This window comes from Mycobacteroides franklinii, from assembly GCF_001853795.1.
Classification (GTDB): domain Bacteria; phylum Actinomycetota; class Actinomycetes; order Mycobacteriales; family Mycobacteriaceae; genus Mycobacterium; species Mycobacterium franklinii.
Map to the genome: position 1 here is coordinate 1 of NZ_MLIK01000003.1, position 57,671 is coordinate 57,671.

Sequence of the window (57,671 nt, forward strand, 5' to 3'; positions counted from 1 at the left end):
TCTACTCGGCAATCGGCACCGCTATCGTTGCTCTCATCGTGAAGTACACCATTGGCCTACGCATCAGCGACGAGGGAGAAGCCGCAGGCGCCGACGAATCCCAACACGCAGAAGGCGCATACGACTTTGCCGCGTTGGGAAGTGGTTCGGTAATCGGCCGCCACGTCAGCTCTGGCAGCTTGGACTAAGGAGAAAGAGGAAGACATGAAGCTGGTCACCGCGATCGTCAAACCGTTCACGCTGGAAGATGTCAAGACTGGTCTGGAACAGGCCGGCATCCTCGGCATGACGGTCAGCGAGGTGCAGGGCTACGGCCGGCAGAAGGGCCACACCGAGGTATACCGCGGTGCCGAATACTCGGTGGACTTCGTGCCGAAGGTTCGCGTCGAGGTAGTGGTGGACGACAGTGCCGTCGACAAGGTGGTGGAGGTCATCGTGACCGCCGCACGCACCGGCAAAATCGGCGACGGCAAGGTATGGGTGAGCCCCGTTGACTCGGTGGTGCGGGTACGCACCGGCGAGCGGGGGGCCGACGCTCTGTAGGGCTTGGGCCCTCTGACCGCTTAGGACGGTAATCACATGGGCGCCGCAACGGACCTCGTGGCCGCTAGGGCGCAGCTGCTCGGTGATAGTGCTCGGCTGAACGCCGGCGCGATTCGGGAAGCGATGACCGACCTCAATGAGCTGTGGCTGACGACAAAGGCCGCCGAGGTCGGCATCACCGAATCCAGTGGATTCGCCATCGTGGCACTCGGCGGCCTCGGCCGACGGGAAATGCTGCCGCATTCGGATCTGGATCTGGTGCTGCTGCACGACGACAACATCGCACCGGAAACGCTCAGTGAGGTCGCGGACGGATTGTGGTACCCATTGTGGGACGCCAACATTCGGCTGGATCACAGTGTGCGTACGGTTGCCGACACCTTGCATGTTGCCGGACAGGAGATGTCGGCGGCGTTGGCACTGCTCGACGCCAGGCATATCGCGGGCGATGCGCAGTTATCCAGCTTGATGATCGGTGGGGTGCGTCAGCAATGGCGTTCACAGATCCGGACCCGGCTCGATGAACTGATCGAGTACACCAAAGCCCGGTGGCGGCGCAGCGGCGAGATCGCACACCGTGCCGAACCCGATCTGAAGTCCGGCCGCGGCGGCCTGCGCGATGTTCAGTTGTTGCGCGCGTTGGCCATTGCCCAGCTCACCGATAGCGGACTGGAGAAATCCTTCGACGGTGCGCATTCGGTGATCTTGGACGTCCGCACAGAATTGCATCGTGTCGCCGGGCGCGACCGCGACCAGCTGCTGGCCCAGTTCGCCGACGAAATTGGTGCGGCGTTGCGCATCGGTGACCGGTTCGACCTGGCCAGGCTGCTGTCGGACGCCGCTCGCACCATCAGCTACTCGGTGGACGTGGGGCTGCGTACTGCCGCCAATTCCATTCCTCGACGGGGTATTTCGGCGCTGCGGCGAACTGTCCGGCGTCCGCTCGACGAGGGGGTGGTGGAGCATGCCGGTGAAGTGGTGCTGGCTCGTGACGCTCGCCCGGAGCGTGACCCGTCGCTGATCCTGCGGGTGGCGGCGGCCTCGGCGACGACCGGACTGCCGATTTCCGCGTCCACATTGGGCCATCTGGCCGAATCGGCACCCGAGCTGCGCACCCCCTGGCCACGTGAGGCCCTCAAGGATCTGCTGGTGCTGCTGGAGGCCGGTCGTCCGGCGCTGGCCACCATCGAAGCGTTGGATCGAACTGGATTGTGGAGCAGGCTGTTTCCCGAATGGGGTGCGGTCCGGGACCTGCCGCCGCGCGATATCGTCCACATCTGGACCGTCGATCGGCATCTGGTCGAGGCAGTGGTCCAGGCGAGCGCCTTCACCACCCGAGTCTCCCGGCCGGATCTGTTGGTTCTCGGAGCGTTGGTTCACGACATCGGCAAGGGGCGCGGCGGTGACCACAGCGTCGTCGGAGCAGAGCTGGCCGTACAGATCGGCACTCGGTTGGGGCTATGGCCTTCCGATGTGGACCTGCTATCCAAGATCGTGCGGTACCACCTGCTGCTGCCCAACACCGCGACGCGGCGCGATCTTGCGGATCCGGAAACCATTGAGACCGTGGTCAATACGCTCGGCGGTGACCTACTGCTCCTGGAGCTGCTGCAACAGCTCGCCGAGGCCGATTCGCTGGCCACCGGTCCCGGCGTGTGGGGTGACTGGAAGGCATCGCTGATCGGGGAATTGGTGCGCAAATGCCGGATGGTGATGCGCGGTGAGCAGCTGCCCGAGCCCGATCCCATTGATCCGGAACTACTTTCGCTGGCTGCCGACGGGGGAGTCCAGGTGCGGTTGACGCCCGGGGGATCTCCCCATATGTACAGCGTGAGCATGATCGCGCCCGATCAGCGCGGTCTGCTCTTCAAAGCAGCGGGGGTGTTGTCGCTGAATTCGTTGCGGGTGTTCTCGGCCTCGGTGGCCAGTCATGCGGGGTCGGCCATCAACACCTTCGAGGTATCGCCGCGATTCGGCTCACCTCCGGCGGCCGGGTTGCTGCGTCAGCAGCTGATCTCCGCACTCGACGGGGACACCGACATCATCGCGACACTCGACGAGCGCGAACGTGAGTCCGCACAGTTCGCCACCGGTGCTGTCGGCGATCCGACACCCGCGGTTCCCACCAATTACGCGCCCGCGCCGCCCCGGATCCGATGGTTCGAGCCGGCGGGTAACCCCGATCAGCAGATCGTGGAAATCCGTACCTCGGACGCGCCGGGCCTGCTGGCCCGCATTGCCGCAACACTGGAGCGCCACGGCGTGGATATCGCGTGGGCCAGGGTCAACACCCTTGGTTCCTCGGTGGTGGACACGTTCTGTCTGAGCACCGGGCCCGAGCAGGCAGTGCTCGAGGCGGCGATTGCGTCAGTGCTGCCGGCGGTGGCACCGGAGCCGAAGAAGGCCGCTGCCTCGTAGCGCGTCGACACGCCGTCTCGTGGCGGACACGTGCGATACGAACCCGCCACCATGCGGCGTGTCGGTGGTTCGACAGAGTCGATATCCCAGCCAGCTAGGCTGGTCGACGTGTTTGAATCGCTGTCTGACCGGTTGACCGATGCCCTTGCCGGCCTACGGGGCAAGGGCCGTCTGTCCGACGCCGACATCGACGCGACCTGCCGGACCATTCGGCTCGCGTTGCTTGAGGCCGATGTGGCGCTGCCCGTTGTGCGCACCTTCATCGGGCGCATCAAGGAACGCGCCAAGGGCGCCGAGGTCTCCGGGGCGCTGAACCCCGCGCAACAGGTCGTCAAGATCGTCAACGAGGAACTGATCGCCATCCTCGGCGGGGAAACCCGCCAGTTGGCATTTGCCAAGACCCCGCCGACCGTGATCATGCTGGCCGGTCTGCAGGGTGCCGGTAAGACGACACTTGCCGGAAAGCTGGCCAAATGGCTTAAGGGACAAGGGCATACCCCGCTTCTGGTGGCCTGCGACCTGCAGCGTCCGGGCGCGGTGAATCAGCTACAGGTGGTCGGTGAGCGCGCTGGCGTATCCGTCTACGCCCCACACCCGGGCACCGCCGATGGTGGCCTGGAAGTCGGCTCGCTGGTCGGTGACCCGGTGGCGGTGGCTCGCGACGGCCTGGCCCATGCCAAGGCCCAGCACTTCGACGTGGTGCTCGTGGACACCGCCGGCCGCCTCGGTATCGATGCCGAGCTGATGGACCAGGCGGCGCGCATCCGCGACGCCGTCGACCCCGACGAGGTGCTGTTCGTCCTGGACGCCATGATCGGCCAGGACGCGGTGAGCACCGCGGAGGCCTTCCGCGCGGGGGTCGGGTTCACCGGCGTCGTCCTGACCAAGCTCGACGGCGACGCGCGCGGTGGTGCCGCGCTGTCGGTGCGTGAGATCACCGGCACCCCGATCCTGTTCGCGTCCACCGGCGAAAAGCTGGAGGACTTCGATGTCTTCCACCCCGACCGGATGGCCAGCCGAATCCTGGGCATGGGCGACCTGCTGTCCCTGATCGAACAGGCCGAACAACACTTCGATGCCGAACAGTCGCTTGCTGCCGCCGAGAAGATCACCTCGGGGGAGCTCACGCTCGAGGACTTCCTGGAGCAGATGCTCGCGATCCGCAAGATGGGGCCGATCGGCAACCTGCTGGGCATGTTGCCCGGGGCAGGCCAGATGAAGGACGCGCTGGCTGCCGTCGACGACAAGCAGCTCGACCGGGTGCAGGCCATCATCCGCGGTATGACGCCCACCGAGCGGGCCGATCCGAAGATCATCAACGCCTCCCGCAGGCTGCGCATCGCCAATGGCTCCGGGGTGGCGGTCTCCGAGGTGAATCAGCTTGTGGACCGCTTCTTCGAGGCGCGCAAGATGATGTCCTCGATGGCGGGCCGCATGGGTATGGGCGCCATCAACCGCAAGAGCAATCGCAAGGGCGGTAAGAACACCAAGAAGGGCAAGAAGGGCGCACGGGGCCCCACTCAGCCGAAGGTCCGGGGTGGATTCCCGGGCATGGCTGGGCTGCCCGGGGGAATGCCGGTCGGATTCCCTGACCTGTCCGGCATGCCCGAAGGACTGGGTGAACTGCCGCCCGGCCTGGCCGATATCGACATCTCGAAGCTGAAGTTCCCCAAGAACTGAGCCAGATGCCCGTGCATTTGCGTGGACGAACTCTTCCGTCCGAAGAGTCCATCGATCTGTGGGTGCATGACGGCGTCATCAGCCTTGAGTCGACAGCGGGCGCCGACACCGTCTTTGACGGCGGGTGGCTGCTGCCCGGACTTGTCGACGCGCACTGCCACGTCGGAGTCGGACCGCATGGCCCCACCTCGCTCGAGGAAGCGATTGCGCAGGCCGAGGCCGAGCGCGAGGTGGGTGCACTGCTCCTGCGTGACGCCGGATCCCCGGTGGATACCCGCGGCTTCGATGAGCGTGAGGACCTGCCACGGATCATCCGCGCGGGCAGGCACCTGGCCAAGCCCAAGCGTTACATCCCCGGGCTACCCATCGACATCGAGGATGATTCGCAACTTCCCGAAGCTGTTGCCCTCCAGGCGCGTTGGGGCGACGGCTGGGTGAAGTTGGTGGGGGACTGGATTGATCGCTCCATCGGTGACCTGGCTCCGCTGTGGTCAGACGAGATCCTCAAAGACGCCATCGAGGCCGCGCACGCCAACGGTGCGCGGGTCACCGCCCATGTCTTCGGCGAGGACGCGCTGCCGGGTCTGATTCGCGCCGGAATCGACTGCATCGAGCACGGCACCGGTCTCACCGATGACACCATCGCCCTGATGGTCGAGCATGGCACCGCGCTCGTCCCGACTGTCATCAACATCGAGAACTTTCCGGGAATCGCAGACTCCGCAGCGAAGTACCCGATCTATGCCCAGCACATGCGCGATCTGTATGCCGGCCTGCACACGACCTTCGGGAACGCGTATGACGCCGGAATCCCGATCTACGCCGGTACCGATGCCGGTGGGGGGATCGCGCACGGTCGCATCGCCGACGAGGTCGCCGCGCTCACCCGGATCGGCATGAGTGCCACCGATGCGTTGGGCGCTGCGTCATGGCGGGCCCGGGACTGGCTCGGCCGGCCGGGCCTTGAGCACGGCGCACCGGCCGATCTCGTCGCATACCGTGAGGATCCACGCACCGGACCCGGTGTGCTGTCGCGTCCAGACCTCGTGATGCTGCGCGGCCAGATTCGATAGAGTGCCCGTCATGCGTTTGGCGATGGCGGTGGTGGTGAGCTGGGGCCTGGCGGTCGCGATGCCGGCGTCGGCGCATGCCGAGACGCTCTGCCGAGACTTCAATACGATGGATGACGCAGGAAAGCTGGCCGCTGTTCAGGAGGCGGCCGCGGGCGGCAACGCGGTGGCACAGATCTCGCCAGGGGACGCTGTGGCACTGGCCATTGCGATGTGCCGGGTCCGCACCGGTGAAACCGTGCTCCAGGTACTTAATACAAAGGTCTAGAGCGAACCGACGCTGGTCGAACCGTCATTGAGAAAGCCCCAGTCGAACAAGCTGGCGGCCTGATCCCAATAGGTGGGGCCACCCTCGTGGATGAGGCCGTACATCATCACCACGACCAGCCGTTTGCCGTCACGCTCGGCGGCCGCGACGTAGGTCTTGCGGGCCAAGTCGGTGAACCCGGTCTTGCCTCCGATGACTCCCGGATAGCGGTACATCAGCTCGTTCTGGTTGTGCAGTACGCGGCCCGGGAACTCGGCGGCAGGCTGTCGGGTGATATCCGCGAACACCGGATTGGCCAGCGCCGCCCGGAAGATCACGGCCAGATCGTGTGGGCTGGTGCGCATATCCATGCCCGGCGCGTCCAGTCCGGACGGGGAGGCGGTGTGCGTGGCGGTGGCACCGAGCGCCGCTGCCTTCGCGTTCATCTTGTCCACGGCTGCCTCACGGCCGCCCAGCATGTGGGCCAACGTGTTCGCGGCGTCGTTGCCGGATTCCAGCAGCGCGCCCTCGAGCAGGTCGTGGGTGGTGTAGGTCTGTCCGGCCTTGATGCCCACACAGTTGCACTCGGCATGGGAGTCGGCGGCATCGGCAACCACGGTGGCATCCAGCGGCAGCTCGTCGAGCGCCACCAGGGCCAGCAGCACCTTGATGGTGCTGGCAGGGGGGTGCACGGCATAGGGATCGCGCGCGGCCAGGATCTGACCGGAGTCCAGATCCGCGACCAACCATGCCTGCGCGGGCCCCTCGGGCGGCGGGGGCGCCATGTCAGCGTGCGCGACGCCGACAGACATCACCGACAGGAACAGGGCGCTGAGCACCGCCAAGGAACGGTTTCGCAGAGTGGACATCGGGTCCGACACTAGCGCAGGGCCGATTCCGCGTGATCCAGGTCCAGCGATTCCACGAACTGCGGCTGTTGATACAACTCGCGTAGCTGATCTTGCGGAATGGCTTGCAGCGCAGACTTTTTGATCTTGTCTCCACCGCCGGCCGCCCATGCGCTGTCCCAGATCATGGCGAGCGTGCGGGCGCTGTCGGCCATCAGGATCCCGGTTTGCTCGCCGAATTGTGCCCACAGTCCGTCCTGGGTTGCCACCACGGGTTTGCCGCCCAGCGCGACGAATGCGTCGATCAGCTGGGTCGGCGCCAGCCGCTTCGCCGATCTGTCCATCAATTCGACGGTCGCCAGCGCCGCGTGCTGTCCGTCGTCGACCAGATCCACGTCGCCGAGCGAGGTCAGGGCGGTGGGTATCGCGGCCACCAACTCTGCGGCATGCCGGTCGATCATCTTCGACTCATAGCATGCGTGCACCCCGGCACCCGTACCGTCCGGGTATCCGTCCGCCAAGTAGCTTCCGTGCAGCGGCTGCGAAGCGTCGCCCACGTAGTGCGCCAATAGGCCTGCCGCGCATACAAACTGGTCGATCTGCTTGTTCTTGACAAAGCCAACCATCGCGTCGTAGAACTGCCAGACCCGAAAGGGCAGCAAGCCACGCTTGTCCTGCGTGGTGTGACCGCGTTCGTCATAGAACTGCTGCCACTTGGCCACCGTGAGGTTGGTGATGTCCTGGAGGCACAAGTCGCGCACGATGGAACCGTCCGGGCCGGGTTCATCGATATCGGCGTAGTGGCATGGATGCTCGGGGCCCTGCGACCGATATCCGACCATGTGGTCGTCGCGGCCACCCACCACCTTGCTCGGCAGGTTCTTCCAGACCAGATCCGGCACGTCGGCAAGGGGGATGATGCTGTCCGGATTGCTACGGGCCTCCTTGAGCCGCTGGGCAATGGTCTTGGGGTCCAGCTCTGACAGCGCGAAGCTGATCGCGTCCAGGTTGGCCTGCATCAGCGTCTTGAGGTTCGGCGACCGGATCGCGTCGGGGGTGAAGGTCGCGATGCGGTAGTGGCCGGTCTGGCCCCAAAACGGTTGCGCGCCCTCTTGCTGTCCGACGACCGGTTCCACGTCAAGGAGATTGCACACCGTGCTCAAGCTCGTGGCGAGCGCGAAGTTCATCGTGCACCGGGTAGTGCCATCCAGAAATGCCTGCCCGCCCCACTCCACGGCCAACGGTGCGGGCCGCGCCCGGTCCGCGGTGAGGTGCCAGACCATTCCCGAATCGCCGGGAACCGTTTGCGGGCCTTGCGGATCCGGTGCGATGAGAAAGTCCGATACGTACTCTGAGCCACCCACCGACTTGTATCGGTAGAACAGCGCCATGACCTTGCCGGCCACCAAGCCCGAGCCCGCGCCGTGTGCCACCACGGGCTGGTCGATCAGATCGAGACCATTGGTCATGTCACCGGTGTCGATCATCGGACCGATATCGCCAATCCCGTAGGCGGTTGACGTCCATTCTCCGGCGTCATCGACGTCGACGAGTCCGATGTCCAGCGTGAGGTAGGTGTTCGTCATCGAGAAGGGGTACACCTCGTCGAACGGCAGCCGGGTGAGCTGCTGCCCGCTGGATACCCCGATCCGGGAGCGGGCCAGGCCGCGCACCATATCGATCTGTTGTCCGGCCGGTCCGCACACGTGCCGGTTGGTCAGTGCGTACAGCGTGTGCCCGTCGGAGACAAGACAACCTGCGGTCGCGGTGTGTGACTGATTCTGGACATCGACCACGATCGGGAGTCCGCCGCCGAGAAGTGTGGTGGGCCAGCGTGTCTGCGTCGGGCGTTGCGGGGTGGTGGACACGGGAGCCGGGTCCACCTGCACCTTGCAGACCGGGACAACGCGGCCGTCGGGCATGAACAGTTGCTTGGGCACGTAGTCGTACGGGGTGAGGGACTTGGGTGCGGCCCAGTCACTGATGAAGACCATCACGCACGGCCAGGAAAATCCCTGTTCCACCCGGGAATTGACCAGCGTGCGAGCGCCGCCCGGCTGCTCGCGAATCAGATATCGGCCGATCGCGGTGCCCACCACATTGGGTTTGTTGGTCAGGTGGTGGTGGTAGAGGTCACGGGCTGCCAGCAGGTCGGTGACCGAGAGTGCCTGCAGGTTGTCCACCGTTGTTTGGTTGTTCTCGCGCGCGCGGCTCATCCTTGATTCGTAGCGCCCGCGAACCAGATGCCGGTGCGCATCGGATGAACACCGGATGAACCGCGGCTGGGAATACCCCGGGAACATAAACGGACTGCGCGGTACCTGAACCCTGATCTCTTCGCCGACTCGCAACCAGTCACCGTCGAGGAAATCAGCCGTGCAATTTACCGTGAACGAGCCAGGAAACACGTGAAATTGTCTTGTCGAGCGTCCATCCGAGCGGGCAATCGGGCAATCATCCTTGCCGTGAGAGCAGAACTCGCCATCGTTGAGATTCCGGACGTATGCACCAAGGCCGCTGAATCGAGGCCCCCACCCGTAGGAAACCCCCAGGGTAGGTTTACGTCCAACGAGACCCTGGTCATCCACCAGATATCGCAGCTAAGACCATACAGCGGCTGGGCCGGCTGCATCGCCAGCAGATTCGCGAGGAGGATTACATGCGCCGCTGGTCGAGCCTTGTTGTCGTACTTCTACTGACGGGCTGCAGCCAAGTTAGTCAAGTCCGGCAGACCGAGACGGACCTGGGCTCACGATCCGACGCCGAACTCGCCAAGTTTCTGCCCGTGCTGGCCGACTATCCGGGCTTGTCCTGGAACGTGACCACGACCGTCGGCGCCTCAAAGCGCCCTGTCGGCCCGTACATCGACCCTACGCGCAGCGTGACGCCCGCTGGTTGCGCCGACATTCCGTTTCAGCGTCCAGCTCAGATCGCCGCCAGTACCGACGGATTCGTACCCAATGGCGTCGCGGGCAACAGCGGCATGGCCACCGTGCGCATCATGCGCCAATCCCCGGGTGCTGACCTGGTCGACGAATCTGTGCAGTGGGCAAAACGCTGCCACGAATACCAGATCAACTATCCCAGCACTGGCCCAGGAGATCAGGCTAGCGCCGACCCAACTGCTGTGAGCATCTTGCCGGCCACCACCATCGACGGCACCCAGATCACCCGCATCCACCTCACCGACAACCGTGAGCACAGATTCCAGCCCGAAGGCACCAGGGAAAGCATGGTGTCATTGGCGCAAGTCGGCGACATAGCCGTGGTCGGCTACCGCCACGACGACGACACCGATGCCGACACCATCCTGGCGCTCACCATCGGCCGCCTCAAGACGGGGCAACCCGAGAGTAAACCGTTGTCCGACAAAATAGATGACAGCTTACTGGGAGGCAGGCCCGACAAAGAGATTCAACGGTTACTTCCCTCAGCTCTTGATCTGCCGCCGGAATGGACAGTGTCCCAAAGCACCCCGATCCTGGGCGAACGCGAGGGAGAAGAAGGGCCGTCCACGACCGTCCCACCCTCCTGCCAAAGAACGCCCTACGAGCACGACGGATGGAGCACCGATACAGACCGCGACTTCCGGGAAATCGGCGCCGTCACAACAGATCAGAACAAAAATCAACGTATCGTCAGCGAAACGGCCCGTCTCGGAATCGAGAAACCCGGCACCTCGGTCATCGTGGAGACAACGAACTGGGCGCGGGACTGCCGCACCTACACCACCGGAAACGGCTCAAGTCATCCGTCCGACGTAACCATCGACCTGCTGCCCACCACCGAGCTCGACGGCATCGAAATCACCAGCGTCCACGTTAAAGGCGACACCTCGAACCTGATTGACTACACCGCATCCCTTTTCAGAGTCCGCGGCATCCTCGTCATCACCAAACCCGCGGTGACACTGCAAAACACCACTCTTTCGAAACAGATCATCAACAACCTGCAACACGCCAAATACGACACCCCCTCGGCGGTCGCATACCGCGGCCCCTACGACCGCTGGCCCGGCGAACTCAAGCAGCCCGCCCCTACATTCCAAACGACCGAAAAACTAGCCCGGGTCGCGCGCGGTGTCTTGGTAGATCCTGAACAGTATCGCCCTGGTGGCTATATGCCCGGTGACGCCAAAACCACCAACCCGGACTACCTGCATTTCCGGTCGCCCACCGGCTCGATCGCCTGCACCTTCCGTAAGTACGTCCTATTCTGCGACGTCCCCCGCGGAACCTACCCACGAACACCGAAACCTACAGATCTACAAGGGAACTGGTCCGACACCACAGTGTCCTTCGGCTACGACGGCGGCATCGACAACGGGGTAGCGACCAACGACCCCATCGTCTATGCCGAGTCCAACACTCTTGAATACGGCCGCACCATCCGCCTGCAAGATGGCATCGAATGCCTCATGGAACGCGACGGACTGACCTGCGTCGACTATTCGACCCGTACCGGTATGCACCTGAGCCGAGACGACTTAACCCCACTGGCCGCCGACGAGACACTAATTACGGATAAGCGTTTCGTGTCGGGCCGGTAGAGTCCCCAGCGGCCCGAGGGCGCCCCGGGAACAGGGCTCTAATCCTGCGGATTGGTCTGCCGAGGCTTGTATGTCAGAAGGTCCAGACACAGGTGTGCACGTCCGTGCCGATTTAGCCTGAACCGGACCGCAGGTAGCTAGGCTCGGTGGGTGAGCGATGACATTGCCGAGCCGCAGACACCAGCTGAGGACCTGAGCGCGCCTCAGCCAGTCATGTTGCTCGGGGTGATGATCGGGCTGGTGCTGGCCGCAGTGGCGTGTGTGGCGATCGCCTGGATTCGGCTAAGCAACAGCCCGATTCCTGGGGATGACCCCAGCGCTCTATTGCGACGAGTCAGCACGGTGGTCGTCGCCATCGCGGCCGTCATCGTTATCGCCTATCTCTGGCCGGGGAGACGCTACCGGCGCTCCTCGGACCGATTGAGCCGCTTCCTTGCCGCGACGTCGGCGGTGCCCGCCGCCGCGGCGCTGGCTGCCTTGATCAGCCTGTATCGGGGCACTCCAGCGCGCTTGTTCAGCGATGTCGTGATCGCCGAGAAGCGCTTCGGCGGGCCTGTTGTGACTTCTGCGGCCCGCGAAGCGTGGTGGCTCGCCGCGCTGGCGGTGGCCGCGGCCGCGCTTGCGGCGGCTATCGGATATCTGGGGTCGACGAGCCTGGTCGAGGATAAGGGCGATTGGACAACCAGACGCGCCGCATGGACAGGGTTCACCGCGGCCGTAACAGTGGCGTTCCTGGTGGTGCCGCTTCTCAACGCGCAATCGCCGCCATCCAAACCCTCAGCAGCGCAGCCTGTTCCGCAACAGATCGGCACCGCCGCACCTAGTGCGCCCCCACCGATTCCCTCAACGATCACCGGCCAGGTCATCTACCGGGTCGATGACATTCCCGCCGACGCCTTCGTAACCGGCGCTGGCGCAGGCTTTGTGGCCGTGATCGACGACGAAAACTCCGGCTTAACTCATATCAACGGCTATGACGGAGCCACCGGACAACAGCGCTGGTCCTACCAGCTGGCTCAGCCGAAGATCGCTTCATCGATGGTCTCAGGCACCGGCCCAAACAGCGTTGTCGTTGTGGTCGCCCCCGCCGCGATCAGCGGCATCGACGCCACCACCGGTAAGCAACTGTGGAGCCGCGACATCAGCGCCGGCCAGAACCCGTACGTGCATGTCTCCGCCGACGTGGCGATGATCGAGCAGAAGGACACACGGAGCCCTGTGCGATCGACGTCCTGGACCGCGTTGGCGATCAGGACCGGAGAACAGCTGTGGACCCAAACTGCACCGGACATCTGCGGAGCCAGTTGGCTACTGACCAATACGGCGGTTGTGGCCCCAGCCTGCGACCCGCGGCAGCCAGATATCGCCGCACAGCTGCTCGAACCGATGACGGGACAAGTCCGCGCACAGATCAGGCTATCGGCGCTAGGGATCGACGCAGCTGACCTGCACCGCGATGCCGGGGACGCCAGGCTCTACGCTGCGTCGGGCTCCTCAGCGATCCTGGAGATCGATCGAATACGCCCCGCGCGAACGCAAACCCTGGTGGCGGTGGACCTGCCGACCGGTCGACTGCTCGCGACTCTGCCGCCAGAAGCGACCGGCTACTTCCTGAACCCAACCGCACTGGCAGTGTTCGTCCGTACCGACGCGCAGATTCTGGACCTGCAATCGCAGACCACTGTGTCAACAGGCTTGAAAACGCGCGGCACAGGAGACTGGGGTATCCGCCCGCAAATCATCAGCGTCGGGGCGGGCTGGGTGACCTCGCTGTCCACTCCCGAGGAAGCGAACACGAAGCTCGGGGAGCCGTCGACATCCTCGCTGCGGGCGATAGACCCGAGTGGCACCCAACGAGTACTTCCGCCGCCGTGTGCACCCAACCAAGGCCCAGCGCTGGCCTCACGAGCTCCGGGCGCACTGTTGGTGCGTTGCGGCAACCAGGTCGTCGGTGTTCGCTAAACCAGCCCTATCACGGCATAACCGGTGACCCGGGAACTATCGTCGGTGCGCGCACAGGTGACCAGAACGGCGCCGGGCACTGGGATGACACCACCGAAATCTGCTCCACCGCAAGGCGACGGGCGAAGGTTGGCCTTGCCGTCTGGCCCCACGGTTGCCAGCTGGGCGCGCCAACTCGCGGTAGCAGCTGTGGCGGTCACGAGTTGATCGCCGACCAGGGCCCAACGCTGACCGTCCATGATCGGGGTGCCGGTCGTCGGGATGGATGTCTTCACGATCCGGCGCTCACCGACCAGAAGCACCGCGGTGTCATCAGAGTACGTATCGATTTGCAGTACCGGACCGGGATACTGCCCCGCGTCGTGCGACTGCCGATCCCGGCGCACGTTGACCTTCGAGGGAAGCGCCATGCTTGCGCCATCGTCGATATCCACGGCAAGGTTGACCGGATACGGCGACCGATTCGGGCCTGAGCCCGCTACCTCTATTACGACCACGCCCGCGGCCGCCGCGAGAAGATTGACCTGACTGACACCGTCCGGAAATTTCTCGCGCTCAATCGTCAGCGAGCGCTCGGCGCCGCTGTGTGCGTCGACAACGCGCAGCACAACCTCGTGAGCTGTAGGGCAGATTGGGAAGAACACGATGTCCTGCGTCTTGTTTCCCAGGCCAACGAGGTTGCCCCCGCAATCACCGGCCGTGAATTGCTTTGTCCATAAAACGTTTCCAGTGCGGACTTCCAGTGCGCCAACCTCGTCGCCGCGCAACACCGGAACGACATCCGGGCCAGTAACCGCAGTTGAACGGATCCGCCAATTGTCGGCGTTGGCCCACAGCACCCGCCCGGTCATTGCGTCGACCCCGGTCAAGATAGTACGCCGAGCAGAATCGGAGTATGAGTTCGTCTGGGTTGGCCGTAGACATTGGACGATCACGACCGAGTCGGCTGATGTGCCCGTGGAACGCACAGAGGACGGTTCGCACTCATAGGCGATTGTCTTGAAAGGCAGCCGCCACCTCTGCTGCCCGGTGTTGCCGGCATATCCAACTAGGTCCTGGTCCTCGAGCGTCACAAACCCCGGCCCGGCCGGCACAACAAACCCCGGATCCGATAGCGGTAACGCATACCTGACTTCGGTTCCAACCCTGGTCGGGGTGACAGGGATCTCGATCGGCGCCGCGATGACCCCCACGACGTCGTTCCGGGCCTGTGCAAGGGCCCCGGTACCCAACGCGAAAATCAGGCCTAATGCCAGTCCCACAACTACTTTGGGGCCTCTTCCGGACTGCGCCAGGAGCGTCGCACGCCCAACGGATGCGACCGCGCCTGCCACCACGAAAACCGCCGCGATCACCAAGAACACCCACGATAACCGCATCAACACCAACGCCGTGTGCGTGCTCGACGCCAACCCGGCAGGATCAGCCAACACCGCATAGAGCGCGGCCGCCACGATCACCGTCAGCAGCAACGCTGACCGGCCGACTACATCAACACCCCGCATCGCTGATCGCGCAGTCCAGATCAACGCCGCAGCGAAAAAAGCCACGAGCAACACAGAAACTGCCGCCCAATTACGCACCGACACCTCATGCAAGCCAACAGGATTACGCCGCACGAAGCCATATGCACCCAGCACCACCGCACCCGAAGCCAGCCCCATACTTAGACCCCGAAATGCTCCGGCCAGCGCAGAGTGCTTCGCTACGGTGCTGGCCCCCCCAAGATCGCTCATACGCAAACTCTGTCACAGGGTGCGCAATATGGCGATGAACCGGGATGTGTTGAAAACCTCGACATGGCTGATCAGCGCCGGCATGTCAGCGGGATTACCGACGTCGAATGAATAGCCGCGTCTGGTGGCCCGAAAACTGCATCAAGCTGCCGCGCGGTAGCCGGCGACCCAAACCGGCTTTATGGCCAGAATCCATGATCTGGTCTGGATCTGAAGTGAGCCGGGTATCTGGAATCCCGAGTCATTGGCGGCGGAAGCGGGAAAGATAAACAACCGTGACCCGGTTCAGGTTCGATCTCACCGCCTGGTTCACCGACCACGCCGATCAGGTGCGTCGAGACTTGCAAGACTATTTCGCCGGTGGCACCAAAAGGTTTACCGGTCGCTGGTTCGAGGATTTCGCCACGATCGGCGACCCGAACCGTTTCGAGGCATCCGACGTACTCGCCGTCGAGGCTCTCAGCGTCAAGGTGCCGCCCGAGGCCGCTGCCACGCTGCTGATTACAGACACAGAGCGCTTCAACGGCCTGCTGCGGCAAATCCCGAGTGATCAGAGCCTTTGGGAAGCTCCTCGCTCGGCCATCGATGTTGGCAGCCCCGCACACGATCTGCACCTCGCACTTGTCAGCGTCGACGGCATCGGTTGGGTGGTAGCCGGAAAGTTGCTCGCAGCCAAACGTCCCACGCTCGTCCCCGTCTTGGACAACAAGGTCAACGACTTCCTCAAGCCACCCAAGCGACAGTTCTGGGTGAGCCTTCATGACGAACTTTCTGATCAAGCACGGCGCGAAGCGATTTCCGATATCTGCCAAGTCGCACCACCGCACGTCAGCCTGCTTCGGCGAATTGACGTCGCGCTGTGGCGCGCCGCCAAAGGTGAGGCCGGCACCTGACCGTAACTCGCGGCGGCGGACTTACAGAGCTACTGGGACCCATGTCCGTGCCCGGAATGCCGCCTCGGAAGCGGCCCGCCTGACAGCGCCGGGGGCTTCGCGCCGGATCTATCGACCGCAGCGAACGGTGTCGAGGTCTTCGGACTTCATCAGCGCGTCGATCAAATCTGGTGAGCCGCTCACGCGGGTGGCCCATAGGTCGTAGTCGGTGTACACAAACCAGGATCGGTTCGCTGGCCAGAAGTTGCTTGGCGTGAAATCGACTTCATTGACTAGGGAACGTAATTCCTCTAGATGCCCGGTGAAGATTTTGGGGCCTTCACGCATGAAAGGGGGACACCCAAAGTAGAAGTCACACTGTGTGATTGCATCGTCGGCTGTGTATTCACCGAGCACTGTGGTCAATGCTTGCAGGCTCTGCTCGTCGAGTGCCCCTTCGGCAGGCGGCAACATATTGGCTGGCCAACTCGATTGTCCGACCGTGTCAATCCGCGGCCAACTCGCGGCTGGGATGGTTACGGGATCGTCCCAGTGTTCCTGGGGTGTGTAGTGCAGGTCGGGCCAACGACCCGACACCGCCCAGAACCCAAACCCGTCGCGGCGTCCGAGACCAGCCCACCGCACACGACGCCATGGGGCACCAGGCCTCTCGGCGAATCCCAACGAGTGGCCGGTCGTGATGGTGTTCTCGTCCAGGTTCATCTCGCCGACCATCGTCGGCTCACGCAATCCCAACTCAATGGCCCGATGGTGTAGTTCGTGATGAGTTATGGCATCTGACAGTTCGGGGTTTTCGTATATCGCATTGAGTACCCACACAGAGGCTGCCCAGCCCTCGGCAGGATCGAAACCTGTCCCTCCGGGGCAGCCGCCGTCGGCGGGCATGTCGTCGCGAGCGATCCACGATATTCGTGTGCCGGCGGCAGCGTCGTCGAGTTCAATCACCCAAACATTGTTTTCGGCTCAGGGCGACCGTGTCCAGAAAATTTGGCCGCGACGCTATCGCCCACTACATCCACCGCGATCACACAGATAGAGATTCTTCGACCGCGGGTGTTTGCCCACCGGGAGACTATCGGGGTCCGTTCGGGTACGGGTGCGGGTTCCCATACGGGTACTGCGGTGGTGGCGGCGATGATGTACGGCGCCGTGACGAGGTGACGATGAGGATGGTAATTCCCGCTCCGACGAGCGCGATGCCGCCGATGGGGCCCACGAGGGTAGCGGTGATGGTGCCGCGGCCCGCGCGTGGCCCGAGCCCGTAGGTGATGTCGGAGTACCCGGCGCAACTGACGGTGTAGTTGCCTGCCTGGTGGGCACTCACCACGTAGAGGGCATGCCATTGGTTGATGCTCATAGAGCCGCTGTAGCGGCTGATGGTGGCGTCGTTATTGCTCTCGTCACGTGCCACACAGCGCGTGTTCTGGGTCAGCTTGGGCACGGGTTCCACATCGGCGACATAGATGATCATCGAATCGCCGGAAGCCAATTGTGCAGTTGCAGAACCATTTGCGTTGAACTGACTGGTAGGCCCCTTGAGGGCGTAGACAAGTCCCGTGACGAACAGGCCGATGCCACCGATCAGCCCAACCGATATCAGTGCGGCACCGACGGCGTACCAGTAGCGCGGCATTTGCCGCTGCGGCGTGGCGGGAGGGGGAGCGGGCCGCTGTGAGGGTGGCGGCGGGCCCCAGGGATATGCGCCGGCTTGTGGCGTTGGCGGTGGCGTCCACGAAGCGCCAGGTTCATTGTCGTGCACCGCGTAACCCCCGTTTTCATCGCTCCTGTTCAGGATAGGTATGAGAGTAGCTGATAGGCCAGGCCGGTTACGAGGCTCAGCTACTGTGAGTGCGTGAGGAGCAGGTCTGCCATTGCCTGGGTGCTTCCTGTCGTCGATACGGGGCTAGTTGCTGCGATCGCATTTGTGTGCTGGGCATTGGTTTGGTGTGACGGCCCGCTCGAGCGCGTGGGATGGCTTGGAATGTTAGCTTTCTTGGCAGGTCTTCCTTTGTTGCTGCTCACCGCAGCGTATTTCAGCCTCACCGCCTCTCGCGAGCGCAATGTAGAAGTGCCGCTGGCTGTCATCGCAGCAATAGTGGGCTTGTCGATAATCGCTATTGGCACGGGGGGTTTGCAGAAACTGCGATGGGTGCAAGCCAGGCCCGAGATTCTGGCTGTCGCCCAGCACCCTCCACCGCCAGGGGAGACTCAGCATCGGCGGCTGGGCACGTACGCCGCCGACATCTACGGAAACAAGGACGGCACCGTGCTGATCGCGTTCGGGGGGAGCTGGGATGGGCTGCTATACCTACCGCCGGGGCCGCTCGAACCGGAGCGTAAGAAATACGCCGGCCGCGAGGTCATGCCGCACTGGTTCTACTACGCCATGGACTGACGAACCGGCTCGGTGCCGACCGCACTGCACGTGAACTGCCACCACCGTTGAATCCGCCGCCAACGCGGACCATCACCCGAAGGACAAGAAACAGAGGAAGGTACCGGAGTGAATCGCCCCACATTTCTGCTAGGTGTGGCCGGAATCGTCGCGCTCGCCGTTGCGGGCTGCGCCGAATCAACCAAGGCAATCACTAAGACCGAATCGTCCTCCACTACTGGTTCCCCGCCTGCCTCCTCGACGGTCACCAATACCTTGCTTGAGCCACATCCGGCGCCGACCGACAACAACAACGGCACGAGCTTTGATCCCTGCCTGGCATACACAGCCGTTGAGTTGAAGTCCTGGGGTGTCAAAGCAGGGTCCGTGAAAGACCTAGGCATCGGCGATACGATCCAGCGAGGGTGCAGATGGTCAGGCGATGGATGGGAGCTTCAGCAGCTTGTCATCAATCGGCCAGTAGATGACTATTTAAATCAGAAGCTGTTTGCGGGATCCGAGTCAGTGACGGTTGGGGGCCTGCGAGCGGTGAAGTGGCGAGACGAAGCCGATCCGCAACGGGTCTGTCATGTGGAGTTGCCCTCTCAACAATCGACGGTGGGAGTCCTAGTCGGGGTCAACAGTCCGCAGGCGCACAAGACAATTCCTGATGCCTGCGACAAAGCGATGAGCATCGCAACTGACGTGGCCAACAAACTCCCCAAGTAAGGGTGGGCATGGACGCCGCTAGATATCTCGCGTGGTGTGATGGAGGGAATCTGCAAGCTCGGCGCGTCAATCTAGACCTGATCGCTGTCCCGTCCGGCCGACTTGCATTTCGCGATCCTTTCGAGCAGCGCGCGGACTCGACAATTCTGAGCATCATTGCGGGCACCCACCAAGTTTGGATTACCGAAGTTGATGACGATGATGGAAGTCGTGTATCTGCTTATTTGACTTCCTGGGGTCCTATTCGCGGCCTCAATGCGCTGCAGGGCCATGGTGAGCTCTCGGCTACGCTGCGCTCCCATTTTAGTGCCTCTCAATCTGGCTTATGCGTTCCTTGGGCCAGGCGCATGCTCGGGCCAGTGCGTGCCGCTGTCGCCGGGTCCGGCTGGATCGCCTGCATCGCAGAGTCATTTACCTCACTTACGGACAAATTGTACGAAAGTGAGGTATGGTTGCCGACATGACGAACGACTACGAGTTCTTCACCTATGACGCGGGCCGGCTCAACGCAGCAGCCGTCGAGATATTCGCCTACCCAATGGGCGATCTGACGGTGCGCACCCTCACAGACGTCGACCTCACTTCCGGGGTGCAAGTCCTGTGGGTGCATACCGCGGCGCCGGATTGGACGGTGGTATTCAACTGGGCCGCGTTGACGGCGGCGTACCCGCACCGAATTCTGGTGATGCCGTTCCTGCCCAGTGCACGCGGCGACAAAGACACCCCATGCCCGGCGCACACCAACGCGCGCCTGGCCGCGCTGTCCGGGATCACCGGTCTTGTGACCATCGATCCGCACTCGCCGGTGTGGCTGGACACGCTTCGGGCGGTCAACCCGACTGTCTCCGCGCACGTCATCGACATGGCCAAGGTAGTGACGGGCGCCGTCAAGGCCGGTGACTATCTCGGCGTGATCGGCCCGGACGCGGGGTCGCTGGGGCGTGCGAGCGCGGTCGCCGCGAAGCTGGGGTTGCCGGTGTTCGTCGCCGACAAGAAGCGCGATCCCTCCACCGGAGCACTGTTGGGCTACAAGGCCCCGGCCGAGGCGCAGGACCGGCCTGGCAGGTATCTGGTGGTCGATGACATCTGCGACGGCGGTGGAACGTTCGCCCTACTGGCACAGGGTCTAGGTGATGGGTTCGACCTGGACCTGTGGGTCACACATGGCGGATTCACCAAGGGCACCGGTGTTCTCACGGACAACTACCGCAGCGTCCACACCACCGACTCGCTGCGCTCGGCCGCCGCTGCAGCTGTGGCATCGCCGGAAGAGTCAGCGGTGAAGATCCACCCGCTGCACCAGTACGTGCTCGATGTGCTGGACGCCATCAACACCGCTCGATAGGGGAGGAAACACCATGAATGACAACCAGAACCAAGCACTGGACACACTGCTGGCCACCGACGCTTACAAGCTCGACCACCGGCGCCAGTACCCGGAAGGCACGGAGTTCGTCTACTCCAATCTCACCGCGCGTGGCACCCGAGTGCCGGGCATCAACGCCACAGTCTTCTTCGGGCTGCAGGCGTACCTGCAGCGCTTGGTCGAGGACTGGCAGGTGTTCTTCGACCTGACTGACGACGAGCTCGAACCAGTGCTGAAGGGCTACACCAAGTTCGTCACAGCGCTGCTGGGGCCGAACGCGATAGGTGTCCAGCACTTCCGAGATCTACACGAATTGGGGTACCTGCCGCTTCAGGTGCGGGCAGCGCGAGAAGGATCGCTGATTCCGCTGCGGGTTCCCTACCTGACGGTAGAGAACACCGATCCCCGGTTTTTCTGGCTGACCAACTACTTCGAGACACAGCTGTCTGCCGAGCTGTGGCAGCCGATCACCAGCGCCACCATCGCCTGGAACAACCGTAAGCTGCTCGACGAACGTGCATCTGAATCCGGCGATGAAAACGTGGTGCAGTTCCAGGGCCACGACTTCTCCTACCGCGGGATGGCCGGTGACGCGGCCGCGGCGGCCTCGGGCGCCGGCCACCTCACCAGCTTCACCGGCACCGATTCGCTGCCTGCGATCCGGTTCATCGAACGGTTCTACCGCGGCAACGGCGACACGTTGATCGGCGCTTCGGTTCCGGCCACCGAACACTCCGTGATGTGTGCCGGCGGACAGGACGGCGAGCTGCAGACCTTCGATCGGCTGCTGAGCCTGTACCCGGAAGGAATCCTGTCGGTTGTCTCCGACACCTGGGATCTGTGGTGGGTGCTCACCGAGTACCTGCCCGCGCGCAAGGAACAGATCATCGCCCGCGACGGAAAGCTGGTGATTCGGCCCGACAGCGGTGACCCCGAACTAATCCTGTGCGGGGATCCGGATGCGCCGGAAGGCAGCCCGGCGCGCAAGGGTGTGGTCAACCTGTTGGCCGAGACGTTCGGCACCGTCACCAACGTCAAGGGGTACCGCGAGCTGGCCCCCCATGTCGGTGCGATCTACGGCGACTCGATCACCTACGACCGCGCCGACGCGATCACCCGGAACCTCATGGCGCAGGGATACGCCTCCACCGCTGTCGTTTTCGGGTTCGGCTCCTACACCTACCAGTACCAGACCCGCGACACCTTCAAGATGGCCGTCAAGGCGACGTGGGTACAGGTCAACGGCACCGGCCGCGACATCCTCAAAGACCCGGTCACCGATGACGGGTCCAAGAAGTCGGCGACGGGGCGACTGGCGGTGCGCCGGTGGATGAGCGGTGAGCCGTACCTGATCGAGCATGCCGATGCCGATCAGGAAGCCGACAACGAACTGAAGCTGGTGTTCGAGGACGGAAAGCTGTTGCGGCAATACAGCTTCACTGAGATCCGTGAAACGTTGACGCGGGAAACCGGAATATATGAACGCTACAGCGGCGCAGCGAGGGAGCAGCCATGAGATCGATGACCGAATCGAACCTGGAGGTGCGACCCGGTGACCATCCAGTGCACGGCACGTGGCTGAGCGTGGATGTCGTTGCGCTCACCGATGATCCAGAGCCGAAGATCGTGCTGATCAAACGAGCAGGGCCGCTACACAAGGGTGAAATAACTCTTCCCGGTGGGCTTCTGGCCGCCTGGGAAGGCGAGACCGTCGAGCAGTGCGCGCAGCGCATCATCCGCGACAAGGCTGGTACTGAGCTGACAAGCGGGGTGGCTGTGGTGGACGTCGTTAGTGACCCCGGCCGCGACGAGCGCGGTCACACCGTCTCGATCATCGTGGTCGGCCGCGTACCTGCAGCTGTTTCCTGCGCCGTTCCCCTCGCGCAGATACCTCCAGGAATGCCGTTCGGGCACACGACAATTGCGGCATCTGCGATCCGGCGGCTGGGGGAGCGCCTGCTGGTCGACCCGGACACCACACACGCAATGCTTGGCGACGAGACCACTCTCGCGCAGGTACGGGCACTCCTGAGTGTGACGGGTCCGACAACCGGCGATGCGGCCCGCAAGCGCCTGGACCGCTCACCGCTGTACTTCCGAACCGAGGAACTACGAAAACCAACACCGACCGGACGCCCAGGCCACGTCTATCAATTCACCTGCAAATCAGTCTGATTCACTTTCGGTGTGCGTGAACAACGCCGCTCTTTTGGGTCAATGCCGGTAACAGATGTTTTGTATCTTCCCGGTCTCCTCGAGCATCTGCTTGCTGATAGCGAAGTAGGCGTCGTTCAGGCTCGGCTGCACGCCAGCTCCCGGATTTTGGGTCTGGTGTATCAGAACGCTGGCGTTCCCGGACAGCTCAGCAATGCGCTGTGCCGGTTGGGCCAGATCGGCTCGCGAGACCTGCGCGGCCAGACCGTGGAGTTGGTCGGACCGGTTCTGGTAGTCCGTGACTGTCGGGCCTTGCGGCGGAGTCCCTAGCTTCCAAAGGAGCAGGTCTTGACGGGCAAGGACGTCGTCCACGATACGAGTAGCCACACGACATTGTTCGTCGGTCCGCGGTCGCTGAAGGACGGCCATTGCGGCAACGAGTCCGATGATCAGCCCTGCGGCGCCGCCCGCCAGCCAGATACGGCGGCCAACCACCGGCGGCGGCACCGTGACGGAGACGTCCACAGAGTCGTCGGCTACCTCAACGAGCTGCGTGCGCAAGAGCTCGACACGGGCGCCCACGCGACGCACAGTGTGGTCACTGAACCACAGCGTCACGGCCAGCACCACCGCCAACAGGGCGTAGAGGAGACCGCGGCGCATGTCTGCGGTGGCCACAGAGACACCTGCGAGCACGAGCGCCACAATCGGTATCACCCATTGAAAACGTGTTACCCACCGTGGAGTTTGCCTTCTCATCCCTAACATCAGTGTGCCTAAACGGATTCCCGCTACCAGCACCACAGGATCAGCCGGCAGTGGAGCAGCCCTGAGCGAGTTGAGCGCGCCGGCACGTTGAGCCCGATTCAGGTCACCGCAGATCGTCAGCACCGAGCGATGAAACGGCTCCTGTGCCGCTGTCATCAGCGCAGCGGTCACCACCCCGACCGCTACCGCCTGCGCCGCCACCGCCCAAACCCCTAACTGCCGGTCCGCAAACAGCAGCATCCACAACGGAACTTCGACCAGTGTGAGCACCACCCCAAGCAACAGGAACCGCCTCCACCAAGGCCAAATTATCTGCCGCATCCACACAGCTAACATTCTTGCAAACGGCGACCAGGCCAATCTGCTCGGGCATTGTCTCGCCATCGACTACTCATGGGGAGCGCATGGCGCACTCGACGCGCCTTCGGGGCCGACCAGCCCCGTCGACGTCGCGCACCTCCCCAGCGGGTCGAATCGGTGCCGCTCACGCCCTGGGCGGGCAGGTGTAGCCCTTCGCGGACCGCTCGTTGCGCCTAGCGGTCATCGTGGGCGTTCTGAACTGCCCCCGGCGGATCATGAGGTCGACCTGCTGCTCCCACGACAGGCCCAGCTTCAACGAGAACTCCAGAAAGAAAAAGGTCCCCTCCCATTTGAGCATCGCGGAGAGGCTTGGGAGGGGGTCGATTGACATCGATATAGCCCGAATAGGCACTGCGCGCAAAGACGCGCTCACCGTCGAGAGCCCACAAGTGGGTGCGCAGTGCTTGAGCGCCGGTGATAGCGCGCTTGCGGGCGTAGAGGTGTTGAAGTGCATCAACTGCCGTTGCGGCACGTGCCATCCTCGGGGATCTGTCCGCCGCTGGCGCAATGTGGGCAGCTACAGCCGGTGTCGAGGCCAGAAGGGGAATTCGGTCCTGAAGCCAGTCCCTACACACATATGTACAGAGCTCTGTACATATGTGTGTAGGGACTGGTAGGGTTCAGTTATGCTCGTTAACCAACAACGCGTTATGACCATGTCGGCCGCACGAGCGGCATTCACCGAGGTACTGGACAGGGCCGCCGATGGCGCCATGACCCATGTCAGCCGCGATGGCCGCATCTGCGCACACGTCGTTCCCGAGAAGGCTCTCGTGATCCAAGGCAACGAGCTGGATGTCCTAATGGGCGCGGCGATAGAAGAAGCGGCCAACTGGCTGGCCCAAGACGCTGCACAATCAGGGTATTTCCAAGCCGGCGACGACATCGGCAGAGTATTCGCCTGGCTGTGGCGATGCGACCCCGATCAGGCCGCCCGATTCTTCAGCGTATACGCCCACAAGGTCACGAACACCTTCGAAGCGCAAGGTATGACCCGTCCAGCTCTGAAGGTGTTGACAGCCACCCTAAATGTCGCCTTGGGTGTCTGCCTCACGAAAGACGAGTCCCGCGAATTCCATGAATACATACGCCCTCGGCTTAAGGAGTGGTTTCACCCATTCAGTGCCGAGGAGCTCGAAGGCGGCGATCGACCGCGGGATGAGGATGACCCATGGCCGGACGCCACCTACTTCGGTAAAGCGTTCGCCAAGAAACGCTGGCGCGACGTCACACGCCAACAATTCGTCGCTAACCCCGATCGTGCACCCGAACTCGGCATCGATGTCGACAACTGGTGCCGGGTAAGCCGCGTAGAGGACGCCACGGTGTTCCTGACACACCATGACGGAAGCGCCTCCACCGTCTCGCTAGAGGAAGCTGGTGATCAGTTCGTTCCGTTCCAACACTACGGACCGCTGAAATGGCCACACTGAAATGCCCAGAATAGTTGCAAGTAAACGCAATTCAGTCAGCGTGAGTTGATTCGCTCTATGCGAACAACCAACACCGACGTCGCGAGCTCCCCACCCTGCCTATGGGCCGTACGGTCAACGGGCACAGTCGATTACCAGTAGTAGGCCGGGTTGTTGTCGATGATCTTCTCGAACATCGCTGTAAGGCCATGCAGCTCGGATTCGGCCCGAGCGGCGTGACAGCTACCGTGCAGCTCGACGTCGTCCGTTCGTTCCCAATCCAGCCCAGTGCCGCGTTCGGCGAGGAGTTGGTCAAAGAACTCGCGGGTGGTGCGCCCGTTGCCCTCTCTGAAGGGATGCGCGTAGTTAACGTAGTCGTACAGGTATGCGACTGTATGAGCGAGATCTGTGGCGGTAACCACCTTTAGCCGATTGAGTTCGTGGATTCGCATTGCGACATGGCCCATCGGCTGATTGACGTTGGCCGGTGGGCAGAACGATTCGCCGCCTTTCTCGATACCGACTGTGCGAAGCTCACCAGCCCAGTCGTAGACGTCTTGGAACAGGTGGTGGTGAATAGCCTTCATGTGAGCCAGATCGTAGGTGCGGGCGCCGATTAGCGTGGGCCGTTCGCGGAGTTCGAGCAGGCGTACCTCGACCAGGTCGTTCTCGGCATCGCGGAGTGCTTCCATCGTGGTGGCGCCGACTCGGTTGCGAAGGACGGTAGTACCGGGAATGAGATATCCGAGCCAGTTCTGGTCGAGGTCGCCGGTGTCCCAGGCGTGATGTGGCACCCGCTATTGCAGGTTGTACCGGCGGCGGACACGTTCTCCGAGTTCGGCGACAGTGATGCGACCTTGGGCGTATTCACCTTGGTCTGCGCGGGTCGCGGCGGTGCTACGTGATCCCTCAAGTTCGGTGCTGCGTTGAATGGCGCGCACAGTCTTGGTCCGACGCTGCTGCTTTTGCAACTCGGTCATTTCACAACACCTCCTCGATTTGGCTACTTCGAGGATAGAGGAAAAGCGGCCATCAAAGCCAGGCTACTCGGCTGTGTGTCCGATCGCTCATACGTTTCTGACCAGTGATAACACACTGTCTGTGTCTGCCCCGTTGGACTCGGGCGCGCATCACTCACCGGTGGTATATTAATGAGTGAAATCCCCCCACTTCGGCCACCCGCACACCGGTTTCGCCGTGGGGGGGTTATTTTTGCGCGATCACCGGACTTGAATCCGCCGCAGAGTTGGCCCTGCGGCGCGCGGTCTGTCAATCCCGCAACACCGCCCCGACTCTTAGAGGCGAGTGGTAGCTCGTTGGGGTTCGATGGCCAACGCGGTGTCGATGGAGTACGCCGCTTCGAGTGCATCCCCGCGGTTGAGGGCGTCGCGGGCTTCGCAGTACAGGTACGTAGCAAGTAGCGCAGGATATTTGGGGTCTGCTGAACGGTGGCGGTCCCACCGTGCGGCCCACAAACGGATTTTGGCGGATTGAACAACGTTGTCAATTCGGCCCAGGCCCCAAGTCTTGCCGAACTCGTCGACGAACTCGGCGGCCTGTTGTGGGGGAATCCGTGGTGGCAGTAGCTCGCTGCGGGTGAGCTCGGCCGGCAGGATCCGGCCTGTCTCGGCTAGTCGCTTACGCTCGGCATCGGTCTGCACTGATTCGGTCGCGCCGAAGTCGCCGGAAAGTGTTGCCGTGTTGCGGGTGTCATTAGTCACCAGATAGACCAATTGGCCGTCGGCGGGGTTCTGTTGCGCGAACGCGGCGAGTTTCTGTCCGGCATGCCGGTTACCTGCCTGCTCCCAGAAAAACTGTAGGGATGCTTCCTGGCCGAGAAGCTCCACGCCGGCCGGCATCTTGATGCCCGCCGGCAACACTGACAGGCCGTCGGCGGTGGCCAGTACATACCGCAATCGCGCGCCGCGGGCGTCTTTGGTCATGCGTACTGCGATCGCCAGATTGGTTCCGGCCCAACCGGCCTGGACGAACGACTCTGCGATCGTGGCCAGTTTCATCTCGGCCAGTAGGTGCTCGGTGGCTAGTCCGGCGAGCCGGTCCACGTGCCGGGCCTTGGATGAGGTGTCAGAACCTCGGCTGGCGAGTTTCTCAACCGCCGTGGGAACCGAGGTGACACCCATGACCGGCGCTGCGGCGGCCGCCGCAGCGGTTGGGGGAATGGTTGGCCCAGCGCCGCTGCCACCTAGTGGTGCAACGGATTGCGGTGGCAGTGGAGTCGGGCCCAGTCCGCTGCCGTTGGCGGCGTAGGGGTTGAGAACAGGTGGGGGTTGCGCTCCGGGTCCGCCTGCCCCTGAGCTGAGCGTTCCCGGACCGTGACCGCCAAGTGCATTCGTGTCGGTGACCGGGTGCTGCTGCTGGTGTGAGACAGGCGTGGTCACACCGGACTCGTCAGAGGACAACGAAGTAATCGGCGCCCCCGGCGTCGACGGCGCGGCCGTCACCGTCGGAGCCGCAGGGGAGGGCGAATTCACGTGCGGTGCAGGAGGATTGTTCAACGCTGGGTTGGTGTTTTCCGCCCCGTAAGGATTGGAGTTCGGGCCCTGAAGTGTGGTGTGCACACCGTCAGCCTTCACGCCGACTTTCTTGTCGTCCTTACCTGACGTGTTGGCGCCATCAGAGGTTCTGTCCGCGTCCTTGGATCCGCCATCAGGATTCGTCGTCGGTTCGCCGCCGCCCTGGCGGCCGTACAAATCATCAAGGGCCGCTTTGGATATCGGCTGCCCTTTCTGGCTGTCCGCGAGCGGGGGCGGACCGTGCGCCAGTTCCAGCCAAGCCACACAGCGGAAAGCGCCAAGGCGCCGACCAATACCCACTCAATTGCCAAGAACACCCATAACACCGGAATGGCTTCGGCCGCATGGGCACTCTGGACAGTCTGCGCGCAGACGTAGGGCACGAATACAACAACCATGGCCGCAATGGTTGCAACGCTTGCGATCTCGCTGACGTCCGGCAAGAACAGCGGCTTAGTTGTGCTGCCGCCGTCTCGTATTGCTCGCGGTAGTTTCCTGAACCGAGTTCGCAACATCATCAACTGCATGACAAGGGAGGGAACCAGCAGGAAGACAGGGGCTGCGGTTGTGAAGCCCAGGCCGAGCTTGCCGAAGCTGTCGAATGCAATCGGCACCACCACAACAGTGACCAGTACGACCAGCAGGAGCAGCCCGAACACGATTCTGATAGTCCAGACCGCGGCCGAATGACGTGGCCAGGCCGACGGCCATTGCATTGAAGCCACCTCCGCATACATGACGCCAGGCTATACGCGAGTAGCGCCGCATCCGGGAGACCGCGAATCAGTGTTCATAGATGCCGGCTGGAAGATCGCATCGCGTGCTGGGGCCAATGCATTTGCATGGCGCCTCACCGCTGATACGTTTTTCCTGAATGGCAATGGGGGAGGGGCTGTATGAGAATCGTGCGGTGGGTTGTGTGGTTGCTGTCGGCAGCGGTGGTAGCTGGTTGCGTCCAGGTCGTGCCTGGGCAGGGCCAAGCTGCCCCGAAACCACCGCCTTACCTGCAGCGAGTCGATGATTCGGTCCGCAAGGACCGGGCCCGCGCGCAACAGCTTCGACTGCAAGATCCGTGCTCGCTGATAAATCTTGATGCTGCGGCCAAGCTCGGCAAGATCAAATACATCGGCACCGAATCCAAGGCTGAGTGGTGCGACATCGTCTATGACGTGCCGAGGAAAACGCCGACCGCGCAGGACTCGATGGCTGACCTCGATTACGTTCCGGGACTAGTTGCAAAGATATCGGTAGGGGGAATCACCACGGACGACGACGCCAAGGGCGAGCAGGCCAGCCCCATGGAGGACAGGTGCTTCGAAGGGCTGCGTTCGGGCTACCAATACAGCTGGGGGCCCGAGCTGATCTTGTTCGAAATCGGGATATCGGGGCAGACCCGACCCGGTTGCGAAGAATTACAGCCGGTGGTGCAGGCCTCTCGGTCGAACCTTTCGCATCCCAAGCTGCGGGCAGACTCGCTGTTCCAGCCGCACACCAAACTTGTCGGCATGGACTCCTGCCAGATCCTGGACACGGTCACCGGAGACGAACGCCTCAACATCCTTACCTCCTCCCATCCGTTCAATTGCGACTACCAGTTCGCCACAGACAAAGACACCAAGAGGCGCCGCTACCTGCAATACGGGTACTGGAAGCTGCAGGATGTGCCGGTGAAGCAATACGAGGGCACCGAGCTCAAGACAGTGTCAGGGGTGCCCGTGGAGATTCGGGCCGAAGGGCGCGGTGGGATGGACTGCATGGGTTTTGCGTACGTGGGGCTCGATCATCCTGCCCACGGCTCTGGCCCGCTCTCAGCTCAGCTCTGGGTCGACACCATCGTCATTCAAGGACTCGAACAAGCCCCGGGCTGTCCCACGATTCGCGTTCTCGCAGAACAACTCGTGCACCTGTATCAAACATCATGAAACCGGCACAGCCACCGACACTGTCAGGAAGAGCACGAATCATGCCGACAACACCTATCTCGCGGATGTGGGTTGCTACGCTCGGCGCGGCACTGCTGGTGAGCGGATGCACCGCCGTCACGCCAGGAACGGCGGTGACGGCGCCCGCGCCGCCGCGGCCCCCTTCCTACAGGAACGCCCAGGACGCCCAGACGCGGGCAGTGTTGGCCCGCACCGACGCGGTCCGCGCGATCGACCCCTGCACTCTGATCGACCTGGACGCCGCCGCGCGCTTGGGCACGATCTCTTACGTCGGCACCGACCCTGATCCCGCCGTATGCCGCGTCAAGTACGTGATCCCCCAAATACCGGATCCCAAACCGGTTTTCTCATCGGACACAATTGATCAGCCCGGCTTGGTCGATCACCTCGAAGTTGGTACCCGGGCGATCGATTTCAGCGGCGGAGACCAGCTTGACCGGCCGGCGCGGGGCGAAGGTTGCAACTCTTTCGTCGACACCGGCCTGGTGTATGCGGATGGAACTAATGAGCTGTTGATGTACTCGCTGGGGATCAGCGGAGGTTTCGAGGCACCACCTATTTCGCGGTGCGAAGACCTACATCAGGTGGTGGAGGCTTCTCGTGGCCTCATCAAGAACCCCGGCGCGCGCAGTGCTTCGTCCAGGTTGGCGCGTTCCAAGCTGTTGACTCTTGATCCCTGTTCGGCTGTTGATGTTTTCGGCGCTGGGAAAGACATTGAGATATTCAGTACTGTAAGGCCTTTCAGTTGCGACTACCGTGTACGTGGCGACAAGGACGATGACACCCGAGTCGGGATCTCGTTTTGGAATGTAGATATGACCGACATGCCCAACCACCTCAAATATCTCCAGAACCCGTTCAAGATTCGCGGTGTGCCGGCAGAATTCGAGACTCACGAACCGAATGTCGGGGTGATCAGTTGCGAGGTCAGAGCTTACTTGCTCGACAAGCCATCTGCCGATGCAGACCAGTTGAGCGCGAAACCGCAGTGGGCCAACACGATCCTGGTATCGGGTCATGACAAGGACAAGAAATGCGCAAAGCTTATCGAGATCGCCGATGAAGTCGTCCATGAATACCAAGAAGCGAAGTAACAGGCGGATAAAAGGCTACGTGGCCTGTATCGGCGCGCTGGCTCTGATTCTCGTCGCTGTCGCCATCAAATGGCACAGCCATGCGCTCGCTGAACATGACCGCGTCCTGCAAAAAGAGCCGGCTATTGCACTGTGCCAGGACGCAATCGGTAAAGAAGTGAGCCAGCTCCTGCGGTACACGGACCTCAGCGCTTCTGACCAAGCGGCGATAACCGCAAGTGCCCGGTTCACCGATATGTCAGGCACTCCCGAGCTGCTGTCGGCCGACAATTACGGTGTCCCAGGCAGTTTGGGAAAGCCGCGATCATCGGTGCTCACCAACTGGCAGATCGGCGGGCGCGTGTCTCTGGAAGGGAAGCTTCCGTTCGTCAGTGGGTTGGGCGAGGAGAATCGATTGGCGTGTTCGGTGGTCGTGTTCGATGACGGCACGATCTACGTCGGGTCCACCCAGGTACTCCGGTAACGCAAGGAGAAAAGATGAAATCCGTTGTAGCCCAGTTCACACCGATGCGGCAAAGGGGAGTTGTTGATGTCCGAGCCTGACAAAACCGTTCCGAGCGCCCAACACCGCAAATTCCGGGCAGTCGGTCTGATCATTGTCGTGTTCGGGATTCTTGCCGCCGTCAACCTCGGACGGTCAACGGCATTGCTCCTTCAAGGTGCCGGGGCGGAACTACGTGATCAAGGACCACTGGTGGCTCTTGGGGTACTCACCCAGATGGTCGCGGTTTCTATCATCGTGGCCGGCTACCAGCTCATGACTCAAGGCGATCGGTTCTCGTGGGGGAATGTCTTGGGTTTCTGGACGAAGACAGTGCAGGGGCAGCTGCTGTTGGTGGCGGCATTCTCTCTGATCGCCGGACTTATGTGGATGACCGCCACCGTGCAGAACAGCTGGGCGCCCCGCGCCGGCTACTGGCTCGCCTTGTGGCTGGCATGCAGCGTTGCAGTTTTCTTTCTGCGCAAAGCCTGGCGCCAACTCAGGTCGCCGCCGGGGGCGGGCGATGACGACACCGGTCCCGGCCCGGGGCCTTCTGACCAGGCATAACCAGGCATTCAGCGTCCCGGAACGTCACTATCGTGTACGGTGACAAGAGTCATTCCCGGCGAATCTGTGTTGCATTTTAGTGGCATTCTCGTAGAATTGCGGTGTCTGGCCAACTACGACACCGATAGCCCTAGGAGGTGGCCACCGTGACCGCGGTAAACGAGACCATCCTTAACCACGTCCAAACGGTTCGCCTGCCAACACCCGAACTCGCACGCCAGCTCATCGCGCACCTCGGCTCCACCGTGGTCGCCGCGCTCGCAGGCGTCCGCGATCGCGGTCTTCCGCACAAGTGGGCCGTCGACGGCGGAGTCACTCCCCGCGAGGCAGCCCTAACCCGACTGCAGGTCGCACACCGCGCCTGGATCACCATCGCCACCGCCGAAGGCGACGACATCGCACGCGCCTGGTTCCTCGGCGCCAACCCGCGCCTCGACGAAACCCCGCCCTACCTGGCGATCCGGGAAGGCGAATTCAACAAGGTAATGGCCGCCGCCGCGGCGTTCGTCGACGGCACCGACGCCTGACCGGCTAGCCGGTGTCGAGGTGATGTCGGTGCGCGTTGAGATGCTCGCCGGCGTGAGTGAGCCCCCAATCCACACCGCTCGTGACATACCCAAACAGCGCGGTATCAAAGCTGTCGATGTCACCGCCATGGTGCGGATACCGTGACGCCCCGCAGCCTTAAGGGTGTACACCGCAGACCAAGACGTCGCCGCACGCCAATACGCCTAACAAGAAGGCGGCGAATACATTCCGCTACCAGTGCAGGACCCGGTCTGGGACTGGGCTAAGCACCAGCCCGCGCGGCAACAACCGCTATAACTCAAATGTCATACCCGCCAACTGGCGAGGGAACACCGAAACTCAAACACGAGCGCCGATCCGGCCGCAGACAACGCAGTCATCCGCCGACTGAAGCCCCGGCTCGCGCCACGGACGAAGCTCAATCCGGTGTTCTACGTCAACCCGCGGTCTCGTACGACCCCTGCCAGTAGATCCCGGCGAATGTCATTGCGCAGCAGAAGCTCGATCGACTCCCGCCGCGGTCGGATCGTTCCAGTGACGGCGATATCGAGAACAACACCTGCGGTTGTCTCGCGCAAGCGAGGTATGGGGTGACGGTTGCTGCCTCGAACTACACGCTCGATATGGACAAAAAGACATACCCCGATTCGTCGGAGTTCACTATCAACGGTCGGCCGGCGCGGAGCTTCTACCTGTTCCAGGGCAACGCCGATACGTGTGCCATCGACATCGCGGCTCCCTTTGGGACCTACGGCGTCAAGGTCGACAGTGCGTCCGGCAAGTTCGGTGACTTCCCCGATTGCCTTACCGCGGCTCGTGCGCATCTCGACGCGTTCCTGCCGTACTTCCCCGCCTGAGTTCTGCTGTCGGATTTGCTTCGGATTCTCACCGCTCGTCTGACGCGACCATCACACAGCACGGTATGTGTAGCAGCCTTGCGCGGCTCAGCTCTACCTGGTCTCCCAGTGTCGAGTGCGAGGTCGTCGAGTACTCGGATACCGGGTTGGGCTGCAAATGCGGGTAGCTGAATGTCTGTCTCAATCGCAATACCGCGCTTTTGGTCACGTGCGGGATCGCATCTCTGATGCGATAGCTGAGGGCTGCTGGATGTGATGCATAAAAAGCTGTACTTCGCTGTGCAGCACTAGCGTATGTGTGTGCAGTATCGTCCATGTTCATGTTGCCCAGTATCGCGAAAGCATGCCTTGGCGCTATCACGCTGGTTGCCGCGGCGCTGCTCGGTGCTCCGGTAGCTGCAAGCGACCCGGAAATCCCCGATCTGAGTGTGCTGCCCCGCGCATCGCAAGCCGACTTCTTCGGTCCCGGCAGCTACACCTATGCGTTTCGTGCCGGACAAGATGTTTGGTGCTCGATGAGCTACTCGCGGTTCTCCAATCACAGCAGCTGCGCGGGTCGGCTTCCGGGTGTGTCGAATGGTGAAAACTATGCGTCGGTGTATTGGGAAATGCTTAACCACACCGGCAACTCACAGATCATGAGCTCGCCAGACATGCCGCCCAAACCAGATCAGCAACACTTCTATCAGCCGCTGCCTCCCGGTCATGTGCTGTGGATAGGCTCCAACTACGAGGTCGGGACCCACGCGTGCGGCGCACCACCTGGGTATCTGCTGGTCTGCAGGATAGATGCCAAATTGCCCGATCAACCCCCTCAGTCTCACGGGTTCGTGCTGTCGGAAAGCGGTAGTTGGACCTTCTAGCTGTGCTACTTCATGACATTGGTGGCGTCGGAACGAACTTGATGCAGCGCTTAGAAGGGGAACGGGTAATGGTCGAGCACGTGCTCGCGGAGGGTGAAGACACATCCTGGATCACCGCTGCGATTTACGCGGTCCTATTCACTGGCGGAGGGATCGCGCTGATCGTTGTCGGTATTCGCCGCCGACTCGCGCGCGCTCGTTGGCAACGCGAAGACGACCGACGCCTGCTGGATCCAGGCGGGGCGGCGGGATTCGACGATGATCGCCCGCCGGTCGCGGTGCCCGGCGGGGGTTGGCTCATTGCCGCGGGTGCGGTGATGCTGTTTCTTGGGCTTGGCCACGTCCTGCACGTGGTGGTGACATTGCAACTGAACGGGATGATCTGACCGCGTGCGCCAGTCGAGGCTCATCGGTTGCTGAACCATCCTCAGGGATTCGAGGCAGCCGCTAGCCTGGTTGCCATGTCTGCTCTACTAACGCTGCTCGGGCTTTTCGTCTTCGGCGTTGCGCTGTTTGTAATGTATAAGGGTCGCAACCTATCTCCGAACTGGAGATCCCCGCACGGCACTGGTTATTCCGAGTCGATGAATGCTGGATTGCAGGCAGAGCGTGCGGTACCACGCCCGCCGTGGCCGGTTGACGAAGACGACAATCCGAATGGGGGCGAGCGCAGCTAAGCGTGAGGGGCCAGGCGATGAGCCGGTTTCGTAAACCGTCTGCGCGGCGGCTGTTGTGGTCCATTATCGCTGTGGCTCTCTCATGCTGCGTGCTTACCGGAACCGTCATGTTTATCTATCAGCTGACATTGCCCAGTGATACACCCACGCCCACAGGCGATTACGTTCGACTTTCTTTTTAGACATCACAGCTTGGGGGCTGGGCGTGCTGCTCATCGCCTGGCAGTTCACCGCGCCGGCGATACTTGCTGTCGGCATCCTTGCCGCCCAAGCGAGGGCGCTCGCTGGGTACTGGGGCATGAGTCGCGACGTTGGGACGGCACATGCACGGCTGTAGCCGATTCGATCGACACTGTAATCGGTGCACTGTGGAGTGGTGAGGCGGCTGCAGCCTCGACCCGAACGTGGATCTCCTCTACGAGCCGGAGATCAATCCTGAGAGCGGCCTTGCAGTGGGTGGGCAATGGCCACACAAATGTGACGTCAACGAGTTACACGCCATGACAACGCGGAGAGTGAAACGTCTCGGAGTGGCCATGGCGGTCATCTTGACGATCAATGCCTCGGCCTGCACCACGGATCGCCTGAATCAGCCATTGGGGCCTCCTACACCCTCCGGCGCGACCCTTATCCCCGCAACATCCATGGAACCGACCTTCACCGCGAAACACCCGAAAATCCCTGCCAGCCAACAAGAAGCATTGGACACCGTGCTCAAGTACCTGCAGCGCACAGTCGACGCCCTTCCCAAAGGCGTAGCGCTCGACAGCACCGACACGCAGGGCGCAAGCAACCTCTCATGCGACGACGACTTCCCGGGTCCGGGTCCTGGGCCTACCCAGTACGACATGACAACCCATGTCCTAGCACCTACGAACGTAGACCCAACCCAGATCATCGCGAACGTTGGCGACGTTTGGCGCAGCTGGGGATTAATGGTGTTCGAACGGGGCCAATTCGACAAACCCAACCGCTTTGCCTATGCCGACGACGGGTACCGGCTACAAATCGAAATCGCCCACCCTGCAAACTATCCACCGTCATTGACCGTCATCTCTCCGTGCTTTCCGGGAGAGTTGCGGGACGATAGCCTGGCGCGACACAATCCAGGAGTGATCTCACAGTCCACCTGGGCGAATTGAAGTCGCACGATAAACGCTTCTGTCGGTGTACAGTCCGCAATGTCTAGCTACCAGGGGGGTGTAGATCTTGTCTGAAGACAAGCTGAAGGTCGATCTCGAGGCGCGTACGGGCGGTCCTGACAAGAGAGCGTGGCGCACCAGAGGAAATTCACTCAGAATCCCGCCACTGGATTCCGTTTGGCTTGGCGGTAATGCGGAATGAGTGACGTCGACGAAGCTAAGACCGACCAGACAACCGAAGCCGAATCGGAGCCGGCAGGCAGTCGTTGGAAGTCTCGTCGGTTCCGCGTGGTGGGCTCGCTTGTGCTCGCAGTCCTGCTAGCGGCCGGAGCTGGCGGCTATGTGTGGGTTCGCCATGCGCGGTCGGAGCTCTTGCAGTATGCGCGCGACAACTGGAGCAGCATCAACGACGATCGATCCGCGAACGCGGTAGCACACGACATGGTGCGGTACGCATCGCATCTGAAGCAGCTGCCGGGATTCGGTACCTTCGGAACCGCCGAGCCGGAACTGTTGCGGTCTATCGCCCGCGGCCTTGCTCCTCATCTCGCCCAGCTCGCAGGCGCAGACGGCCCCGGTTTCGCGACAGCCGATCTCTGGCCCTTTCGCGATGCCGATTCCATGCGTGATCTGTTATCGATCCTCGACCAGGATCATGAGTCGGCGATCATCACCAACGCCTCCGTGGTAGCACAGTGCGTCACACTCACCGAGAACGCCGGCCAGCACGGGGTATACGGCGATTGGCCGAGTTCATTGGAGGTCACCGGGCGGCTGGGGCAAGTGATGGCCGAAGCAGCCGAGGACTCGAACCTGTTCGGCCGGGAATCTGCGCGATGGCGAAATGCCCACGACCCCAATGCCACAGAGACACTGGCAAAGAACGCTCAAGCCATCCTTGATCAGGTGCCCGCGTTCACCGACACCATCGACGCCCACGCAATCAATTCGGACCTAAACAAGGCTGTTGAGAAACAGAAGGGTAACCCTTCCAGCGACCTCGGCGATGAAGGCGCGAAGTACATGAGAAACCTTGTCTCCCCGCTGATTCTGAACAATACCGTCACCGAAGAGGTCGCGATCTTGCAAGGGTTGATCAACGCGCATCCTGAGGTCGCCGCAGATCCTGATCTGGCCGACTACATCACCGATGGAAGACTCGACACCAACAAACTCCTGGCGGACGAGAAAGCCGTCGACACCAAGCTCGCCAACGCCGCCTATCGCAACTACAAAAAGTACGGACTGGACCTACGGACGATCCTGGACCAGGAGCGCCTAGGGAAACTGCGCGACTGGTCACGGTGACGAAATGGCCAAACGACATCCAATACCACAGGCATGGACCGAAGCGTTCCGTCCTGCCTGTCGCGGCCGCGGGATGCGATACCTCAGCGCGAGCGGGTTTGTCCTCGACGACGTGTTCATCACCGAGCTCTACCCCCGGGTGTTCCACCCGGACAAGGACACCGATCGTTTGCAGATCACCTGGACCATCAACATCAAGCCGCTGGCGGTCGACGAGATCCTCTGGAAGGCTTTCCTTCCCGACGTGAAAATGGGACCGCAGATGCGGATCAACCGCCGCGTCAACGGCGCTTTCACGGTGAGACCGCTGAGGATCGACACTGGGTCAATGCAGATCACGGCGGCCAGCGAACCGGACTGGGAACCGGTGCTAGATCACTTCGACCGCGTGCGCGCCGATTTCATCGCCACATATCCAACCGCCGCCGACTACGTGACAGCGTTGAGTGAGCGTGCCCATGGCATCGCTTCGGGCCAGGACCTGACGCGCTCGGTCACTGCTTTGATCGCCGCCGGCCGTAGCGCAGATGCCGCGCGCGTGGCCGATGAGGCGATTGCCGACGGACAAAGCGGTGGGATGTCCTCCACCGTGGATGTGCTGAAGTACCTGGCGGCGTATGCGAAAGGCCCGCAGGCGTACTCGGCGTTCCAGACCACACTGATCCCGACTCATGACTACAAAGTGCTCGACGAATCGCGTTCCAGTAGCTCGATCGGACTATGCCGGGAACACCACCCGAGCAGCATGCGCCGGATGCTGGCCGAGATGGATGGCACCGATGCGTGGGGGATCGTTGTGAGTGTCCGTCCCCCTTCCGGGCAGCCCGAGGATTTCTCGAATTTGCGGTACCTGCAGGCCGCCGGCAGCGCAGAGGCGATGGTGATTGAGCTGTGTCAGTCGGGCGGAGCGGAAATGGGTGCGGTGTCGGTGCGGTCTGTTGTCGGCCACCCACACGGCGGCGCCGCCGAACAGAACGTGGAGATCGTGCTGCCGCACGGCGTTGAGACGATCGCCCCACACGAAGTATTCGAAGCCGCGGAGGCCGCCGACATGTTCGAGAGCTTCTACCGCGCCGACACCATCGGCGAGGGCTACGTCCTACGAGCGGTCGAGGGATACACGTCCGGCGGCGGCCACGTAAGGCCCTAGAGTTCGGCTTCCAATCCCTCGAGGAACACTAGGACCGCCGGTCCTGCGCCTGCGACATAGCCGTTGACTTCGGCCCTTCGACCCACATCGTTATCGCCGCACAGCTAGTGGGCTAGTTGGTATTGATGGATGGCTTCGTCGGTAACGGCGACTACCGAGCGGCAGTCAGGGTGGGTGTCGCCGCCGAATACCGATATGGCGCTGACCCATTGTTTTCCCGAGCTCAGTGGATCACTTCCAGCACCCGGCTCTTTGAGACCGACGTAAGCGGTCACAGTGCACAACCATTGACCGACGTATCCGGCGCCAGCGCTTACGTCGGCCGGGACACCGCGGAGCTGGCGGTAATCCTTTGAGAATTTCTTGACGTCTTCGGCAACGCTCAGTTCGGTGTATGTGAAACGGATGCTTCGTGCGGTATTGCTCTCGTTGTCGGTGTCACCGCGGTTGCGAAAGTCGCACCGGAAAGGATCGGGGTGATCGATAAGTTCGATATCTGTTTGTGTACCAAGCACATCCACAGCAGCGCAGGGGTCCATTGTCATCAGCGTGGCGTGAGGCAGTGTGGTCGATGAACTGCGAGTCCCGGGATTGCGGGATTTCCCACGGGAAGCATCGACGACCGGGTCTAGGTCTTCGCAGCCGGGACGTTCATGGCCGCCGAAGTCGGAGCTGATGGTCATGTTGTACTCGAGCAGTTCGTGCCAGCCATCAGGCTGGGTGTAGCCGGTATCGAGGAATGATAGGCATCCGCCGCCGCCGTGTATGGGGTGATCGAGTTGATCGCCAGGGGAGGAGTCGATAGCCCGGCTACCCGCGTGAAGTTGCGACACGTGACCGGGGACTTCGTCGCGATCACCGAATCCCTCCTTAGGTGGCGTCGTCGGGACGACGAAGTCGATTTCGCATTCCAAAGGGTCTCGGTCGGTGCCCACGTAACTGATCGGTGCTAGAGCTGCAGCAGCATCCCGGTCGATCAGGCTGCACGGGTCAATGCCCCGTAGTTCGTCGAGATGACTGAGGTGTGCCTTCATCTGCGCAGTTAGCTTCTCGCGATAGGACGGAGGCCTGGGCGGCTCGGGTGCGACCGCAGGGGTGCCGACCACCGTCTGGATACATCCGCCGAGAAGCAAAACGATACCGGCGGCAACGGCCAATCCAACAATATTTCTCCCCACTGACCTATCCAAACACAGAGGGTGGGTGCCGGGGCTGCGGATACGCGTTCACCTGGTTCAGGTTTGGTGCCGCTCACGATGACGGCCTTCATCTTCGGCAGTTTCACTTGATCAGGGTGCGAGATTACCGAACTTGACGGATGCAGGGCCGGCCGATTCAGGTGGGCACAGCCGGATTGCCACAAACCTGAACAGCCCCGAATCACCAGCAGAACCTGTCGAATACCGTTACTCGAATAGGGAGCGCACCCATTTACGCTGCAACGCGCCAAGAGGCCGCCTACGGCGAACTCTTGGGAGCCCTGAAGAGACCACAGCCGCCCCTGCTGGCCTCGGAACTGTTCGCCGACGTCGACGTCGACGCCAGGATGGATGACTTGATTGCACAAGATTGGCAGGAAGCCGGAAAGCGCCTTGCGGCTTGCGCCTTGCGGCTTGCGCCTTGCGCCTTGCGCTGTGGACATCTACTGGCTGTACGAAATGCGCCTCTACACCATCACCCTGCCGCCGGCGGGCTGGCTCATCGACGCCGAACACTCCAAGACGATCGCCTACCTGAACAGCCACATTCCCCTGAATCTCGTCGAACGCAACATCGCCACCATCACCGTGGCAGATCTGCGCAGCGAGAACCGCTACGTGAGCACCAACCTTGCCGAGCAGCTTGCTCGAGCCCGCCTCGAGAACAACACCCACGCCGCCGGTGTGCGATACGGATCGAAACACGGCAGCGATTGGGAATGCTGGGCGGTATGGCTTCGCGGTTAGACCCCGCACCTCATGGCCGCTGATGGCGGGGAGCTTGTCGGCGAACCTGACTACAACCCGGCCCTCAACGATGTTCTGCAGACCTACGGACTGACCACGCGATAACGAAAAACCCTGTCATAAAACGCTACTGGACGATTAGATGACAACGGTGCAGAAGCCTTCCGGCCCCCGGAGAATCATTCTTTGCGACGATCAACAGATACCGCGCCACCGATGAACAAGAATGGAATCGCCACCAGCAGGCGCCGGGCTGCGGGAAGGGAACCTGATGACACCTATCGGCTACATCGGCATGCCGCAGGATGACGACTGGATGGAGAACATTCCAACGCGATATGTCCACGGGCAAGGTGGTTTTGATGAACGCATCATGCGGGATCTGGCACAAGTCGACGTGCGCGCTTACACATTGAACGCCCTGGCCAACGGTCCTTCGACGATTCCGCAAGCCATTCCTGTCTTCATAGATTGGCTGTCCCATCTAGAGGAACGCATACCGGGGCCCGAACCGGATCACGGACATCGATCGATCATCCGTTCCGGGCTGATTCGTAATCTGATCGACCCTGCAGCGCGCGGGAATCAGCAGGTCATTGAGCTTCTTATCGGCCAGGTCCAGCGTCGGCCGCCATTGCCATCACGGCAGATCGATTGGGCGCTGACAGGCCTGAAACTGATCTGCGGACCCAAAGAGTTCTCGAAAATCGTGGCGCTCATCCCTCAGCTACCGCCCGGGGCTCATATTTCTGCCATCGTTGGGTACCTGGGCAAGGTCAAGACCCCCGCGTCTCATCAGCTGCTCATCGGATACCTGGACGGTCCTGCTCGCGCGTTCGCTGTTAAAGCGCTAGTGCAATCGAAAGCGCCCAATGTCCGCCACCTCATTACGCCACTGGTCGAGGACCCCAGTGCGCTAGTTCGCAAGGCAGCACGACGCGCCATGGAGCGGCTTCCCGATGACTGACGATCCGACACTTCACGGAGTATGCGCAGTGGACGACTGTCGGGCCACAGCCGATGTCGGTGTGTGCCCAGGAAGGCAACTGCGCAGTGTGCGATTGATGCCGATGATCACGTGTTCAGACCGCGGCGCGACAGTATGATCGAGTGAAGACCGAGCTGGTTTTGATTCCGGGGGGACCTTTGATGTTGGTGGAAAATGAAGACTAGCTTGATGATTAGCGCGGCCCTGCTCTCAATGGCCGCTCTCACGAGCTGCCACGTCTCGTTCAATGTGGGAACGGCAAAGGATCTCGCGATCTCGAAAGAGAAGCTGGCCAGCGGTGTCTCGGATGCCCTCACCGCCCAGACCGGGACCGCGCCGAGCACCTCGAAATGCGATGGCCCCCTCCGCGGGGAAAAGGGTGCAACACAGCGATGCTGGATCAGTGATAGTCAGAGCCAGCTCTATGCAGTGACCGTCACGGTGACAACGGTCGAGGGCGAGCACATCAAATTCGACATCGCAGTAGACGACAAACCAACAAGTCGGCCTGCGTAGGGAGCCTCGATTGAACCAGCTCAGTGGCATCGCCTGCGTAGCGGCCGCGACGATCTCACTTACCGGGTGTCATACGAACGCCGGCATGGAGAAGGTCAACCAGATCTCCGCGGAGCGGCTAGCGCAGGGACTGCGTGATGCCGCCAAGGAGAAACAGAACATCGTGCTTCAAAGCTCCGAGTGCGACGGACCTCTAGATGGTGTGGTCAATGAGATCTGAGGGTTTCCGCGGGGATCCACGTGCCCCGGAACCGCTAACATCCATTCTCCCGCATAGCATCTGCAGTGATAGCTCGAGATGGCGCAATTCGAAACCGCGACCTCCTGGTCCCTAGGGTTCCCGAAGACCGAACACCAGGCAAATGCCTGCTAAAACACCATAAAATGGGTCGATGGCCGGTAAAACGCGGGTACATGAGCTCGCTAAGGAACTTCACGTAACAAGCAAGGAGATACTGGCCCGGCTCACCGAGCAAGGCGAGTTCGTGAAGTCCGCGTCATCAACGATCACAGCACCCGTCGCCCGCCGAGTACGGGAGTCCTACAGCAACGACCGGGACCTCAACTCTGCCCGAACTGGACAGGATCAACCCACCTTGGCGGACGCCGGACGCGACGCTGCACCTAAGCGTCCCGCGAAGACCGCGCCGACAGCCCGCCGCCGCGACACCGAGGCTACGCCGAGACCACAACTCACCCAAGACCAGACCGCCAAAATCTGTGAAAGCTACCGCCAGATCTACGTCAATGCGCCGGACCTGGACAGCGCCCTCAGCAAGATTGCCGTGAAATACGCTGACGTATACGGTGTCACGCGCGCGGCAGTGCGGAAGGTAATCATGGCCGACAGACGCCGTCGCGGAACCGATTACGCCGCGATGGACAGGAAACGCCGCACCGCGGACTATGTGGCGCTTCGTAATCTCAGTCAACAAATTCAGCGCCAGAAACATGAAGGGCGGCAGCCGGTTAAGCGGCCACGGCCTGTAGCGAGACAGGCCTCGGGCGCCGTTAAGCAGCCGGCGCTTTCGCGCGCCAGGACGAACGGACTGCCGACGATGACTGTGAACCTCGATGTGGCCTCACGCGCCGAAGCTGTGTTGAACGAGAATGCAGATCGGGACTGCGTCAACGATTTACAGGACTTTGATCCCGCCGGGCCGGATTACGGGTACCTCGCCTGGAGATACGCGACCGTTCATCGTCGGCTGCACCCAGAATCACCGCATACAACCGCCGTAGATCAGCTCACGGCTCTCGCGCGGGCGATTGACACCGACAGAACACAGTTGGACCTTGTGCAGGCCGGAGGCGATATCCTCGAGCATCCCGGTGCGGGAGAACATCGATACCGCAGGCCAGCACTACCGCACTGTCCAGGCTCTGGGCGACGTCGCAAAGCAGCTGGCCGCACAGCAAGAACTGCGCGAGGTTACTGGAATGTTCGGCAGCCTTCACCCAGTGGCCCATCCACGCGAATCTGAACAAACATGAGCGCTTATAGCAGTCCTGCGGCGTTTCACGCCGCTGTCGCACCGTCTCAAAGAGGCTGCCCGCCGCAGCGGGCGCCCTGTCAATGAGATGCGCCGCCAATATCTTTCGCAGAGATTCCTGGCGCGAGTATTTGGCCGCGCCGATTCAGGGTGGGTGCTAGTCGGGGGTACCGCGCTCTTGACGCGGATCCCGGGCGCGCGGCACAGCATGGATGTGGACTTCATTCACACAGTCGATCTGGCTGCCGCTGTTCGTGATCTGGCGGGGAGATTGGATCATCGGCCAGCCCCTGATCCGTACCGTTTCGAAATCGCGTCGACGAGTCCGATTGTCGGCGACCATCAGAGTGTGAAAATCGCGGTGTATGCCGGAGCTACTGAGGTGGAACGATTTTCGGTGGACATCACACGCCGCCCTGGCGTGATCGGTGATGTGGAGGTGTTGCGGCCGCAGCCAGTGGTGCGCGTCGATGATGTCGCTGAGCTTCCGCTGTTTGTTGCGGTTTCCCTGGCTCAGCAGGTCGCCGACAAGTTGTGCGCCATGTACGAAACTCACGGTGCCGCCGCGGTGCCGTCCTCACGCTTTCGTGATCTGGTCGACCTCATCGTGATTTCCACCAACGCATCAGATCTGCAGGCCTTAGCCGCGACGGCGGCGCTGGATCGCGAGCAGCGCCGCCGCAGTATTACGATCCCGCCTGAACTGCCGCTACCCAGCTATGCCTGGACGGCCGGATACCGCAAACAGGCTGCCTCTATCAGCACCGTGCCACAGAATCTGCGCACCGCGGCGGCCGCGATCGAGCGTCTGGCGGTATTCGCAGGTCCCATCCTCGATGGCAAAGCCGCAGGAGTGTGGAATCCGGTTGCGAAACGCTGGGGTCCGCGTTGAGGCCGCTAGCCTGTGTCTTCACCCAGAGGTGAGGACAGCCGAGTGCGCCAGCTGCACAGCTATCGGTTGGCTGTTGAATCCGGGTGGATGTGTGGTGTGAGCCGGGGTCTGCGCGTCTTGTTGTGGAGCCTCGACAAGATCAAACGCCAGTGCCTGTGGATAACCTGTGATATCGCGTCTTCAGGGCGATAGGATCCCATTTGATCGACGAATGGGGGAACCGTGGGGAGCGATCTTTCGGGGTGCGAGCCGCAGCGATGCTGGCGGCAAGCGGCAGTACAGGGGCTGTCGATGGTCAGGTTACGAAAAGCTCAGGGCGTGGGATCCGCAACCTGCAACCCGTCACCGCGGGATTGATGGGGTCGATGTGAATCGGTTGCGAATGGTTGCCGTGCTGTGTGTGGCGCTGTTGGTGGCGAGTTGTTCGCATGACAGCTCGGGCGGTCACGCGATTAGGGCAGGAGACACCCCACAGTCTTCGGGGCCAGGGTCTACGAGTGCGTATCCCTCGTATCGAGAACGGGTCAGTCCGGAGGTGCGAAGGGCCCTGGATTACTCGGCGAACCTGCGCAAGATTGATCCCTGCACATTGGTCGACCTGAACGCCGCGGCGCGGGTTGGCAGGATCAAATATGTTGGCACTGACAACAACCTGAGGGATTGCTTGATCGAGTTCGATGTCCCGAAGAAGAGTGGCTCAGGCGAGGACAACGTACCCGGGCTGCCGCAGTCGATGACTGTGGGCACTCGGGCGCAGGACGACGGTAGCGGTGCCAGGCTTACTCCTGACGACGGAATGTGCCACGGATGGGTTGCCACGGGCCAGCAGCGCAGATTCGGTGCTGAACTGCTCGGGTATTCACTGGTCATGAGCGGCGGTTTCGGGAGTGCTGGCTCGCCGCGCTCTGGATGCGAGGAACTGGGTCCGGTCGTCGACGCCTCCCGGTCGTTGATTTCGCGTCCGGGCGAACGAAGCGTCTCCCGGAAACTCCCCCAGACGAAACTTGCGCGTCTTGACCCATGCGATGCACTCGATGTGGTGACGTCGGGAAAACAGGTCGAAGTCATTTCCGCGGAAAGCCCGTATGAGTGCGACTATCGGAATGCCGAGGACTATTCGAACGAGTCCCGTTTCGATATCTCCTTCTGGTACTCGAAGTTGGCGCAGACACCGCACCCTGCCGATCTGGATCCCAAGTACACCAAGATCCGGGGGGTGCAGTCGACTGTCGAGGAGCGCAGATATCTATGTACGGTGGAATCCTATGTGGGCCTGGATAACCCAGCGGTGGGTCGCGACGACACAAGCGTCTTGCCTCAGTGGGTCGACCTGATCAAAGTAACTGGGAGACCTGAACCTGGCTGTAAGAGCGTGGTTTTGGTGGCGACAGAAGCAGTGCGCCAGTACCAGGAGGCTTCGTGATGAACCGGTTGATGGCAGTCGCGGCAGCCGGGTTGCTTGTAGTTTCGGGTTGCAGCGGCGCAGATGGTCCGATTCGTAAACTGAATTCAACGGCAGCCGCTGCTGCCTACCGTGATCGGTTGCCCCAAAACGTGGAAGAGACACTCGCGCGATTCGACGAGCTGCGCGCCACCGATCCGTGTGGGCTTGTCGATGATGCCGATATCTCGGCGCTGGGTAAGGTCGACTACTTCGGGGTTGACGGTAACGGGCCGGGGAGTTGCGCCATATCCTTCGATCATCCGCGTGATCAGAAGGGCGTCTACGCGATCACGTTGGGGAAGCGGTTCATCGACGCGAAGGCCACGCAGGGCGCTGTCTCGCGCTCTGATGGTTGCGACTACACGGTCGAGACCGGCTACGTGTATCCCGGCGGGGAAAAAGAATTCGCGAGCGTCTCAGTGAACCAGGGGCCCGATGTGTCGAAATCTCAAGCCAGTGCACTGTGTCCGGTAGCCGAGAAACTGGCTTTTGCGATGCGGCCCAAACTGAAATCTCCTCCACAATACGCGGATTCGAAGTATTTGCCCGCCGACAAGATCGTTGACGTCGATCCGTGTGGGCCTATCGAGGTGTTGGGTGACCGGCCCGTGGACGTGGTGAACATGAGCAACCCATTCGTGTGCACCATTCGGGACCGCGGGAGCTCGAATCCAGAAGACCAGCGGTACATCAAACTCGACTACACCCAGCTGCGCGAGGCGCCGCAGCCCAAGCTCATCGGCCCTGATGAGAACGCCACCTATGGCGGTGTATTGAGCTACATCGACGGTGTCCAGGTCCGGACACGGACAGGCTCGGACAAGTCTCCGGAATGCGCATTCTTCATCTTCGCGGGAAATGACGTACCCATCAAGGGATCTCACGCGGGCACGGATTTACGTCAGTATGTGAGCACGATTTTCGTGCGCACAACACCTCGTGGTCGCGACTGCACGGAGGGCCAAAAGATGACCGAACAACTTATTCGGCAATATCGGAGCTCTCAATGAAAGCGATTCCACTGCTGGCAGTTTGCGCCATCAGCGCACTGGTGAGTGGCTGCGTCGAGTCCGTTTCTGGCGATGCGGTTCGGGCCACTGAATCGAGCACGTCGCCGCGGTCGTCGTACCGGGACAAGCTGAGCGCTGAACTGCGCAAGCAGCTGGATCGAGCCCGAGAACTACAGAAGGTGGATCCGTGCTCCCTGATCGACCTTGACGCTGCGGGTCGATTGGCGACCATCACATCCGTTGGTACCGCTGCCAAACCCATCAACTGTGAGATCGAGTATCAGGTGCCCCAGCAGCCGGCGACTTACCCCGACGAGGGACTGTCGGATGTCCCGGGACTGCCGCGCCTGTTGCAGAGCGGCCAGCGGTACTCGGTCACCGGCGGAACCGAGGCGGTCGACCACGTCGGCAGCATGTGCTTCAAAAGACTTTTCACCGGCTACGAAGACGCAGAGGGCAAAGAGATGATCTCCTATTCGCTCAGCGTCAGCGGTAACGCGATCGGTGCACAGGACCCAACTCCGCGGTGTCAGGATCTGGAACCGTTGGTCAATGCCTCGCGGCCATTTGCCGCGCACCCGACGCTGCGCGCGGACTCGCGCCGGCTTCCTCAGAGCAAGCTAATGAACGTCGATCCTTGCGCGGTGATCGATGCACTCAGCGGCCAACCGAAAGTTGAAATCTCAACGCCGATCTATCCGTTTAGTTGCGCGTTCAAGCCCGAAGGCGGCACCAAACGATCGATCACCTTGTTATTCGAGGAAGCCGATGCGGCACGTCGAAGCATCGAGCCAGCCAAGAGCGGGCGTTCATCTGTCAATAAATATCTGGACCTACTCGGGGCTCAGGCCACAATCAGTGCGAGCGGCGGTGACTGCATGCTGATTGCCTACCTCGACTTGGATCGTCCGATTTCTGGTTCGGATCCGCTGAGCCAGAAGCCATGGATTCCCAAAGTGATGGTGAACGCCGAAGACGAAAACGCGAGCTGCCCGAAGGCCGTGGAGGCAGCAACAGAAGTTGTGCGTCTGTATAAGGAGGCCAAATGAAGATTCGACCGTGTGGGTTCGCGGCCGGCGCTGCGGTGCTTCTTCTGCTATCCGGTTGTGTTGAAACAATATCGGGTCAGGCGGTCAAGGGTAATGAGCGGCCGGTGCCGGTAGCCTCTTACCGTGATTCTCTGGATTCTGCCATCCAGACGCAGCTGAAACGCAATGACGAAGTACGCAAGATCGACCCCTGCTCGACGATCAACCTTGATGCTGCTGCGACTCTCGGGCCCATCAAGTACATCGGTACAGACACGCAAGCCAGATCGTGCAGCATTGAATACGACGTGCCCGAGCTCCCCGGCCAGGAGCGCGAAACCTTGAAAAAACTCGTGCCTGGCAAGGTTTCGCATATCAAGTTCGGCGGCAGGCTCATTGATAGAAAAGGCCGCGGCGACTTCGTGATGTCCAACGGCGGTAGTTGCAGCGTGTCCAGGACGTCCGGCTACATCGACCCGGTCTCCGGCACCCCAGAAACAGTGCAGTACTTCGTGTCAATGAGCGGTACTGATCTGGATGTCGAAGATCCGCGCGACGGATGCGACGACATGCAGCGCGTTGCCGATGCGTCAGCCGGCCAACGCCAACATCCCACCCTTCGCGCCGAGTCCAAGTACCTCCCGCATTCCAAGCTGATGACGGTAGATCCGTGTGCGCCGCTGGATGCCCTGGGCAAGGATCGGATGGCTCAGTTGACCCAACTGCAGGAGCCTTTCGGGTGTTTGTATCAGATCCAGGACGGCGCGGCGGGCACCGCTGAGGTGAGCATTTGGTCCGATTATTCGGAGTACAAGACGATGCCACGTCCGGACAATCCCTATGAGGAAGTTTTCAATGTTCGCGGTGTCAAGACCGAGCTCTCCACGAGCGGTAGCGGGCCTGGACTTCAGTGCACATTCAACGCGTACGTTGATTTCGATGATCCGCAGGCGGGGGCAGACCCCATGAGCCGCACCAAGCAGTGGGTTGGCACCCTGTCTGTTCGAGGCGCAGACGCCAAACCGGATTGCAGTTCACTGCGGGCACTCACTGATGAAGCGGTTCGCCGATACCAAGAGGCGAAGTGATGAGGCGGCGCCCGCTTCCGGCTACCGGTGAATTCCTTGTGCGGCAATTCGATTTCAGCGCGGGTGTGCACATCGTCGTTCCGCCCGAGAATCAATTCGCTGCAGACACTGAATCAAAGGGTGCGAATATATGAGAGTCGCGGCTTGTGCGGCAATCCTGCTACTGATGCTCACCGGATGCACCCAGTCCACCGGTGGTGTGGCGATGCGTGAAGGCGCGTCGAACTCTCATCCGTCTTCATACCGCGAACGGGTGGACAAAGACACTCTCACGAAGCGGGATTGGGGTGCTCAACTGCGTGCTGTTGATCCGTGCTCGCTGGTCAACCTCGACGCCGCGGCCACGCTTGGTCAGATGAACTATGTGGGAGCCAGATTCGAGCCCGACACATGCCGCATAACGTACGAAGTGCCCAAGCATGATGTGGGAGTTATGGAAGAGCTACCGGGCTTCGTATGGGACGTGGTCGTCGGTGCCCGCGATGTGGACTACGACAATCAAGGTGAGCGCACACAGCCTGGGCAGGGGGAATGCCAGATACTGGTCCCTTCAGGTTATCTCCAAGATCTCATCACGTATCGGATCCAGATCACGGGTCAAACCAGGGATGGATGTAGCGAACTGCGATCGGTTGTGGACGCCTCACGTGATCTGATTCGCAGCCCGAAACAGCGGGCAGATTCGACGCACATGCCGCAGAGCAAGATTGCCCGCCTCGATCCGTGCCAGTTCCTTGACGTATGGGCCGAAGGCAAGAGTTTTCGGATCGTGCGCCCTCAAAGCGAGTATGTGTGTGATGCCAAACTCAAGGGCGATGGTTCAGATGAGGATGAGACCGTCGTGGCCTATCAAGTACATGAACTCGACTCGACCCCGCATCCTGCGACACGGGGCGAGGAGTACACCCATCTTCGCGGCGTACTAACCCATTTCGAGGACCGCCTGCGCCGAGACGGGCCAAGTCGAGGCAAGGCCATGTGCACCATCGAGTCCTACGTGGGCCTGGATAACCCGATAACCGGCCGCGACGCCATGAGTATGTTGCCCCAATGGGTCGATGTAGTAGCGGCCAGCGGCCAGGAGACAGAGATCGGATGCCCCAAGTTGCTTCGCGCAGTCGAAGAAGCAGTACGGGTCTACCAGGAGGCTTCCTGATGCGATTGCGTTGGAGCACAGCGGCCTTGGCCTTGGCATTAGTCCTCACGGGCTGCCAAAACAGTGACGGTTCCCACTCTGGTATCAGCTCCGCCACATCGGCGGCCACCCCCACCACGAGAGCGCCCGGAAAGTACCGTGACGGTCTGCCGGCTGATGCGCAGGCTGCGCTTGCGCACTACGACGAGCAGCGGGCAATCGACCCGTGCGGGCTTGTGGATAGGGAACAGCTGTCACGGTACGGCAAGGTTCTGCACGTTGGAGGTGGATGGAATGCAGACAACTGCTACATCAAGTACGAGGTGCCCGACAAAGCCAACGGAATCAAAGCAATCGATATCGGCAGTCGCTCTGCAGACCTTCGCACTCAACTCGGTGAACGAAGGGATTCCAGTAGCTGCACATACAAGGTAGATAACAAATTCACGTATCCGAACGGGATGCCCGATCTGATCTACATCGTGGTCACCCTGGCAAAGATTAGTAGTGCAGACGAGGTATCGGCGGTGTGCCCGATCGCGCAAGAACTCGCTAACCAGGCTGTCACACGGACTCGGCCTGGACCTCAGCGCAAAGATTCGCGCACAGTGCCCGTCGACAACTTGGCCGCACTGGATCCGTGCGAACCCATTGAGGCACTGGGTGACCGGCCAATGGTGATCGGGAACTGGGGTATGCCCTTCGAATGTGTCTTTCAGAGCCGCGGCAACGCGCAGCGGCGAGGCATATGGAATATCCGGCTGGAATACACGCCCCTGAACGGAGCGCCGCAGCCCAAGCTTGTAAAGCCAGGACTGGTCAAGATCGATGGTGTGCAGGTGAAAGTGAGCGAGGATGAATTCAGCTGCGAATACACGGCATACGTAGGGGATGATCAGCCCGGTAGCGGACTTGATGACCCAGTTCCTGAGCAATGGGTCACCGTTGTTTCCGTGGACGCCCCCAGGGTTGACGGGAGCTGCGCCGCCGCACGTGCGGTGACCGAGAAAGCCATCAGCCTCTATAAGCAGAGCTGATCGGACACCCACCGCAATCGTTGATGCACATTCACCGAGAATCTGATCTCGCGCCCGGCCGCACGACGAACAGCGGGGTCGATTGGTGGGGTGTGCGTGTCAGCTGGCGCCGATAGATTGCGGAGATGGATCCGTTGCTGCGGTTTTGGTGGGCATTCGAGCTGTTTAGCCCACAGAACGTTCCGGACGTCGGTGCCGACGTGGCGGCGTGGCGGCCAGGCGGCCAGCTTCCCTGGTCGCGACCACGCCCCCTGGCCGAGGGAATGCAATGGGAGTACACGATCTACGTAGGGGTGTACAAGACCGACAAGATCTACGAGCACCTCAACGAGGTGTTCTTGGCCAATGAAGATGAAGAGGTGTTTGCATCCACACGTAGCGGGCAGACGGCGTGCGCGGCATACCTGGTCGATCACAATGGCCATCTAGTCGAGGACGTGGCCGAGCTGTCTTCGGCAGCCTGGGCGCTGGGCAAGATCACGGTCAATCCGCCACCACAACCGAGGGCCCTCGCGGCCCTGTTGGACGGATTTGGCGATGTGAACCGGGACTTCGCAGATGCACTGGCCGCCGCCGTTCGCCGCGCTGACCCCCAGGGCAAGCGACCTGCGTTGAGTTGTCAGGTGATTGAGCAGATCACACAGCTGGTGCACCAGTTCGTGGCCGGAGCAGGCCCTGCGGTCGCCACCGGTGAGATTCGGGTCAAGAGAGCACGCGTCAAGGAGCGCGCCGACCCCAACGAGAGACCCAAGTTCGACTTCCTGAACAGCTCATATCTGCGCGAACTGCAAGCTGTGCGCACCGCGATCGCCCGCGGCGAGGCTGGGCGTGCACTGCTGCAGTACCTGACCCCCGACGATCACATCAGGCTCGAGGAGCGCCGCGATATCTTCAATGATCCCGCGGCGATCGACGAGATGGTGGCGCGTACGGGTGTAGATCGCATGCCGCTTGGCAGATGGCCGTCGAACCCGGCACAGTCGCTGGCTTTGAGTCAACAATTCGCCGCCGACGAGGCGCTTGCGACTCTGGGCCCGATGTCTGGGTTAATGGGTGTCAACGGCCCGCCTGGGACAGGCAAGAGCACTCTGCTGCGCGAAATCGTAGCCGCCAATGTCGTCGAGCGTGCGGTTCAGTTGGCGCGCCTACCGCATCCAGATCGGGCATTCGGGGACTTGCTGGCGACCTGGAAAACGGAGCAGGGCTACGAGCGTGCGATACCTCAGATACTGCCTGAGCTGACTGGCTTCGAAATGGTTGTCGCGTCATCGAATAACGGTGCGGTGGAGAACATTTCCAACGAACTTCCCGCGAAGAAGCAACTCGACGCACGATGGCGTGAACGTGCTGGCTACTTCAAGGCGACAGCCAACGATGTCTTGCGGGCCGCTGATCCCTGTCTTGATGAACACAGCGGTGCCTGGGGGATGATCTCGGCCCGACTGGGCAAGCGGGCCAACCGCGACACCTTCGTCAGGGCGTTCTGGTTGGGTACCGCCAATCCCGCCGACCGGCCTGCGATCCCGCTTCGGATGGCGCTGAGCAACGCCGCTGAGCGAACCACCACCTGGGCGGAGGCGATAGAGACGTTTCATGCCGCGCTACGGGTTGTGGAGCAGCTGCGAGAGCCCCGGTTGGCTGCGCAACGGCGTATCGAGGCCCACCATGCACTACGAGAGGACCTCGATGCTAAGCGGGCCGTGATCGATGACCTCTATGCCCAAGCCGGGAAACTGGCCGAGCAGCGGACAACTTGCCGGGGATATGCCAAGAACGCCACCGAGCACGCGGCGGCACTGGAAGCGGAAATCGCTGAACATGGGCTTGATAAGCCGCGGTGGTGGCGCGGTCTGAAGACGTGGTGGCGTACAAGGGCGGGGTGGGCCGAGAGCGATGAACAGCTGCGGGGGCAGCGCGACGACGCGGTGTACGCGGCGCAGTGGTACAGCGGTGAGGACATCCGTCTGTACCCAATTCACTGTCAGGCCCTGGAGACGCGCGCACAAAACATGAAGAGGGGCTGCCGCTGTATACCGAGCTGGCCGAGCTGCGGGCCGCGATGGCCAGCGATACCGTGCTGCCGGGGTATCCCGGGGTGCCGGGCAGCGTCGAGTGGAAGCCCACGGCGCCGAGTGCGCCGTGGCTTGATGAAGATTTGAATGCTGCCCGCTCAGAGCTATTTCTGGCAGCGATGGACCTGCATCTGGTGTTTTTCGAGCGGGCCACGAAGGTGACGGTGAAGCTGAATGCTGCGGTGGACGTGGTGTGGGGCAAAGCCCCGCATCGGCTGACGGCGGATGCGGTCTTGGCGGCCTGGCAGCTGTTGTTTCTGGCGGTCCCGGTGGTGTCAACGACATTCGCATCATTCGCCTCGCGTGGGGCAATGTTCTCTAGATTGGAACCAGAATCGTTGGGCTGGTTGCTTATTGATGAAGCAGGCCAGGTCAAACCGCAGGAAGCTGTCGGGGCGATCTGGCGGTCGCGGCGCGTGCTGAGCGTCGGTGATCCGCGTCAGCTGCAGCCGATCGTTACGATGCCGATGGCCGCTGAACAGGTTCTGGCTCAGGCGTTTGGGGTGGCTTCGACGTGGATGCCGTCGCGGACCTCAGTGCAGCAAGTGGCCGACCGGACCGGCTGTTGGGGAACCCATATCGGTGAGCACACCGATGATGAGTTGTGGGTAGCGGCTCCTCTGCTAGTGCACCGGCGTTGCGAAGACCCCATGTTCTCCATCTGCAATCGCATCGCCTACGGCCGCATCATGGAAAACGCCAACAGCTGTGTGCGAGAGCCGGATAGCTGCAAGTACGCGGGGCTGCCTGCTAGCAGCTGGATCGATGTTCCAGACCCACAGTCGGGAACAAAGGTGCAGGACAAGGAGATCGCGGAACTCCTTGCGCACATTGAGCTATTGACCGGGCAGCACAAGGTGAATCCTTCGGACATCTTTGTGGTAACCCCATTTCGGCTCGTGGCTGACCGCATCCAAGAAGATGCGTTTGGCCGGTGGCCGCAGATAGGCGGCGGCACCGTGCACACCGTCCAAGGTCAGGAAGCTGACGTGGTGATCTTGGTGCTCGGCGGCGATCCGGACAAGAAACGAGCCCGCGAATGGGTGGGAGAACAGCCCAACCTGATCAATGTGGCAGTCAGTCGCGCGAAACATCGTTTCTATGTGATTGGTGACCGCAAGCGATGGTCAACGGTCGGCAATTTCCGTGTCCTTGCGTGTGAACTTGCTGTGCCCCAATATGACTCCGCCGACTAGGTGGCTTGCGTGTCGCGCTGTTTTGCTCTATGAACCGCTGGCGGCGGTACGCCGGGCGCGTCCGGGATGCTCGCTCATGGTCGTTTCCAGCCGGCGATACGTAGGTACGGGTCGGCGCCTTGGTTCCATTCCGGGGTGCCGCCCTGCTCCACCTCGGTCAACGACACATCAACGGAAGCAACAGTCTTTGATAGATCGACCGGAGGAGGAAGGACCGAGTACTTACTTGCGCCGGCTTCCTCAGCTGTGTCCGAGCGCTCACGCCGCGAGTGTCTCTTCGACGACATCCCACCTCCAATTGTTGCCTATACGATACCGCTCAGGGTGGTGGGTGACATTTCGCTTCGCTAGCTCTTGGTCAGCGCGGCGGGGAGTCGATGACGATCGGGGACTGCGCTTCACAGCGAAGGATGCGCTCCCGTCAGTGTTTCCGCGTTCAGTGTGTAGGTCATCGACGCGGGCGAAGGTGTTCCCGCGCAGTCCATCGTGAACGTTCGGCTGGCGAGCAGCGTTCCCGCATTCGGGCCCCTACTTGGGCAGCTTCTTGGCGGTATCTGTTGCGATGCTCATCGCCTTGTCGCAGGCGTCAGGAATTACTTTTGCGCCTGTGGATCCCGTATGCCAACGATGGTTCCCACCGATGCTTTTTGGGAAGGGAGCTCCACGTAGCAGACACGCTGCGGGTCAACTTCATCTCGCCATCTTGCCGCGTTGAGGCCTTCAATGGTTACAAGTTCGGATCCGGGAAAAAGATCTTGGTTGAGGTGGTCGGTTGCGGGGCGATTTAGCACGGTTTGTTGTATGTCCCACCCATCCCCAGACCAGGTACAGCCGCGCTGTAGCGAGGGCGTATTGGCAAGATCTTCAACCGAACCCGGCTTCACGCCCCATGCCCGCAGTTCGTCTGATGAATACGCAAGGCAGGGATCAAAACTCGTCCCGTTGTTGTTGTCCGTCGGAGCAGGATGCGGACCCGGCAATGTATTGGTGACCGTCGTCGATGTTGAGGCTGAGGTGGGTTTGATCGTTCGCTGGTGAATCGATTTTCGCGATTCTCCCGGTGGTGGTGTCGGTGCAGCCTGCGACGGTGAACGCAAGCACGCAGGCGGTCAGGGGCAGCGATGTGGACCAGTGCATCAGTGACCAACGCCCGCTTGGTACTGGTCGAACAGGTTATCCGTAAGCCATTCGCGTACTGAACGATGCTCGGACTGCCCGACCGCGATTGTGGCATCGGAGGTCGCGGAAAGCTCACCGGCGGCGTTGTCGTAGGTCATCAGGCTGCGCGCGGGCAGTGAGCCCAGAATCCCGTTAAGCTGCGCACGACGATTCAGCTCGTCGGCCTGCCGTTGCCAGAACTATCTCACCTTCGCCACCCCTTCTCACGGTCGGCCCGCTTCGCTGGGCTTGTCTCCCATGGTCGTACCTAGTCCGAAGAGGCGCGCGGGTCGGCTTCGCCATTCATACGTTCGGCATCGCTGGTTGCTGCTCCGATCGCAGCCTGGATCCGTCTAGCTTCCTCGGTTGCGATAGCCAAGGCCTCTATGTTGATCCTGACGGCATAGGAGATATGCCCACTTTCCTTCAGGTAGCCGATCATCCGTACCTCGCCGTAGGCGTCCTTGTACTTGGCAGGGAAGGTCATCAGCTGCCAGCGGTGGCCGTTCCCCACGTCGACATACTCGTCGACGAGTTTCGCATCGGCCGGTAACTTGCGCTTGCCGAAGACGATGCGTCGGAGATCTTCATCGCTGGTGCCGTCGCTCATCGCTGAAGCTCCTGTCAAGGGGCTCTTTGTCGTTCTACCTGTCTCAGATCCCACTTGCTATGTAACGGAGTCGATTTTGGCTGTGATGAGCTTTGCAACGGCCTCGGCGTTAGTGGTGCTGATCGGGTTGCCGGGTAGCCAACCTGTGTTCTCGACTTGTACGTCGATCAGGTAACGCGAGGCAGTGGCCACTGTCCGCTGGATGGGTGTCGGGCCGGTCTCGATGCCGTATTTGTTCACTTCTGATTGCATATCGATGGCGCTAAGCGTCCCGTTCGTGTCCGTGACCTGGGTGATTCGGTCTGTGAACGTGTTTCCATCCGTCCCTACGTTGTGGGAAACGACCGGGGTCGTCTGACATTTCTGCCACTGGGACACAAACTTTCGGAGCAAAGTCTGCGCCGCGGTTGCAGTGTCTACCTCCACTATTGCGACGTCCACGGAATAGTCCGGCCGGATGTGGAGATCAGTATGCGTATTGGTTTCCCAGCTCCCAGTGGCAGCGGCCAGGACACGAGCTTGCGCGTAGGTCTGGCGCATGCCGTATCTCTTAGCGCCCACACATTCGACCGGGGATGCGTCACCGACGCCCTCGGGCAGGACTTTGATGCTGTTGGAGCTGAGGACAGGAAGAGTGATCTTCATGGTGGAGTTCAGGGCCTGGGACAGCTCGTCGACGGTAGGGGACAGCTGTTCAATCGGCCGTGATGGAGCTTCTGCCGCCGGCGGTTGGCTTGCCCTGGAGGCCTCGCCACTGGTGGTCGTGGAGCACCCGGATAGCGCTAGAGTGATAACGAGGATGCCTGCCGCTGACGGCCCATACGCGCGCATGATCAAATCCCGGACAGCATCTAAGGTTGCACGCCAACCCGTTTTCGCGTTCGGTGCTGAGTCAACCGCGGACATCATCAGAACCATCTGCGATTCGGTGACTGTTTGAGCCTGGGGCCCGTAAGTCATTCTTGCGGCGAACACGGCCAATCACAAGAACCGCCAGGCTGATACCGCCCCAGGTGAGAGCGGTCCATCCCGCCGCGCCACTGATCCCAGCCGCGAGTGCTCCAGCGGTAAGTACTGGATGCCACTGGGCGCCATCGTTATTGACCATATGTCGTAATACCAACCAAAACACTGCCAGTGTCAACGTGTTCGCAGCGCAGACAGCCAAGATCAGCTTCCAGAATAAATACATGGCGCTACTGCCCGGCACGCGCGCTACTGTTGTTTCGTCAGGCACTCTGCCTCCCATTGCAATCTCCTTGTTTCACAACACTTACGCTTACCCGACCGTCGTTACACCACGGCGAGATTCATGCCACTGGAGACTGCACCGACCGTGCGATATTCAACGCCCGCGGAACTGCTTAGCCGATAGGCAACTGGCAGCTGCGACAACTGCTGGGCAGAGATCACTTCGGTCCACTCCCATTTCCCCAACCTCTAGTGGACTCGGAGCCTAGCCCGGCCGAGAGGCTTAGGTGACGCATCGCTGTCTGGTTGCGGGGTCAGAAGGCCAGCCCCACGGTGACCAGAGTGATCATCGTGAATAGGGCTACGGCTAGGTAGGCGAGCACGGCGACCAGCTTGGTGAAGGCGTTGGAATGCACGATATTGCCCGCCGTGGCCAACACGACCGACAGGATCGACGCGATAACGCTGCCGATGACGCGCATCTGGGTTCCGGTGATGTCGGTTCCCGCTGGGACAACACCGTTTTCGAGTTTGGACGCCATGTCGGTATCTGTTAGGACACTGAACGACATCGAATATGCGACGATCATCGCCAGCGCCCCGAATATTGACAG

The 57,671-nt window shown here is 61.6% G+C and carries 56 protein-coding genes and 2 pseudogenes (1 of these 58 running past the window's edge); 40 read left to right on the forward strand and 18 right to left on the reverse strand.

What is annotated here, in order from left to right; all coding sequences use genetic code 11:
• The 6 genes and pseudogenes from BKG76_RS00015 to BKG76_RS00040 all read left to right on the forward strand — a co-directional run.
• Positions 1-188, forward strand: a pseudogene (locus BKG76_RS00015) (ammonium transporter); the annotation flags it as partial.
• A gap of 16 nt (positions 189-204) precedes the next feature.
• Positions 205-543, forward strand: a complete 339-nt coding sequence (locus BKG76_RS00020; RefSeq protein WP_005056967.1) for a P-II family nitrogen regulator — start codon at positions 205-207, stop codon at positions 541-543.
• Between the two features lie 36 nt (positions 544-579).
• Positions 580-2,961, forward strand: coding sequence for a [protein-PII] uridylyltransferase (locus BKG76_RS00025; RefSeq protein ID WP_070934827.1), 2,382 nt, complete (start codon positions 580-582; stop codon positions 2,959-2,961).
• Between the two features lie 108 nt (positions 2,962-3,069).
• On the forward strand, positions 3,070-4,641 hold the full coding sequence (gene ffh, locus BKG76_RS00030) for a signal recognition particle protein (RefSeq protein WP_070934829.1): 1,572 nt from the start codon (positions 3,070-3,072) through the stop codon (positions 4,639-4,641).
• A gap of 5 nt (positions 4,642-4,646) precedes the next feature.
• The gene (locus tag BKG76_RS00035; RefSeq protein ID WP_070934831.1) at positions 4,647-5,714 is read left to right on the forward strand and encodes an amidohydrolase family protein; all 1,068 of its coding nucleotides are present in this window, start codon (positions 4,647-4,649) and stop codon (positions 5,712-5,714) included.
• A 1-nt stretch (position 5,715) separates the two neighbouring features.
• Positions 5,716-5,979 carry a hypothetical protein gene (locus tag BKG76_RS00040; RefSeq protein WP_070934834.1) on the forward strand — a complete coding sequence of 88 codons (264 nt, stop codon included), beginning with the start codon at positions 5,716-5,718 and terminating at the stop codon, positions 5,977-5,979.
• Here the strand turns inward: BKG76_RS00040 and BKG76_RS00045 are convergent.
• Together BKG76_RS00045 and BKG76_RS00050 are read right to left on the reverse strand one after the other, a co-directional pair.
• The gene (locus tag BKG76_RS00045; RefSeq protein ID WP_109420498.1) at positions 5,976-6,839 is read right to left on the reverse strand and encodes a D-alanyl-D-alanine carboxypeptidase family protein; all 864 of its coding nucleotides are present in this window, start codon (positions 6,837-6,839) and stop codon (positions 5,976-5,978) included. The genes BKG76_RS00040 and BKG76_RS00045 overlap by 4 nt on opposite strands.
• Positions 6,839-9,022, reverse strand: a complete 2,184-nt coding sequence (locus BKG76_RS00050) for a Nal1-like putative serine protease (RefSeq protein WP_070934836.1) — start codon at positions 9,020-9,022, stop codon at positions 6,839-6,841. Before BKG76_RS00050 ends, BKG76_RS00045 begins: the two co-directional genes overlap by 1 nt.
• 767 nt (positions 9,023-9,789) lie before the next feature.
• Between BKG76_RS00050 and BKG76_RS00055 the strand changes: the two genes are divergently transcribed.
• Positions 9,790-11,355: a hypothetical protein gene (locus BKG76_RS00055; protein WP_236737493.1), complete on the forward strand. Its 1,566-nt coding sequence runs from the start codon at positions 9,790-9,792 to the stop codon at positions 11,353-11,355.
• 150 nt (positions 11,356-11,505) lie between these two features.
• Entirely contained in the window at positions 11,506-13,317 is a 1,812-nt protein-coding gene (locus BKG76_RS00060) for an outer membrane protein assembly factor BamB family protein (protein WP_070934840.1), read from the forward strand.
• On the opposite strand, the gene BKG76_RS00065 is transcribed toward BKG76_RS00060, so the two are convergent.
• Complete coding sequence (locus BKG76_RS00065) at positions 13,314-15,053, reverse strand: outer membrane protein assembly factor BamB family protein (RefSeq protein ID WP_109420499.1); 1,740 nt, start codon at positions 15,051-15,053, stop codon at positions 13,314-13,316. The genes BKG76_RS00060 and BKG76_RS00065 overlap by 4 nt on opposite strands.
• Before the next feature lie 275 nt (positions 15,054-15,328).
• Between BKG76_RS00065 and BKG76_RS25230 the strand changes: the two genes are divergently transcribed.
• Positions 15,329-15,946 (forward strand): DUF6308 family protein, encoded by a 618-nt coding sequence (locus BKG76_RS25230; protein WP_236737494.1) that lies wholly within the window; start codon positions 15,329-15,331, stop codon positions 15,944-15,946.
• 108 nt (positions 15,947-16,054) lie between these two features.
• On the opposite strand, the gene BKG76_RS00080 is transcribed toward BKG76_RS25230, so the two are convergent.
• Together BKG76_RS00080 and BKG76_RS00085 are read right to left on the reverse strand one after the other, a co-directional pair.
• Positions 16,055-16,891, reverse strand: a complete 837-nt coding sequence (locus BKG76_RS00080) for a hypothetical protein (protein ID WP_070934847.1) — start codon at positions 16,889-16,891, stop codon at positions 16,055-16,057.
• 127 nt (positions 16,892-17,018) lie between these two features.
• A complete protein-coding gene (locus tag BKG76_RS00085; RefSeq protein WP_070934849.1) occupies positions 17,019-17,579 on the reverse strand; it encodes a hypothetical protein in 561 nt (186 codons plus the stop codon).
• 360 nt (positions 17,580-17,939) lie between these two features.
• On the opposite strand from BKG76_RS00085, the gene BKG76_RS00090 reads away from it, so the two are divergent.
• The 5 genes from BKG76_RS00090 (at position 17,940) to BKG76_RS00110 (ending at position 22,590) form a co-directional block, all read left to right on the forward strand.
• A complete protein-coding gene (locus tag BKG76_RS00090) occupies positions 17,940-18,341 on the forward strand; it encodes a hypothetical protein (protein ID WP_131815760.1) in 402 nt (133 codons plus the stop codon).
• 108 nt (positions 18,342-18,449) lie between these two features.
• The gene (locus BKG76_RS00095) at positions 18,450-19,049 is read left to right on the forward strand and encodes a DUF3558 domain-containing protein (protein ID WP_070934853.1); all 600 of its coding nucleotides are present in this window, start codon (positions 18,450-18,452) and stop codon (positions 19,047-19,049) included.
• Positions 19,050-19,497: 448 nt separating this feature from the next.
• The gene (locus BKG76_RS00100; protein ID WP_070934855.1) at positions 19,498-20,394 is read left to right on the forward strand and encodes a phosphoribosyltransferase family protein; all 897 of its coding nucleotides are present in this window, start codon (positions 19,498-19,500) and stop codon (positions 20,392-20,394) included.
• Positions 20,395-20,407: 13 nt separating this feature from the next.
• Positions 20,408-21,931, forward strand: a complete 1,524-nt coding sequence (locus tag BKG76_RS00105) for a nicotinate phosphoribosyltransferase (protein WP_070934857.1) — start codon at positions 20,408-20,410, stop codon at positions 21,929-21,931.
• Positions 21,928-22,590: an NUDIX domain-containing protein gene (locus BKG76_RS00110; RefSeq protein WP_070934859.1), complete on the forward strand. Its 663-nt coding sequence runs from the start codon at positions 21,928-21,930 to the stop codon at positions 22,588-22,590. Before BKG76_RS00105 ends, BKG76_RS00110 begins: the two co-directional genes overlap by 4 nt.
• A 39-nt stretch (positions 22,591-22,629) precedes the next feature.
• On the opposite strand, the gene BKG76_RS00115 is transcribed toward BKG76_RS00110, so the two are convergent.
• The gene (locus tag BKG76_RS00115; protein WP_131815761.1) at positions 22,630-23,583 is read right to left on the reverse strand and encodes a hypothetical protein; all 954 of its coding nucleotides are present in this window, start codon (positions 23,581-23,583) and stop codon (positions 22,630-22,632) included.
• Positions 23,584-23,821: 238 nt separating this feature from the next.
• Entirely contained in the window at positions 23,822-23,995 is a 174-nt protein-coding gene (locus BKG76_RS25055; protein ID WP_165611470.1) for a hypothetical protein, read from the reverse strand.
• 352 nt (positions 23,996-24,347) lie between these two features.
• Here BKG76_RS25055 and BKG76_RS00120 point away from each other — a divergent pair, with 352 nt between their 5' ends.
• On the forward strand, positions 24,348-25,130 hold the full coding sequence (locus BKG76_RS00120; RefSeq protein ID WP_070934863.1) for a hypothetical protein: 783 nt from the start codon (positions 24,348-24,350) through the stop codon (positions 25,128-25,130).
• 131 nt (positions 25,131-25,261) lie between these two features.
• Here the strand turns inward: BKG76_RS00120 and BKG76_RS00125 are convergent, their stop codons facing one another.
• From BKG76_RS00125 to BKG76_RS00140, 4 genes are all read right to left on the reverse strand, one after another.
• On the reverse strand, positions 25,262-25,903 hold the full coding sequence (locus BKG76_RS00125; RefSeq protein WP_070934865.1) for a Fic/DOC family protein: 642 nt from the start codon (positions 25,901-25,903) through the stop codon (positions 25,262-25,264).
• A 3-nt stretch (positions 25,904-25,906) separates the two neighbouring features.
• A complete protein-coding gene (locus tag BKG76_RS00130) occupies positions 25,907-26,089 on the reverse strand; it encodes an antitoxin VbhA family protein (protein ID WP_070934867.1) in 183 nt (60 codons plus the stop codon).
• Positions 26,090-26,404: 315 nt separating this feature from the next.
• Positions 26,405-27,703 carry a hypothetical protein gene (locus BKG76_RS00135; RefSeq protein WP_131815762.1) on the reverse strand — a complete coding sequence of 433 codons (1,299 nt, stop codon included), beginning with the start codon at positions 27,701-27,703 and terminating at the stop codon, positions 26,405-26,407.
• Complete coding sequence (locus BKG76_RS00140) at positions 27,700-28,380, reverse strand: hypothetical protein (RefSeq protein ID WP_131815763.1); 681 nt, start codon at positions 28,378-28,380, stop codon at positions 27,700-27,702. The genes BKG76_RS00135 and BKG76_RS00140 overlap by 4 nt, the downstream gene beginning before the upstream one ends.
• Before the next feature lie 159 nt (positions 28,381-28,539).
• Here BKG76_RS00140 and BKG76_RS00145 point away from each other — a divergent pair, with 159 nt between their 5' ends.
• The 11 genes from BKG76_RS00145 to BKG76_RS00195 all read left to right on the forward strand — a co-directional run bounded on the left by BKG76_RS00145 (position 28,540) and on the right by BKG76_RS00195 (position 38,253).
• Positions 28,540-29,565 (forward strand): hypothetical protein, encoded by a 1,026-nt coding sequence (locus BKG76_RS00145; RefSeq protein WP_070934874.1) that lies wholly within the window; start codon positions 28,540-28,542, stop codon positions 29,563-29,565.
• 41 nt (positions 29,566-29,606) lie between these two features.
• A complete protein-coding gene (locus tag BKG76_RS00150; RefSeq protein WP_131815764.1) occupies positions 29,607-30,680 on the forward strand; it encodes a DUF3558 domain-containing protein in 1,074 nt (357 codons plus the stop codon).
• Positions 30,658-31,143 (forward strand): hypothetical protein, encoded by a 486-nt coding sequence (locus BKG76_RS00155; RefSeq protein WP_131815765.1) that lies wholly within the window; start codon positions 30,658-30,660, stop codon positions 31,141-31,143. The genes BKG76_RS00150 and BKG76_RS00155 overlap by 23 nt, the downstream gene beginning before the upstream one ends.
• Positions 31,144-31,209: 66 nt before the next feature.
• Entirely contained in the window at positions 31,210-31,728 is a 519-nt protein-coding gene (locus BKG76_RS00160; RefSeq protein WP_070934879.1) for a hypothetical protein, read from the forward strand.
• A gap of 146 nt (positions 31,729-31,874) precedes the next feature.
• Positions 31,875-32,255: a hypothetical protein gene (locus BKG76_RS00165; RefSeq protein WP_070934989.1), complete on the forward strand. Its 381-nt coding sequence runs from the start codon at positions 31,875-31,877 to the stop codon at positions 32,253-32,255.
• A gap of 591 nt (positions 32,256-32,846) precedes the next feature.
• Complete coding sequence (locus BKG76_RS25235) at positions 32,847-33,113, forward strand: DUF3558 domain-containing protein (protein WP_236737496.1); 267 nt, start codon at positions 32,847-32,849, stop codon at positions 33,111-33,113.
• A gap of 320 nt (positions 33,114-33,433) precedes the next feature.
• Positions 33,434-33,976 carry a hypothetical protein gene (locus tag BKG76_RS00175; protein ID WP_131815766.1) on the forward strand — a complete coding sequence of 181 codons (543 nt, stop codon included), beginning with the start codon at positions 33,434-33,436 and terminating at the stop codon, positions 33,974-33,976.
• A 68-nt stretch (positions 33,977-34,044) separates the two neighbouring features.
• Positions 34,045-34,362, forward strand: a complete 318-nt coding sequence (locus BKG76_RS00180; RefSeq protein WP_070934885.1) for a hypothetical protein — start codon at positions 34,045-34,047, stop codon at positions 34,360-34,362.
• An 827-nt stretch (positions 34,363-35,189) separates the two neighbouring features.
• Positions 35,190-35,795, forward strand: coding sequence for a hypothetical protein (locus BKG76_RS00185; RefSeq protein ID WP_236737497.1), 606 nt, complete (start codon positions 35,190-35,192; stop codon positions 35,793-35,795).
• A gap of 198 nt (positions 35,796-35,993) precedes the next feature.
• Positions 35,994-37,103: a hypothetical protein gene (locus tag BKG76_RS00190; protein WP_070934887.1), complete on the forward strand. Its 1,110-nt coding sequence runs from the start codon at positions 35,994-35,996 to the stop codon at positions 37,101-37,103.
• Between the two features lie 4 nt (positions 37,104-37,107).
• Positions 37,108-38,253 carry a hypothetical protein gene (locus BKG76_RS00195; protein ID WP_131815767.1) on the forward strand — a complete coding sequence of 382 codons (1,146 nt, stop codon included), beginning with the start codon at positions 37,108-37,110 and terminating at the stop codon, positions 38,251-38,253.
• A gap of 104 nt (positions 38,254-38,357) precedes the next feature.
• Here BKG76_RS00195 and BKG76_RS25060 read toward each other — a convergent pair whose 3' ends face one another.
• A complete protein-coding gene (locus BKG76_RS25060; protein WP_070934891.1) occupies positions 38,358-39,410 on the reverse strand; it encodes a hypothetical protein in 1,053 nt (350 codons plus the stop codon).
• A gap of 477 nt (positions 39,411-39,887) precedes the next feature.
• Here BKG76_RS25060 and BKG76_RS00205 point away from each other — a divergent pair, with 477 nt between their 5' ends.
• The 14 genes and pseudogenes from BKG76_RS00205 to BKG76_RS00260 all read left to right on the forward strand — a co-directional run bounded on the left by BKG76_RS00205 (position 39,888) and on the right by BKG76_RS00260 (position 54,098).
• Positions 39,888-40,199 carry a hypothetical protein gene (locus BKG76_RS00205; RefSeq protein WP_070934892.1) on the forward strand — a complete coding sequence of 104 codons (312 nt, stop codon included), beginning with the start codon at positions 39,888-39,890 and terminating at the stop codon, positions 40,197-40,199.
• A 316-nt stretch (positions 40,200-40,515) separates the two neighbouring features.
• On the forward strand, positions 40,516-41,166 hold the full coding sequence (locus BKG76_RS00210; RefSeq protein ID WP_070934994.1) for a HEAT repeat domain-containing protein: 651 nt from the start codon (positions 40,516-40,518) through the stop codon (positions 41,164-41,166).
• A 210-nt stretch (positions 41,167-41,376) separates the two neighbouring features.
• Positions 41,377-41,703 (forward strand): DUF4333 domain-containing protein, encoded by a 327-nt coding sequence (locus BKG76_RS00215; RefSeq protein WP_070934996.1) that lies wholly within the window; start codon positions 41,377-41,379, stop codon positions 41,701-41,703.
• A 10-nt stretch (positions 41,704-41,713) separates the two neighbouring features.
• Entirely contained in the window at positions 41,714-41,923 is a 210-nt protein-coding gene (locus tag BKG76_RS24970) for a hypothetical protein (RefSeq protein ID WP_131815768.1), read from the forward strand.
• 172 nt (positions 41,924-42,095) lie between these two features.
• Positions 42,096-42,249: pseudogene (locus tag BKG76_RS24085) on the forward strand (translation initiation factor IF-2 N-terminal domain-containing protein); the annotation flags it as partial.
• A 1,035-nt stretch (positions 42,250-43,284) separates the two neighbouring features.
• Entirely contained in the window at positions 43,285-44,088 is an 804-nt protein-coding gene (locus BKG76_RS00220; RefSeq protein WP_083337853.1) for a nucleotidyl transferase AbiEii/AbiGii toxin family protein, read from the forward strand.
• 535 nt (positions 44,089-44,623) lie between these two features.
• The gene (locus BKG76_RS00225; RefSeq protein ID WP_070934896.1) at positions 44,624-45,511 is read left to right on the forward strand and encodes a hypothetical protein; all 888 of its coding nucleotides are present in this window, start codon (positions 44,624-44,626) and stop codon (positions 45,509-45,511) included.
• Between the two features lie 119 nt (positions 45,512-45,630).
• The gene (locus tag BKG76_RS00230; protein WP_131815769.1) at positions 45,631-46,542 is read left to right on the forward strand and encodes a hypothetical protein; all 912 of its coding nucleotides are present in this window, start codon (positions 45,631-45,633) and stop codon (positions 46,540-46,542) included.
• A gap of 221 nt (positions 46,543-46,763) precedes the next feature.
• Entirely contained in the window at positions 46,764-47,591 is an 828-nt protein-coding gene (locus tag BKG76_RS00235; protein ID WP_131815770.1) for a hypothetical protein, read from the forward strand.
• 35 nt (positions 47,592-47,626) lie between these two features.
• The gene (locus tag BKG76_RS00240) at positions 47,627-48,658 is read left to right on the forward strand and encodes a hypothetical protein (protein ID WP_131815771.1); all 1,032 of its coding nucleotides are present in this window, start codon (positions 47,627-47,629) and stop codon (positions 48,656-48,658) included.
• A gap of 130 nt (positions 48,659-48,788) precedes the next feature.
• Complete coding sequence (locus BKG76_RS00245; protein ID WP_070934904.1) at positions 48,789-49,814, forward strand: hypothetical protein; 1,026 nt, start codon at positions 48,789-48,791, stop codon at positions 49,812-49,814.
• 302 nt (positions 49,815-50,116) lie between these two features.
• On the forward strand, positions 50,117-50,830 hold the full coding sequence (locus BKG76_RS00250; RefSeq protein WP_131815772.1) for a hypothetical protein: 714 nt from the start codon (positions 50,117-50,119) through the stop codon (positions 50,828-50,830).
• A gap of 125 nt (positions 50,831-50,955) precedes the next feature.
• Complete coding sequence (locus tag BKG76_RS00255) at positions 50,956-52,989, forward strand: hypothetical protein (RefSeq protein ID WP_070934908.1); 2,034 nt, start codon at positions 50,956-50,958, stop codon at positions 52,987-52,989.
• Positions 52,926-54,098, forward strand: a complete 1,173-nt coding sequence (locus tag BKG76_RS00260) for a DEAD/DEAH box helicase (protein ID WP_165611471.1) — start codon at positions 52,926-52,928, stop codon at positions 54,096-54,098. Before BKG76_RS00255 ends, BKG76_RS00260 begins: the two co-directional genes overlap by 64 nt.
• Positions 54,099-54,172: 74 nt before the next feature.
• On the opposite strand, the gene BKG76_RS24090 is transcribed toward BKG76_RS00260, so the two are convergent.
• From BKG76_RS24090 to BKG76_RS00280, 6 genes are all read right to left on the reverse strand, one after another.
• Positions 54,173-54,385, reverse strand: coding sequence for a hypothetical protein (locus BKG76_RS24090; protein ID WP_083337855.1), 213 nt, complete (start codon positions 54,383-54,385; stop codon positions 54,173-54,175).
• A 306-nt stretch (positions 54,386-54,691) separates the two neighbouring features.
• Complete coding sequence (locus BKG76_RS00265) at positions 54,692-55,195, reverse strand: DUF3558 family protein (RefSeq protein ID WP_330220028.1); 504 nt, start codon at positions 55,193-55,195, stop codon at positions 54,692-54,694.
• 39 nt (positions 55,196-55,234) lie between these two features.
• Complete coding sequence (locus BKG76_RS25065) at positions 55,235-55,375, reverse strand: hypothetical protein (RefSeq protein ID WP_165611472.1); 141 nt, start codon at positions 55,373-55,375, stop codon at positions 55,235-55,237.
• A gap of 149 nt (positions 55,376-55,524) precedes the next feature.
• Entirely contained in the window at positions 55,525-55,866 is a 342-nt protein-coding gene (locus tag BKG76_RS00270) for a hypothetical protein (protein ID WP_070934914.1), read from the reverse strand.
• Positions 55,867-55,923: 57 nt separating this feature from the next.
• On the reverse strand, positions 55,924-56,826 hold the full coding sequence (locus tag BKG76_RS00275; protein WP_070934916.1) for a sensor domain-containing protein: 903 nt from the start codon (positions 56,824-56,826) through the stop codon (positions 55,924-55,926).
• Between the two features lie 545 nt (positions 56,827-57,371).
• A protein-coding gene (locus BKG76_RS00280; protein ID WP_070934918.1) for a hypothetical protein crosses the window boundary here: on the reverse strand, positions 57,372-57,671 show its 3' portion. It continues 45 nt past the right edge of the window; only the last 300 of its 345 coding nucleotides appear in the window; its start codon lies off the right edge, out of view; the stop codon is at positions 57,372-57,374.

Excerpts from the sequence above, each read along its gene's own strand:
- BKG76_RS00190 (WP_070934887.1), top strand. The coding sequence starts at position 35,994 with ATGAGTGACGTCGACGAAGCTAAGACCGACCAGACAACCGAAGCCGAA.
- BKG76_RS00020 (WP_005056967.1), top strand. The coding sequence starts at position 205 with ATGAAGCTGGTCACCGCGATCGTCAAACCGTTCACGCTGGAAGATGTC.
- BKG76_RS00220 (WP_083337853.1), top strand. The coding sequence starts at position 43,285 with ATGCGCCGCCAATATCTTTCGCAGAGATTCCTGGCGCGAGTATTTGGC.
- BKG76_RS00085 (WP_070934849.1), bottom strand. The coding sequence starts at position 17,579 with ATGCCGCGCTACTGGTACGCCGTCGGTGCCGCACTGATATCGGTTGGG.
- BKG76_RS00245 (WP_070934904.1), top strand. The coding sequence starts at position 48,789 with ATGAGAGTCGCGGCTTGTGCGGCAATCCTGCTACTGATGCTCACCGGA.
- BKG76_RS00100 (WP_070934855.1), top strand. The coding sequence starts at position 19,498 with ATGGTTGCCGACATGACGAACGACTACGAGTTCTTCACCTATGACGCG.
- BKG76_RS00160 (WP_070934879.1), top strand. The coding sequence starts at position 31,210 with ATGTCCGAGCCTGACAAAACCGTTCCGAGCGCCCAACACCGCAAATTC.
- BKG76_RS00035 (WP_070934831.1), top strand. The coding sequence starts at position 4,647 with ATGCCCGTGCATTTGCGTGGACGAACTCTTCCGTCCGAAGAGTCCATC.
- BKG76_RS00055 (WP_236737493.1), top strand. The coding sequence starts at position 9,790 with ATGGCCACCGTGCGCATCATGCGCCAATCCCCGGGTGCTGACCTGGTC.
- BKG76_RS25065 (WP_165611472.1), bottom strand. The coding sequence starts at position 55,375 with ATGACCTACGACAACGCCGCCGGTGAGCTTTCCGCGACCTCCGATGCC.
- BKG76_RS00130 (WP_070934867.1), bottom strand. The coding sequence starts at position 26,089 with ATGACCGAGTTGCAAAAGCAGCAGCGTCGGACCAAGACTGTGCGCGCC.
- BKG76_RS00185 (WP_236737497.1), top strand. The coding sequence starts at position 35,190 with ATGGCGGTCATCTTGACGATCAATGCCTCGGCCTGCACCACGGATCGC.
- BKG76_RS00155 (WP_131815765.1), top strand. The coding sequence starts at position 30,658 with ATGAATACCAAGAAGCGAAGTAACAGGCGGATAAAAGGCTACGTGGCC.
- BKG76_RS00255 (WP_070934908.1), top strand. The coding sequence starts at position 50,956 with ATGGATCCGTTGCTGCGGTTTTGGTGGGCATTCGAGCTGTTTAGCCCA.
- BKG76_RS00210 (WP_070934994.1), top strand. The coding sequence starts at position 40,516 with ATGGAGAACATTCCAACGCGATATGTCCACGGGCAAGGTGGTTTTGAT.
- BKG76_RS00140 (WP_131815763.1), bottom strand. The coding sequence starts at position 28,380 with ATGTATGCGGAGGTGGCTTCAATGCAATGGCCGTCGGCCTGGCCACGT.
- BKG76_RS00120 (WP_070934863.1), top strand. The coding sequence starts at position 24,348 with ATGACCATGTCGGCCGCACGAGCGGCATTCACCGAGGTACTGGACAGG.
- BKG76_RS00270 (WP_070934914.1), bottom strand. The coding sequence starts at position 55,866 with ATGAGCGACGGCACCAGCGATGAAGATCTCCGACGCATCGTCTTCGGC.
- BKG76_RS00110 (WP_070934859.1), top strand. The coding sequence starts at position 21,928 with ATGAGATCGATGACCGAATCGAACCTGGAGGTGCGACCCGGTGACCAT.
- BKG76_RS00050 (WP_070934836.1), bottom strand. The coding sequence starts at position 9,022 with ATGAGCCGCGCGCGCGAGAACAACCAAACAACGGTGGACAACCTGCAG.
- BKG76_RS00180 (WP_070934885.1), top strand. The coding sequence starts at position 34,045 with ATGGTCGAGCACGTGCTCGCGGAGGGTGAAGACACATCCTGGATCACC.
- BKG76_RS00215 (WP_070934996.1), top strand. The coding sequence starts at position 41,377 with ATGATTAGCGCGGCCCTGCTCTCAATGGCCGCTCTCACGAGCTGCCAC.
- BKG76_RS00065 (WP_109420499.1), bottom strand. The coding sequence starts at position 15,053 with ATGAGCGATCTTGGGGGGGCCAGCACCGTAGCGAAGCACTCTGCGCTG.
- BKG76_RS00195 (WP_131815767.1), top strand. The coding sequence starts at position 37,108 with ATGGCCAAACGACATCCAATACCACAGGCATGGACCGAAGCGTTCCGT.
- BKG76_RS00025 (WP_070934827.1), top strand. The coding sequence starts at position 580 with ATGGGCGCCGCAACGGACCTCGTGGCCGCTAGGGCGCAGCTGCTCGGT.
- BKG76_RS00275 (WP_070934916.1), bottom strand. The coding sequence starts at position 56,826 with ATGACTTACGGGCCCCAGGCTCAAACAGTCACCGAATCGCAGATGGTT.
- BKG76_RS00145 (WP_070934874.1), top strand. The coding sequence starts at position 28,540 with ATGAGAATCGTGCGGTGGGTTGTGTGGTTGCTGTCGGCAGCGGTGGTA.
- BKG76_RS00150 (WP_131815764.1), top strand. The coding sequence starts at position 29,607 with ATGCCGACAACACCTATCTCGCGGATGTGGGTTGCTACGCTCGGCGCG.
- BKG76_RS25055 (WP_165611470.1), bottom strand. The coding sequence starts at position 23,995 with ATGCTCAAATGGGAGGGGACCTTTTTCTTTCTGGAGTTCTCGTTGAAG.
- BKG76_RS00105 (WP_070934857.1), top strand. The coding sequence starts at position 20,408 with ATGAATGACAACCAGAACCAAGCACTGGACACACTGCTGGCCACCGAC.
- BKG76_RS00175 (WP_131815766.1), top strand. The coding sequence starts at position 33,434 with ATGTTGCCCAGTATCGCGAAAGCATGCCTTGGCGCTATCACGCTGGTT.
- BKG76_RS24090 (WP_083337855.1), bottom strand. The coding sequence starts at position 54,385 with ATGTCGTCGAAGAGACACTCGCGGCGTGAGCGCTCGGACACAGCTGAG.